We start from the raw sequence: 55,573 nt of genomic DNA, 5'->3' as shown, positions 1-55,573 counted from the left end.
GAATCATTCATGGCAATTCCTCATACTGTAGGCCTTACTACGGTTGACCCACGTGGCTACCGAGAATTCCACCGGCATGGAGCCCGTGTTCCGGATCAGGAGAGCATCCGCATTTCGCGCGTGACCCCGACGGACAGTTGTCAGTCAAAGCTGCGCATCATTCTTGAGGCTTCAGAGCATGAACGAATTACAAGATCTGATTGATAACAACGAGCGATGGGCCGCTGCGATCAAGGAGGAAGATCCTGACTTCTTCGCCAAGCTGGCCCGCCAACAGACCCCGGAGTTCCTGTGGATCGGGTGTTCCGATGCCCGGGTACCGGCCAACGAGATCGTCGGCATGCTGCCGGGGGATCTGTTCGTACACCGTAATGTGGCCAACGTCGTGCTGCACACCGACCTCAACTGCCTGTCGGTGATTCAGTACGCGGTCGACGTACTCAAGGTCAAGCACATCCTAGTCACCGGCCACTATGGCTGCGGCGGCGTGCGCGCCTCGATGCAGGATCGCCAGTTCGGCCTGATCGACGGCTGGCTGCGCTCGATTCGCGACCTGTATTACGAAAAGCGCGAAGAACTCGCCAAACTGGCCACTGAAGAAGAGCGGGTCGACCGTCTCTGCGAACTCAACGTGATCCAGCAAGTGGCCAACGTCGGGCACACCAGCATTGTGCAAAACGCCTGGCACCGTGGGCAGAGCCTGTCGATCCATGGCTGCATCTACGGTATCAAGGACGGTCGCTGGAAGAGCCTGAACGCTACCATCAGCGGCTTCGAGCAATTGCCGCCGCAGTACCGCCTGCGTCCGTTCGAACCCCTGTAAAGCCCTTCAGCGCGGACTTTGCCGACGCCACTGTTGCAAAAACAGCTGGCCGTCGGCGTTCGGCGCTTCATCGAAGCCGGTGATCCAGCCCCGACAGTTGTACGAACCGCAGCGGCAGGCGAACTGGCGCAGCAGTTTGTCCTCCGTGGCGGCGTAATCCATCGACAGCCAGTCACCTTTCTGAATGTCTTTGAGCGCCCACAACCACAGCTCACTCATGTCGAGAAATACGTTCGGGTCGCAAGAGTGGCGCAGCAGCCCACAGAAATGCGGGTCATGGACATGAATATCTCGGGCCAGTTGTCGGGTATGCCGGCCACGACAGGGCAGCAAATGCCCCGATACCCGGCAGATCCGGCTTATGCGGGGAAACTCGCGCAACGCTGCCGCGGCCATGGGTGTGCCTTGGTCGTTCGAGAGAATCTCGAAATCGGCCAGGGTTGGATATCCGAGGTGCGGGGGTAACTCCACAAAAGGGTAAACACCCTGCGGCGGTGGTGCGGGAGACTTGCGCAGTGCATCGGCTTTCATAACGATCCCTGTCGGCTGGGTGCTGCGACTTCCATCGGCTGACGGTCCAGTCAGCGCTGCAGCACATGGGTACGGCCCAAGCCTCTCGCAGATATTGCGGGCGGTCTACTGTCATAACTGACAGATGGACTGCCGATAGTCGATTTACAGCGGTGGCGCGGGCAGGGCGGTGGCCGGTGCGGGTGCCTTGAGCTGTTTGAGCTGCAACTGGATCGCTGCTGTCGAGCATTTGGCCGCCGCCTGTCCTGGCGTCAGGTTGCGAATCGAGGTGTAGAACAGCGCACAGGTTTTTTCCTTCTCGGCCACTTGCCAGGTTTGTGTGCAGGTTTTCAGCTCTATATCGGCATTGCTGTCCGGTTGGCGGCCCATGACGGCCTGCCAGCAGGCGGCACTCAAATCCTGGCCCATGACTTTCAGCCCCGCCGCATCGGCCTTGGCCTTGGCATCGTTGCCGGAATAGCTTGCCGGATCGGAGGCATACCAGATGTAGCTTGGGTGGTTGGAGCCCAGCACCCGCACTTTCACCCCGTCACTCGGGCTGATCGTCGCCAGCCCCAGCACATTCACGGTCGCCCCGTATTGTTGCTTGATCCAGTCACGCACCGGTGAGCCGAAGGCGACCATCGGCAATGTTTCACCGCTGGCGTGCAGGCTGACGTTCCTGACCATGGTGGTCTGGTACTCGTTGAAGTAGCTGTAGACGCCCTCCAGGTCCTTGCCGGCGTTGGAGGGGGCGGCGATAGGGGCGATGTCGATGATGGTCTGAAAGGCCGGCGTCTGCTCGGCCGGGATGCCATTGACGGTGAGCAGCGAGGCCCAACGATCCGTGGTGGCGGACTTCAGGTAATCCTGGGCCTGGGTCAACGAGTAGTCGGGCGGGAAGTGCAGTAACTCGACACTTTTGCGGTTCTCCAGGGCCATGCCCAGCGGCAGGAACAGGTACCAGCTGTACGCCCACTTGCCGTCGGCATTCAGTTTGCTGGCGCCGTTATAGGCCAGGTCACCGGCATCGAGCAGCGCTGCCAAAGGTTTTTCATAGCCATTGGGCACGCCGATGATTTCCGCGTGGAGCTGACCGTTATCGGTTTTGACCAGAACCTTCGCGTCGCCGTAGCCATCGCGCTGCACGCTCTGGGTCAGGTAATGCTCGACGGTTTGCTCGAGCGTCCAGTTGCGAAAGCAGATCACGTTGCAATTGTTGGGGTAGGCGAAGAGGCGGGTAACGCGTTCGGTCGTGCCCAGCTTCAAATTGACATCGGCGTGGGCGGTGGTGCTCAGGGTGAAGGCTGCGAGGGTGAGTGCCGCAAGTTTGAACATGCTCAGATCCTTTTCAGCGTATTAGACCAGCAGATACTGAAACCGACGGGCGGAACACAAGGGGCCGATCAAGGCCGGCCCCTTTCTGGGTTACGGCATGACTGGCGGCAAATACGCCAGCGTCGTCCCCAGTGCCCATAACAACACTAGCACCAGTGGCGTGTGTACCAGTAATTGCACGAACGAGAAGCCGATCAGGTCCCGCGCCTTCAGCCCCAGCACGCCCAGCAATGGCAGCATGTAGAAGGGGTTGATCAGGTTCGGCAAGGCTTCGGCGGCGTTGTAGATCTGTACCGCCCAACCCAGGTGATAGTTCAGGTCATTGGCCACCTGCATCACGTAAGGCGCTTCGATGATCCACTTGCCGCCACCGGACGGAATGAAGAAACCGAGGATCGCCGAGTACACGCCCATCAGCAGGGCATAGGTGTCGTGGGAGGCAATGCTGACGAAGAAGGTCGAGATGTGATGCGCCAGGGTCTGCGCATCGGCGCCCTTGACCGTGGTCATCAGTGCCGCGATCGAGCCATACAGCGGGAACTGGATCAACACTCCGGTGGTGGTCGGCACCGCACGGGACACGGCATCCAGAAAGCTGCGAGGGCGCCAGTGCAGCAGGGCACCGAGCATGATGAACAGGAAGTTGTAGGTGTTCAGCCCGGAAATCGCACTGATGGCCGGTTTGGTCGAAAACTCATGGAACAACCACCCGGCAGCCAGCAACACCAGAAGAATCGTCAGCAGCGGGCTGTGTTCCAGCCATTCGCCGGGGCGGGTGCGGGGCTGCAGCGGTGGCAGGTTGAAACTCGGGTCGACACCACAGGCCTTGGCGTCACGCGCCGAATTCGGGCCGGGGGCGGTGGCGTAGGCGATGATCAGCGAAATCACGATCAAGGCCAGCAACATCACGCCGGACTGCCAGAGAAAGATCGTCTGGGTGAATGGAATCACCCCGGTGATCGACAGAATCGAGGGCGGCAGGCTGGCCGGGTTGGCCTGCAATTGAGCGGCCGATGACGACAGGCCCAGGGCCCACACGGCACCGAGCCCCAGGTAGGCGGCGGCACCGGCGGCACGGTAATCCATTTTCAGATCGGTGCGGCGGGCGAGGGCGCGCACCAGCAATCCGCCGAACACCAGGGACAAGCCCCAGTTGAGCAGCGAGGCGACCATCGAGATCAGTGCGACCCAGGCCACGGCAGAGCGGCCGTTTTTCGGGATTTTCGCCAGGCGGTCGATCAGTTTCACCGCCGGCGGTGAACTGGCGACCACATAACCGCCGATCACCACGAAGGCCATCTGCATGGTGAAGGGGATCAGGCTCCAGAAGCCATCACCGAATGCCATGGCGGCGTCGGTGGGCTTGGCGCCCATGGCCATGGTGGCCACCGCCACGATAATCACCGCCAGGGCAGCAAACACCCAGGAGTCGGGGAACCAGCGTTCGGCAAAACTTGAGCAGCGCAGGGCAAAGCGGGCGGAGCGGCTATCTTCGATATCAGCGGCCACGGGAGTACCTCGGATTTTTATGTTTGTTGTGGTCTTCGGGGCAGTAACCGCCCGTCTGGACAGACGCCAACATTAATTCAAGCCGTGGATTTTTGCGGGGCTGATTTGTGGCTATGGGACTTTGGTCTAACGGGTTGTCCGCCAGCGCGTTTGCGTAGACCATGGGCGCCTTGGTTTTTGCCTGTGCCAGAGTTCTTTACATGACTGCCAACACCGATTCGCGCCCGGCGCCCTTCAGCCGCTCGGACTACAAGACCCTGGGGCTTGCCGCCCTCGGCGGGGCGCTGGAAATCTACGACTTCATCATTTTCGTGTTTTTCGCCCTGACCCTCAGCCAGTTGTTCTTCCCGCCGGAAATGCCCGAGTGGCTGCGCCTGCTGCAAAGCTTCGGGATTTTCGTCACCGGTTACCTGGCGCGACCGTTGGGCGGCATCCTGATGGCGCACTTCGCCGATCGCCTGGGGCGCAAGAAGGTCTTCAGCCTGAGCATCCTGATGATGGCGTTGCCCTGCCTGCTGATCGGGATCATGCCGACCTACGCGCAAATCGGTTATTTCGCCCCCTTGTTGCTACTGGTCCTGCGCGTTCTCCAGGGTGCGGCGGTGGGCGGCGAAGTCCCGAGTGCCTGGGTTTTCGTCGCCGAGCATGCGCCGATCGGTCACCGAGGTTATGCCCTGGGTTTCCTGCAGGCAGGGCTGACTTTCGGCTATCTGATCGGTGCATTGACCGCGACCTTCCTGGCGCAGGCCTTCACTCCGGTGGAAATTCTCGATTACGCCTGGCGTTACCCGTTCCTGCTCGGCGGCGTGTTTGGTGTGATCGGCGTCTGGCTGCGTCGCTGGCTCAGCGAAACCCCGGTGTTCATGGCCATGCAGGCGCAGCGCGAGGCGGCCGGAGAACTGCCGCTGCGCACGGTGTTGCGCGAGCATCGGCTGGCCATTTTGCCAGCGATGATTCTCACCTGTGTGCTGACCTCGGCCGTGGTGGTATTCGTGGTCATTACCCCGACCATGATGCAAAAAACCTTTGGCATGACCGCCAGCCATACCTTCGCCTTGAGCGCACTGGGCATCGTGTTCCTGAACATCGGCTGTGTGCTCGCCGGGCTGCTGGTCGACCGCATTGGCGCCTGGCGCACGGTGATGCTCTATAGCCTGCTGCTGCCGCTGGGCATCGGTGTGCTTTACAGCTGCCTGATCATGGGCGGTGACTGGATCGGCCTGGCTTACGCCGTGGCAGGGCTGGCCTGCGGGGTGGTCGGCGCGGTGCCATCGGTGATGGTCAGCCTGTTCCCGGCGCGAATTCGCGTTTCGGGCATCTCGTTCACCTACAACATTGCCTACGCTGCGTGGGCGAGCATCACGCCGCTGTTGTTGATCGGCCTGATGCCGTGGAGTCCGTGGATCTGCGTGATGTTCAGTGCAGTGATGGGCGCGGTGGGCGTGGGCAGTGCGGCGTACTTCGGTGTGCGGATGCCAAGAATCGCAGGCTGTTCTGCCGCTGGCGCGCATTGATCGGGCGCGTCGTCACTATTTTTGTAGGACAAATCTGAATTACGCTTAAGAAAATGTTTCCAAGGCCGATGGTTAGGCTGCATATCGCTTTCTATCCCTGTCCATCGGTGCTTTCCCATGTTCAATAAACGCTTGAAGCAGGAGCTGTCGGCTCTTCGTGAAGAACTCTCCAGCCTCCAGCAAGTGAAGGAAAGTCTGGAAAGCGAGATGCTGGTGCTGACCCTCGATAGCGATGGACGAGTTCAGTCGGTCAATCAGAATTTCCTTGGCGAAATGCATTACAAGAGCGGCGACCTGATTGGCCGGCACATCGACGACCTCGTCCCGGAACACGTGAAATTCGACGAATTCCAGCAGCGCTTCAAGAACGCGCTGACCCGTGGCGAGCACTTCGCCGGTGCGGTACGGCTGTTGCGCGGCACGGGGCAGGAAGCCTGGTTGCGTTCGATCCTGCAGCCAGTGCGCTCGGCAGATGGGCGGATCAAGTGTTTCTCGATCTTCTCCAGCGACCTGACCCGCACCATCGAGGCCTCCCGCGAACACGAGAACCTGATCGGTGCGCTGGTCCGCTCCACGGCGGTGATTGAATTCGACCTCAACGGCAACGTGCTGACCGCCAACGACCGCTTCCTCGGTGGCATGGGTTACAGCCTGGCGCAGATCAAAGGCAAACATCACCGCACCTTCTGCCAGCCGGAGGAATACAACAGTGCCGAGTACCAGAACTTCTGGCGTCGCCTGAACGCGGGTGAGTACGTGGCCGGCCGTTTCAAGCGTGTCGACAGTCATGGTCGTACCGTCTGGCTTGAGGCGTCCTACAACCCGGTGGCCGATGCCAACAATAATCTCTACAAAGTGGTGAAGTTCGCCACGGTGATTACCGATCAGGTCAATCAGGAACAGGCCGTCGCCGAAGCCGCCAACATTGCCTACAGCACCTCGCAGCAAACCGACCAAAGCGCCCAGCGCGGTAACGCCGTGGTGACCCAGGCCGTGGACGTGATGCGTGACCTGGCCAAACACATGCAAACCGCCGGCGACGGCATCGAAGCCTTGAACGAGCAGTCGCTGGTGATCGGTACCATCGTCAAAACCATCAGCGGCATTGCCGAACAGACCAACCTGCTGGCGCTCAACGCGGCCATCGAAGCGGCGCGTGCGGGCGAGCAGGGTCGCGGTTTCGCCGTGGTGGCGGATGAAGTCCGGCAACTGGCGTCGCGCACCAGCCAGGCCACCGACGAAATCGTCCTCGTGGTACGGCAGAACCAGGACATGGCGCGCAACGCCGTGGCATTGATGACCGATGGCAAACTCCAGGCCGAACAGGGCCTGGCGCTGGCGGCGGAAGCGGGCACGGTGATTGTCGAGATCCAGGACGGCGCCCAGAAAGTGGTCAATGCGGTGGGGCAGTTTGCCAATCAGTTGTCCAACTAGATTCTGATTGTCAGGAGATCGCAGCGTGTACGCCAATCCAATGTAGGCGCTGCCGCAGGCTGCGATCTTTTCATTTGGGATGTCGCTACAATCGGCTCCTTTCCCCCAGGAGCAGACTTCCATGAGCGCTTCCCACCGCCGTCCGGTTCCCTTGTCCAAGGCTTATCGTCTGCTCAATCATGGCCCGACCGTGCTGGTCAGCGCCGCCCACGATGGCCGGCGCAACATCATGGCGGCAGCCTGGGCCATGCCGCTGGATTTCGAACCACCGAAAATTGCCGTGGTGCTGGACAAGTCCACCTGGACTCGCCGGTTGCTGGAAGCCTCGGGCACTTTTGTGCTGAATGTTCCTTGCGCTGCCCAGGCCGACATTGTGCAGACCGTTGGTTCGACCTCCGGCCTGGAATTGACCCAGGGCCAGGGCCGTGACAAGTTCGCGACCTACGACTTGCAGACCTTCACCGGTGAATCGGTCGATGCGCCGATGCTCGAGGGCTGCGTGGCCTGGCTGGAGTGTCGCCTGTTGCCAGAACCGAACAACCACCAGCAATACGATCTGTTCCTGGCCGAAGTGATTGCCGCCCAGGCCGACGAGCGCGTTTTCAGCGAAGGGCGCTGGCACTTCGAAGGCCAAGATGCCTTGCGCACCTTGCACCATGTGGCGGGCGGGCACTTCCTGACCATTGGCGAGCCGGTGGACGGCAAGACCTTACAGCCTTAAGGTTTCGACTATTCAGGTTGTAAGCACATTCACCAGGAGGCCAGGCGATGAAAAAACTGCGTGTAGGGATAATCTTTGGCGGGCGTTCGGCAGAGCACGAAGTGTCGCTGCAGTCGGCGAAGAATATTGTCGATGCCCTCGATCGCTCGCGCTTCGAGCCAGTGCTGATCGGCATCGACAAACAAGGCCACTGGCACCTCAACGACCCTTCCAACTTTTTGCTGAATCAGGAAAACCCGGCGCTGATCGCCCTCAATCAGTCCAATCGCGAACTGGCCGTGGTGCCCGGAAAAGCCAGCCAGCAACTGGTGGAAACCAGCAGTCAGGAAATGCTCGGCCACGTCGATGTGATTTTCCCGATCGTCCACGGCACCCTCGGCGAAGACGGTTGCCTGCAAGGTTTGCTGCGCATGGCCGATCTACCGTTTGTCGGCTCCGATGTGCTCGGCTCGGCCGTGTGCATGGACAAGGACATCAGCAAGCGCCTGCTGCGTGATGCCGGCCTGGCCGTGACGCCGTTCGTGACATTGACCCGCGCCTCGGCGGCGCGCACCGGGTTTGCCGAGGTTCAGTCCCGGCTCGGTTTGCCGCTGTTCGTCAAGCCGGCGAACCAGGGCTCTTCCGTGGGCGTGAGCAAGGTCACCGACGAGGCCGAATACAGCGCAGCGGTGGAGCTGGCGTTGAGTTTCGATACCAAGGTGTTGATCGAATCCGCCGTCAGCGGCCGCGAGATTGAATGCGCAGTGCTCGGCAATGAAGAGGCGATCGCCAGTGGTTGCGGTGAGATTGTGGTGCGCAGCGGGTTCTATTCCTACGACAGCAAATACATCGACGACACGGCTGCTGAGGTCGTGGTGCCGGCCAATATCAGCGTCGAGGCCAGCGAGCGTATTCGCGCCCTGGCTGTTGAGGCGTTCCAAATCCTGGGCTGCTCCGGCCTGGCCCGTGTCGATGTGTTCTTGACCGACAGTGGCGAAGTGCTGATCAACGAAATCAACTCGCTGCCCGGTTTCACCCGCATCAGCATGTACCCGAAGTTGTGGCAGGCCACCGGCATGACCTACAGCGAGCTGGTGACGCGGTTGATCGAACTGGCGCTGGAAAAACATCAGGTTCGGCAGGGGTTGAAGATCAGTCGTTGAGTGCGCTGCTGAAGTTCGCTGGCTCTTAAACAAAAGGTTCTTCACGCATTCCTGGGGAATTGTAGGAGCCGGCTTGCTGGCGATGGACTCAAGGGCGCCGCGTTTATCCGGTTTACACGCGTTATCGTTAACCACCATCGCTGGCAAGCCAGCTCCTACAAGGGACCGTGCCCACGCTGAAAATGAAGTGACCCGGGAAACTGTAGGAGCCAGCTTGCTGGCGATGGACGCAAGTGCGCCGCGTTTATCCGGTTTACACGCGTTATCGTTAACCACCATCGCTGGCAAGCCAGCTCCTACAAGGGACCGTGCCCACGCTGAAAATGAAGCGCCCCGGCAAACTGTAGGAGCCGGCTTGCTGGCGATGGACTCAAGGGCGCCGCGTTTATCCGGTTTACACGCGTTATCGTTAACCACCATCGCTGGCAAGCCAGCTCCCACAGGGGACCGTGCCCACGCTGAGAATGAAGTGACCCGGGAAACTATAGGAGCCAGCTTGCTGGCGATGGACGCAAGTGCGCCGCGTTTATCCGGTTTACACGTGTTACCGTTAACGACCATCGCTGGCAAGCCAGCTCCTGCAGAAGACCGCGTCCGAGTCGAAAGTGAAGTGAGCTCCAGGCCGGTGAAGGCCCCAAAAAAGGGCCTGCTCACTGGCAGGCCTTTCATCATTCCAGCGCGTGACTCAATCCCCCAGCGCCTGCCCCTCACGCCGCGGGTCGGCACCTCCCGTCAGTGATGCTTTGCCTTGGGCGTCCTTGACCCGAACAATCGCCTGGGTGCCGCTGGTCATGTCGATTTCGCTCACGCTGTGCCCTCTGTCTTTCAGCGCCTGAATCAGCGCGGGGCTGAACTGGCCCTGTTCCAGCTCTGTCGGGCCGTTGCGGCTGCCGAAGTTGGGCAGATTAATGGCCGCTTGCGCATCGAGATTCCAGTCGAGCAGGCCGATGGTCGATTTGGCCACGTATTCGATGATTTGCGAGCCGCCGGGGGAGCCGACAGTGGCGAGGAATTCGCCGCTCTGGCGGTCGAAGATCAGGGTCGGCGCCATGGACGAGCGCGGGCGTTTGCCGGGTTCGACGCGGTTGGCGACTTTCTGCCCGTTTTCCTCGGGGATAAACGAGAAGTCGGTCATCTCGTTATTGAGCATGAAACCCTGAACCATGATGTGGGAGCCGAACGCCGATTCGATGGTGGTGGTCATCGACACGGCGCCGCCTGCGTCATCGACGGCCACCACTTGCGAGGTGGAAATCCGCAGCGGCGAACGGTCCGGCGCATAGGCCACCCGGATGCCCGGCGGCGTGCCGGGTTTGGCCGTGCCCATGCTGCGTTCGCCGATCAGGGCGGCGCGGCTGGCGAGGTAGGCCGGGTCGACCAGGCCCTTGACCGGCACGGGCACGAAGTCGCTATCGGCCAGGTACTGCGCGCGGTCAGCGTAGGCCAGGCGTTCGGCTTCCGAGATCAGGTGCACGGCTTGCGGGTCGGGTTCGCTGCCGGCCGGGGCAGTGGTCTTGACCGGCTTCAGCGGTGCCAGCGCCAGGCGCTTGTCGCGAGCCTCCAGGGCTTGCAGCGTGCCGAGGATCTGCGCCACGGCGATCCCGCCCGACGACGGTGGCGGCATGCCGCAGACCTGCCAGCGTTTGTAGTCGGTACACAGCGGTGTGCGTTCCTTGGCCTGATAGTTGGCGAGATCGGTCAGGGACAGGCTGCCGGGGTTGGCGTGGCCCTGGACCTTGGCGGCGATTTCCTCGGCGACCGGGCCTTTGTACAGGGCATCCGGGCCTTCGCGGGCGATGCGTTTGAACACCGCCGCCAGTGCCGGGTTCTTCAGGTGGGTGCCGACGGCTTTCGGGCTGCCATCGGCATTGCGGAAGTAAGCCATCATTTCCGGTGAGCGTGGCATGGACGAATCCGCGGCGATCAACTGGTGCAGGCGTGGCGAAATGGCAAAACCTTGCTCGGCGAGCCGGATGGCCGGTTCAAACAGCTGCGCCCAGGGCAGGCGTCCGTGTTTTTGATGGGCCAGTTCGAGGGCGCGCAATACGCCGGGCGTGCCCACCGAGCGGCCGCCAATCTGCGCCTGGGTAAAGCCCATCGGTTGTCCATTGGCTTGCAGGAAAAGCTTCTCGGTGGCACCGGCCGGGGCGGTTTCACGGCCGTCGTAGGTGCGCACGGCCTTGCCATCCCAGAGTACGATCAATGCGCCACCGCCGATGCCCGACGACTGTGGCTCGACCAGCGTCAACACCGCTTGCATCGCGATCGCGGCATCGATGGCCGAGCCGCCCCGGCGCAGCATCTCCCGCCCGGCTTCGGCCGCCAGCGGGTTGGCCGCCGCGGCCATGAATTTCTCGGCGTGTTGAGTTTTCAGGTCGGTGCGGAAACCGGAAGCGCTTTCCGGGGCGAGCGGCAGCGTCGGCACCGAAGCGTTATTGCATGCGGCCAGGGTCAAGGCACTGATGACCAGTGCCAGGGCAGGCAGGCGATGGCGGTGCAAAGCGAAGATTGAGAACACGTGGGGCACTCCGTCCGTTGGATCTACGATCAGTGGACTTTATCGGCCGACCGGGAGGGACGCAAACCGGGCCCCACGGCACTGACGTTTTTGTCCTTCATCAATGGCAGGAATTTCTGTAGGGTCGTTGCCAACAGGCAGGCCAGAAAATCAACAAGAGGCAGACATGCAGACAGAGTTCCCAACCCAGCCCGGCTACCGCACCCAGCGTGAACAGTTCCTGGCCGCAGCGGCTGCCGCAGGCGCAACCTTGACTGAATATCCACACCCGCTCAAAGGTCCGTTCGGTGAATCGCTGAGTACCGATGTGGCGGTGTTGGGTGATCCGCGCGCCAAGCGCCTGTTGATTACGCTCAGCGGCACCCACGGCGTTGAAGGCTTCTATGGCTCGGGCTGCCAGATCAAATGGCTGCAGGAGCTGGGCAAGCGTTCCCTGCCAACGGATGTCGCCGTGGTCATGGTCCATGCCATCAACCCCTGGGGCATGGCATGGTTGCGCCGGGTCAACGAAGACAACATCGACCTGAACCGCAATCACCTGGATTTCCAGCGATCGCTGCCGGACAACCAGGCCTATAACGCCCTGCATGAAATCTATGCCTGTCCGCAGTTGCACGGCCCCGAGCGTGAGCGTGCCGATGCCTTGCTCGACGAGCAGATTCGCCTGCATGGCTGGCCAGCGGTGATGTCGATTGTCGAGGGCGGTCAGCATGCTCACCCCGATGGCCTGTTCTATGGCGGGCTGGCGCCGAGCTGGTCGAACCGCACGCTGCACCGGATCGTGCAACAGCACGTGGCGCATGCGGAAGTGGCCATGTGTTTCGACTTGCACACCGGCGCGGGTGAATACGGTCATCCGATGTTGCTGACCATCACCGAGTCCGCCTATCCGGCGCTGCCGGATGCGCAGGCGATCTACGGGCCGTGGCTCTACAGCCTGCAAACCGGCGCCGATACCGTCAGCGAAACTGGCGTGGCGGCAACGGCCACCGGATACACATCGCAGGCGTTGATCGATGCGCTGCCGCAGGTACGATTGATGCCTTTCGTCATCGAGTGCGGGACGTATCCGGGGCCGGACGTTCACCGCCATTTGCGCGATGACCACTGGCTGCATTTGCACGGCAACCCGAGTGACGCAGTGGGGCGTGGGATCAAGTTGAATCTGCTGGAGCAGTTCTATCCGGCCGATAGCGATTGGCAGTCGATGGTCTGGTTGCGCACGTGGCAGATCTGGGAGAGGGCGTTGTCGGTATTGCCGACCGTGTAGGAGCGAGCTTGCTCCGGGCGGCGTTCCGACGATGGACACAAGAGCGCCGCGTTTAACCAGTAAACACGCGTTATCGTTAACGACCATCGTCGGAACGCCGCCCGGAGCAAGCTCGCTCCTACATACAGGCATAAAAAACGCAGGCATAAAAAAACGGCCTACCTTTCGGTAAGCCGTTTTTAGTACTTGGTGGCTACACAGGGACTTGAACCCCGGACCCCAGCATTATGAATGCTATGCTCTAACCAACTGAGCTATGTAGCCAAGTGGCGCGCATTATTCACCGGTAACGGGGATGCGTCAAGCATAAATCTAAAATATTTCTCTGCGCTTTCAACCGTTTATCAAAATCTACCTTCCAAGCAGTGGTGAAGGGCAGCGCTGGAACCAGCGGCTGGCCTGTTCGTACGCGTGCGCCAATTGCAGCACAGCGAAGTCGGCCTGGTGTCTGCCGATGATTTGCAGGCCCATCGGCAGGCCGCTGGCGTTGAAGCCGACCTGTACGTTGGCCACCGGGCAGCCGGACAAGGTGCCGGGAATCACCACCTCCATCCAGCGGTGATAGGTGTCCATGTTCACGCCTTCAATGGAAGCGGGCCACGCCTGGGTCTTGTCGAACGGGAATACCTGGGCGCTGGGCAACAGCAGGTAGTCATATTGTTCGAACAGCCTGGAGATCGCCCGATACCAGTCGCTGCGCGTCACTGACGCGGCAAACACTTCGCTGGCCGAGAGTTTCAGGCCGTTTTCCACTTCCCAGCAGGCTTCCGGTTTCAACAGCGCACGCTTTTGCGGGTCGGCATAGGTCGCGCCCAACGAGCCGGCGACCATCCAGTGGCGCAAGGTTCGCCAACTGCTCCACAGCTTCTCTGGCGCGAATTCGGATTGAGCCGGTTCAATGTGGCAACCCAGGCTTTCGAAGTCGGCAAAGGCCTTTTCGCACAGCGAGAGGATGCCTTTCTCCATCGGCAGGTAGCCGTTGAAGTCGCCGAGCCAGCCCAGGCGAGTGCCTTTGAAATCGCGATCCAGCGGCGCCGCAAAGGCACTGCCGGACTCGGCAATCGACAGCGGCGCCCGCGCATCGGCACCGGCCTGCACCGACAACAGCAACGCGGCATCGCGCACGCTGCGCGCCATGGGGCCTTCGTAGCCGAGTTGGTCGATAAACAGGTCGGCACTGTCATCGAAGGGCACGCGGCCCTGGGACGGACGGAAACCGAAGATGTTGTTGAACGCGGCCGGATTGCGCAGCGAACCCATCATGTCGCTGCCATCGGCCACCGGCACCAGGTGCATGGCCAGTGCCGCCGCTGCGCCACCGCTGCTGCCGCCAGCGGTCTTGCTCGGGTCGTAGGCGCAACCGGTCGCGCCGAACAGCGGGTTATAGCTTTGCGAGCCAAGGCCGAATTCCGGGGTGTTGCTCTTGCCGATGATGATCGCGCCGGCGCCCTTGATCCGTTCGACCATGATGCCATCGCGTTCGGGGATGAAGTCCTTGTACAGCGGCGACCCCAGGGTGGTGCGGATGCCGCGCGTCAGAGACAGATCCTTGATGGCATGGGGCAGGCCGTGCATCCAGCCACGGTATTGACCGCGGGCCAGCTCGGCATCGCGGACATCCGCCTGGGCCAGCAGGTCCTCAGGCGCTTGCAGGCTCACCAGCGCGTTGACCAGCGGGTTGAAGCGTTCGATATGGGCAAGATAAGTCTGCATCACTTCCCGGCAGGAAACCTGGCGCAGGCGGATGCGTTCGGCGAGCTCATGGGCCTGCAACAGGACCAGTTCGCTGATGTTATTGGAGTTCATTGCAAGCGGCCTTTCAGACGGCTGGAAAAACGCCCCGCCTTTGCGTCGGGGCGGTGGAGATCAACGCATCAGGTTGGTCCAGAGACGGTCGGCCAGGCGGATCGCGCCTTCACCGCAGGTCTTGCTGAACACCACCTGGGTGCCTTCGGGAATGTGCAGTTCCGGCGCGTCCTTGAGGCCTGCGTCGAGGAACGGCTCCACACCCTTGATCGGGCTCTGGTGCTTGAGGAAGTTCTGGGTCATCGCCGCGTTTTCAGGTTGGCTGAGGAACGCGATGAACGCTTTGGCGTTCGCCGGGTTCTTGCTACCGGTCGGGATGACCATGTTGTCGACCCAGGCCAGTACGCCTTCTTTCGGGTACAGGTATTTCAGGCTCGGTTTCATTTCCCGGGCGCGCATCGACGAACCGCCCCAGAAGGTCGACATGTCGATTTCACCGGATGCCAGGTTTTCGCGGATTGAACCTGCCTTGGAACTGTAGGTTTTGACGAAGGGTTTCTGTGCCTTGAGCAGGGTCAGGATCTGCTGCATCTGCTTCGGATTTTCACTGCACAGCGGAATGTTCAGGTACAGGCTGGCCATGTCCACCACGTCACTGACCGAATCGAACATGTTGATTCGCCCTTGCAGCTCGGCCGGTGGCTCGTAAAGCACCTTGAGGCTGTCGGCAGGGCCTTTGTAGCGCTCGGTATTGATCACCACGCTGGTGGTGCCCCAGATGAACGGTACGGAATAGGCGCCTTCCGGGTCCCAGGTCGGCTTTTTCAGGTTGTCGACGACGCCGGCATAGTAAGGCTCGTTGACCGGATCGAAACGCTCCAGCAGTTTTTCCTTGATCAGGATCGGAATGAACTGGTGGGAAGGGATCGCCACGTCATAACCGGCGCCGCCCTGTTTCAATTTGGCCAGCAGGGTTTCGTTGGAGTCGTAGGAGTCGACGGTGACTTCAATGCCGGTCTGTTTCTGGAATTTGGCGAGAATTTCCGGCGAAAAGTAACCGCTCCAGCTCACCACGTTGAGTTTTTCCGCGGCCTGAACACTGCCGGCCATGGTCAGCGGCAAGGTCAGGAACAACGAAGCGCCGATGCTTTTAATCCACTTGCTCATGCTATTTCCCCACAGTACGTAGAAGGTTCAGGATTTCTTTTTGCCCAGCAGATAGGAAAGGGTCACGAACAGCACCGAGACGCCCAGGATCAGGGTCGACACGGCATTGACGTCGGGTGTCACGCCCATGCGCAACAGGCCGAAGATGAAGATCGGCAAGGTCGTGGTGCCGGCCTGGGAGACCATCATCGAGATCACGAAGTTATCCAGCGAGACGATGAAGGCCAGCATCAGCCCGGAGAAAATCCCCGGCATCAGCAGCGGCAACGTGACCTTGCGAAAGGTCCGCCACGGGCCGGCGTAGAGGTCGGCCGAGGCCTGTTCCAGGGACAGGTCCATGTCGTTCAGGCGGGCGCGGATCGGCAGAAAGGCAAACGGAATACAGAACACCGTGTGCGCGATGATCAGGTTGCCGTAGCCCAGGGACAGGCCGATGGTGGAGAACAGCGCCAGGGTGGCGACGCCGACCACGATTTCCGGCAGTACCAGAGGCAGCATGATTGCGCCCATGGACAATTGCAGCCCTTTGAATTTCGCACCCCGCGAAGTGCCCAGGGCGGCGAGGGTGGCGATGGCCGTGGCGACCATGCTGGCGCAGACGGCGATCAACAGGCTGTTGCCGGCCGCCTGGCGCAGGGCCTGGTTGGCGAAGGCCGCGCGATACCAGTCGAGGCTGAAGCCGGTCCACACCGTGGCCGACTGGTTGGCGTTGAACGAGAACACCACCAGCACCACGATCGGCGCGTAGAGGTACAGGTAGAACAGGAAACTGAATCCGCCGAAGCCGGGAAAGTCCTGCACGCCCAGCGTATTGCGTTTGAACAGGCCGATCATCACGCACCTCCTTTGGCGATGCGCTGGCGTTCGGCACGCAAGGCATAAACCGTCAGTACCAACATCACCGCGGCCATCAGCACCAGCGAAAGCGCCGCGCCGAACGGCCAGTTACGTGCATCGCTAAATTGCCGGAAAATCAGGTTGCCGAGCATCATCCGCGTGCCGCCGCCGAGCAGTTCCGGGGCGATCATCGCGCCCAGGCAAGGCACGAAGGTGAGGATGGCGCCGGCGATGATTCCCGGTTTGGCGATCGGCAACACCACTTTTCGCAAGGTCCGGACGCGTCCTGCATAGAGGTCCTGAGCGGCCTCGAGCAGGCGGGTATCCATCTTCTCCAGCGTGGCGTAGATCGGCAGCACGACGAAGGGCGCATAGGTGTAGACCAGCCCCAGCAGCACCGCGCCGTCGGTGTAGAGCAGTTGCAACGGCTGGTCGATGACCCCGAGGCCCATCAGGCTGTTGTTGATAACACCGGTGTTACGCAGCAGCAGAATCCAGGCGTAGGTGCGGATCAACAGGTTGGCCCAGAACGGTACGGTGATCAGGAAGATCAGCAGGCCACGGCGATGCGCCGGCTGCATGGCCAGCCACACGGCGACCGGAAAGCCGATCAACAGGGTGATGAGCGTGGTCAGCCCGGCGATGCCGATGGAACGCAGGGCGATGATCAGATAGGAGTCGGCAAACGCCAGGCTGTCATCCAGTTGCCGCTCGAACAACAGCGAGGTGTAGGCGTCGCTGCTGAAGACCTTGTTCACCCCGCCATAGGGGTTGGCTTCCATCAGCGAGTAACCGATGACGATCAGGATCGGCACGATCAGAAACAGGCCGATGGCAATCAGCGCGGGGCTGACACCGAGAAAACTCTGGAAGGCCCGCCGACGTTCCAGCGAGTTGGCAATCGGTAATGCGTGCATGGCAATTCCTCGTGCTCAATCGTGCAGGACGCTGGCGCTGCCCTGGTCGAACAACAGACCGGCCTGGCTGCCGACGGCGAAGCGTTTGCTCTGGTCGACGCAGTTGGGGGTGCGCACGGTGAGGCGCGAACCGTCGCTCAGGCTCACTTGATATTGCAGGTCGGTACCGAGGTAGATCTGCGCTTCGATCCGACACGGCAGAGCGTTGTCAGTGGTGGCAGGCACCAGATGCAAACGCTCGGGGCGCACGGACAATGCGACGTTGGCGCCAACTCGCACATCGCTGCAGGGCTGCGCGGGCAGCGGATGACCGGCCGGGCCGGCGAACCAGGCCAGGCCGTCTTCGACGCGGGTGACCGTGCCTTCGATGAAGTTGGTTTCACCGATGAAGTCGGCGACAAAGCGATTGCGTGGGCGTTCGTAGATGTCTTCCGGACGACCGACTTGCTGCACTTCGCCTTCGGACAACACGGCGATGCGGTCGGACATGGTCAGCGCTTCCTCCTGGTCGTGGGTGACAAAGATGAAGGTGATGCCGGTGCGCGCCTGAATGGTTTTCAGCTCTTCGCGCATGGCCTGGCGCAGCTTGAGGTCGAGGGCCGAGAGCGGTTCGTCGAGCAGCAAGACTTTGGGATGCGGCGCCAAGGCGCGAGCGAGGGCGACGCGCTGCTGCTGACCGCCGGACAGTTGCGCCGGCTTGCGGTTGGCAAAGCGCTCCATCTGCACCAGGGCGAGCATTTCGCGCACCCGTTCGGCCATCTGCGTTTTGTTCAGGATCTTGCCCATCGGGTGGGATTCAAGACCGAAGGCCAGGTTCTCGGCGATGGTCATGTGTGGGAACAGCGCGTAATGCTGGAACACCGTGTTGACCGGGCGCTGGAACGGCGGGCGGTCGGCGATGTTTTCGCCGTAGAGCAGAATCTCGCCTTCAGTAGGGAATTCGAACCCGGCGATCATCCGCAGGAGCGTGGTTTTGCCGCAGCCCGAAGGGCCGAGAAGGGTGAAGAACTCGTTGTCGCGAATGTCCAGGTCGATGCTTTTCAGCGCCACCGGGCCAGTCTTTGGATCGCCGTAGACTTTACGCACTGAGCGGATGGACACCGCCAGCGTTTGCAGCGAATGCAGGGCATTCATGCGTTACCTCCGATTCCCCCATCGTCCGCGAGTGCTGCAAACAGCCGGGCCGTCGGACCATGGATATTATTTTTCTGGGCAGGATCGAGATTGCGTTCGAGTGTTGTAACCAGCTGTTTTTTTGTTTTGCTGTAGCTGGATTATCAGCGAGGGGTTGCGGGGGCGAAACTTCAATTTTAACATAGGGGCTGTTAAAAAATTTAACAGCAAAAGGCGCCCGGAAACCATGCCTGACCACCGTTTGCCGCCGCTCAACGCGGTGCGTGCCTTTGATGCCGCGGCCCGCCTGGGAAGCTATGTCGAAGCCTCGAAAGCCCTGCACGTGACCCAGCCGGCCATCGGCCGCCATGTGAAGTTGCTGGAAGACTGGCTGGGCATCCAACTGTTCGAGCGTACCTCTCGCGGGGTCAACCTGACGGCGGCGGGGCAGAAGTATCACCGCAAGATCGCCGCCGCCCTGCAGCTGATCATCGAAGCCGGCAAGGAGGCGCAGCCCAAACACGCCGAGCGCTGGCTGCGTATCATGGTGGTGCCGGGGTTCGCCAAGCGCTGGCTGATGCCGCGCATCGAGGCCATGCGTCACCTGCGCCCGGGTTTGAAGTTCGCCATCGAACCCAATTCGACCTTCACCGAAGTGGATGGCAAAAGCGCTGACCTGGGCATCGTCTACGGGGTGGACGGCCAATATGCCCACTCCCGCACCAGCCTGATTTGTCCTCGGGTGTTTCCGATCTGTTCCCCCGAATATCTGGCCAGCGTCGAGCCCATCGGCAGCCCCGCGGACCTGGTGAAACACAACCTGATCCACGTCGATGACGGCGAGTGGTGGAACCTGTGGTTCGCCGCCAACGACCTCGACATCCACCTCAATTCGGACATGCTCTACGTCAACAACGACCACGCGCTGTCGGTGGCCGAGAGCGGACAGGGCATTGCGTTGGCCAACGAAGTGCTGGTGCGCGAGGAACTCAATACCGGCAAGCTGGTGAGGGTGGTGGACGCGCAAGTGAAGCTGGAAAGCTATCGGGTACTCACGCCGTCCGCCGAGCTCTCGGCGGACGTGGTGTGGTTTATCGACTGGCTCAAGACCGAGCTGGAGCAGGACTTTCCGGAAGCGGTGATTCGCGCCTGAGCAGGGCTGCCGGATTCAACTCAAGCGGAAGCGCCCGGTGTTGTCGCTTAACGCTTTGCTGCCCTGACTCAGGGTGTCCGCTGCCTGGTTCACCGCGCGGGCACCTTCGAGCAAACGCAGCGCTGCCTGATCGACCTGCTGGATATTACCGCTGACCTCGTCGGCGGTACTGGCCTGCTCTTCCACCGCCGTGGCGATGTGCGCCAGGGTATCGGTGACACTCTGCACCGCACTGGCGATTTCCCCGAGCCGTTCGCCAAGGCCGGTGACCGCTTGTGCATCACTCTCTGCCTGAGTGCACGCGGCCTCCATCAGGTTGACGGCCTCATTCACGGTGTGACGCAGGCTGTCGACCGTGCCGGCAATCTGTGCGGTCGACGATTGAGTGCGCTGCGACAGGCTGCGTACCTCATCGGCCACTACCGCAAAGCCACGCCCTTGTTCGCCCGCCCGCGCCGCCTCGATGGCGGCGTTGAGTGCCAGCAGGTTGGTCTGCTCGGCGACGCCGCGAATGGTGTCGACCACCAGTTGAATCTGCTGTCCTTGCTCGCTGACCCGGCCCAGTGCCGCCGCGGTTTCGTTCAGGCGTTGATTGAGCTGCTGGATGCTCGCGGTGGTGCGCTGGCTGTCGCGGCTGCTGTCGGCGGCAATGCGCCGGGTGTGCTGGGCGCTGCCGGACGCCTGTTCGCAACTGTGGGCGACCCCTTGTGAGGTGGCGGCCAGTTGCGTCGCCGCGGCGGCAATCTGGCTGATCTGCAACTGCTGGGCTTCGACTTCGCCCAAGGCATCACTGGAGTGGTGGTTGAGGGTTTGCACTGCGTGGCTCAGTTGCAGGGTTTCGTGATCCACACCTTGCAGGCTGGTGCGCAGTTGCACCACGGCGACGTTCAGCGCGGTGCTGATGACCGCCAGTTCGTCTCGTCCCTGAACCGGTACTTGCAGGCTCAGATTGCCATCGCGCAGGGCCTCGGCCAGCACCGTGATGCCGCTGGCGCTGCGGCGGATCGAAGCCTGCAAGCAGATGAACAAATACAGCGCAGCCAACAGCAGGCAGCCGAACACGGCGGCCACCACAATGAACTGGCGGATCGCCGAGCCGTGGTAGTAATTCAGGCGTTGATCCAGCGACACCAGCGACTGCTGGCGCAACGAGGCGAGGTCAGAGAGCAGGGCGTCTAGACTGCGTTCGAAGTCCTCTGGCTTGAGGTTGATGCTGCCGCCGAACACGCCGTCATCCAGCACCTTCAGGCCCGCATCGAGGCGCTTGAGGCTGTCATGGTATTGCCCGGCCCAAGTTTGCAGGGCGCTGGGCAAGCGCGCTTCGAGCAGACCCGCCGTTTTAACAAGCTGCTCTCGTGCATCGCCGATGCGGCTGCGCAGGTCGCGCAGTTGCAGGCGGCTTTGCAGGGTGAACTGCCCGGACACGACCGACGCCTGGCCCACCGCCGCCAGGCGACCGATCCGTTCGATCAGGTCGGGTGCGTGTTGGGTGGAGATCTGCGTCAACAGATAAGTCTCCAGCCACGGTGCCAGAGTCAGGCGATTGTCCATGGCGATCTGCTCGCGCAAGGCCTGCAGGGCGCTCAGGGCGTTGGTGAAGCGATCGTAGCCATCCGGCCACCAGCCGACGCTGCTCAGGCTTTTTGAGTCGAGGCCATCAAGGGCGGTTTGCAGGGCCTGATAACGGCTCAATGTTTCGCTCTCGGCCGCTTCTTTTTGCAGGGCATTGCCCAGTTCGGCAGTGGCCTGGCTGACGGCGGGTTGGACCGCATCGAAGGCGGCCATCGCAGCGAGGGTGGCCGGTGTCGGCTGGCGATTGGTTTCCGTGGCGCGCCAGCGGGCGGCGCGATCACGCTGAGCGGCGAGCAGGTCATCCAGTGCATCAAGGGCCAGCAATTGCCGCACCCCGGCACGTTCGCCGGAGATCAGGCTGAGTTTGTCGCGATAGTCCTGGCCGATCATCCACAGGCTGCCGGCCAGCGGCAGGATAAACAGCAGAAACAACAGCTGGAATTTGCGCGCAAAGCCAAAACGCCCCAGCAACCCGATCCCCGGTGATAAAAAAGCCTGCATGCCCCAAGACTCCTCTGGACACCACGCACCATTGGCGTGCGTCGGAGGTTGTTGCACCGCCGACTCGTGCCCTCTAAAAAGGCCTCGAAAGTTCACCCTTGTCCGCTCTGTAGGCTGACTCTGTGGTGAAACTTCCCATTGTCGGTCTCCTTTGTAAGGAAGCCGCGTTCAAGCCGACAAAGAAGGCAAGATTCAGACCATGGCGTTGCGCCATCAACGTTGTGGCGATGAAAATCGAGGTCGTTAGCAGGCTAAGGGGATGGCGTTGCCGCACTGAAAAATGGCACATTGGCGCACCTACCCGTTTGTACCTCCTGTTGTCTGGAAATTCCCATGGCTATCAGCAACGCCCAGACCGGCTCAGTGCCGGCGTCCGCTACGCCCCAAAGCAGTCCCCTGGTGATGCGCATCATCGGTGCGGTGGCGCTGGCGCATTTGATCAACGACCTGATCCAGTCGGTGCTGCCGTCGATCTACCCGATGCTCAAGACCAGCTATGGCCTGACCTTCACCCAGGTCGGCCTGATCACCCTGACGTTCCAGTTGACGGCCTCGCTGTTGCAGCCGTGGGTGGGTTACTACACCGATCGCCACCCCAAACCGTGGCTGCTGCCGGCAGGTACGGTCTGCACCCTGGTCGGCATTCTGATGATGTCGGTGGTCGGCAGCTTCCCGCTGATTTTGCTGGCGGCGGGCTTGATCGGCATCGGTTCTTCGACCTTCCACCCCGAAGCGTCCCGCGTGGCGCGGCTGGCTTCGGGCGGGCGCTTCGGGCTGGCGCAATCGACCTTCCAGGTCGGCGGTAACGCAGGCTCGGCGTTCGGCCCCTTGCTGGCGGCGGCAATCATCATTCCCTACGGTCAAGGGCATGTGGCCTGGTTCGGCCTGTTCGCAGTGTTTGCGTTGTTCGTGCTGTACCGGATCAGCCGCTGGTACGCCAACCACTTGAACCTGTTCAAGCTCAAGCAAGGTCAGGCAGCGACTCACGGCTTGTCCAAGGGCCGAGTGACCAGCGCGCTGGTGGTGCTCGGGTTGCTGGTGTTCTCCAAGTATTTCTACATGGCCAGCCTCACCAGCTACTTCACCTTTTACCTGATCGAGAAATTCGACCTGTCGGTCGCCAGTTCGCAGTTGCACCTGTTCCTGTTCCTCGGTGCGGTAGCGGCGGGGACATTCTTTGGCGGGCCGATTGGCGACAGGATCGGGCGTAAGGCCGTGATCTGGTTCTCGATCCTCGGCGTTGCACCGTTCACCTTGTTGCTGCCCCATGTCGACCTGTTCTGGACCAGTATCCTGAGCGTCGTCATCGGCTTCATCCTCGCCTCGGCGTTCTCGGCCATCGTGGTGTACGCCCAGGAACTCGTGCCGGGCAATGTCGGGATGATCGCCGGGGTGTTCTTCGGATTGATGTTCGGTTTCGGCGGGATTGGCGCGGCGTTGCTCGGCCATCTGGCGGATATTCACGGCATCGAATACGTGTACTACCTGTGTTCGTTCCTGCCGTTGTTCGGGGTGTTGGCGATCTTCCTGCCTCGGACCAAAAAGGCCTGACCCAACACCAATCCCTGTGGGAGCGAGCCTGCTCGCGAAGAGGGAGTGTCAGTCGACATGCATGTGGCTGATACACCGCCTTCGCGAGCAGGCTCGCTCCCACAATGGGGCGGTGGTGTGGCGGATGATTGTGTCGGGCACAAAAAAGCCGCGTATCAAACGCGGCTTTTTCTTGGGCGTGTGGCTTACACGTTGAAGCGGAAGTGCATCACGTCGCCGTCCTTGACGATGTAATCCTTGCCTTCCAGACGCCATTTACCGGCTTCCTTGGTCCCGGCTTCGCCCTTGTACTGGATGAAGTCGTTGTAGGCGATCACTTCGGCGCGGATGAAGCCTTTCTCGAAGTCGGTGTGGATCACGCCAGCAGCTTGTGGTGCGGTGGCACCGACGCGTACGGTCCAGGCGCGGACTTCTTCGACACCGGCAGTGAAGTAGGTCTGCAGGTGCAGCATTTCGTAGCCGGCGCGGATCACGCGGTTCAGGCCAGGCTCTTCGAGGCCCAGGGCTTCGAGGAACATGTCTTTTTCTTCGCCGTCGTCGAGTTCGGCGATTTCCGCTTCGATCTTGTTGCACACCGGCACAACCATGGCGCCTTCTTCTTCGGCGATGGCCTTGACCACGTCCAGGTGCGGGTTGTTTTCGAAACCGTCTTCAGCGACGTTGGCGATGTACATGACCGGCTTGGTGGTCAGCAGATGAAAGCCCTTGATCACCGCTTTTTCGTCGGTGCTCATGGTCTTCATCAAGCTGCGTGCAGGCTTGCCGAGGGTGAAGTGAGCAATCAGTTGCTCCAGCAGGCCTTTCTGAACCACTGCGTCCTTGTCACCGCCCTTGGCGTTGCGCGCGACTTTCTGCAGTTGCTTTTCGCAGCTGTCGAGGTCGGCGAAGATCAGTTCCAGGTCGATGATTTCGATGTCGCGTTTCGGATCGACGCTGTTGGAGACGTGAATCACGTTCTCGTCTTCGAAGCAGCGGACCACGTGGGCGATGGCATCGGTTTCACGGATGTTGGCCAAAAACTTGTTGCCCAGGCCTTCACCTTTCGACGCGCCGGCAACCAGGCCCGCGATGTCGACGAATTCCATGGTGGTCGGCAGGATGCGCTTTGGATTGACGATGGCCGCCAGGGCTTCCAGACGCGGATCCGGCATCGGCACGATACCGCTGTTCGGTTCGATGGTGCAGAAGGGGAAGTTCTCGGCCGCGATCCCGGATTTGGTCAGGGCGTTGAACAGGGTGGACTTGCCGACGTTAGGCAGACCGACGATGCCGCAATTGAATCCCATGGTGTTTTCCCCGAGGAGTGAGTCAGGCCTTCTGGCTGTGCAGGTTTTTCATCGCGCGGTTCCATTCCCCGGCGAGGATATCCGGCAGCACGCCGAGGGCAAAGTCGATGCTGGCATCGAGTTTTTCCTGTTCGGCGCGTGGCGCACGACCCAGGACGAAATTTGAAACCATACTGGCAACGCCCGGGTGGCCAATGCCAAGCCGCAAGCGGTGAAAGGTATTCTGATTGCCCAGTTGCGCAATGATGTCGCGCAACCCGTTGTGACCGCCGTGGCCGCCGCCTACTTTGAGCTTGGCAACGCCCGGAGGCAGGTCGAGTTCGTCGTGCGCCACGAGGATTTCTTCGGGCTTGATGCGGAAGAAACCGGCGAGTGCCGCCACGGCTTGGCCGCTGCGGTTCATGTACGTGGTGGGAATCAACAGACGAACATCCTGACCCTGGTGCGAATAGCGCCCGGTCAGGCCGAAATATTTGCGGTCCGCCACAAGGTTCACGCCTTGTGCGTTCGCGATGCGCTCAACAAAAAGGGCCCCTGCGTTATGCCGGGTCTGTTCGTATTCAGCGCCTGGATTTCCCAGGCCAACGATCAGTTTGATGGCAGTCACGATAGGGGCCCTTCATTGGAGTGGTGGATAACATCGCCGCAATCAGGGAAAGCGGCGAAAGTGGACGAAAATTGCTCATTTACCATGATGTAAACTCCGCGTTCTCGCCCGCTTTCTCGCTATGCTCTAGTCCGCGATGTTTCCGGTCACTCCGGCGTACAGAGTAAAATTACTCTGCAGCGCCTTCTGCAGCTTCTGGAGCAACACGTGGAGCGTGGACATTGGCAACAGCCTTGTCATCGCCGTGTGCCAGGGCCACGAACTCAACGCCTTTAGGCGCCTTGAGGTCCGACAGGTGAATGATCGAACCGATTTCAGCGTTAGCCAGGTCGACTTCGATGAACTCAGGCAGATCTTTCGGCAGGCAGGAAACTTCGATCTCGGCAACAACGTGCGAGATTTCGCCGCCTTTCTTGGTCGGTGCTTCTTCGTTGATGAAGTGCACTGGAACGATCGCGGTCAGTTTCTGACCAGCGACTACGCGTACGAAGTCAGCGTGCATCACGTGGCCTTTGGCCGGGTGACGCTGCAGGGCTTTGATCACGACGTTCTGCTTGGTGCCACCAACGTTCAGCTCGATGATGTGGCTGTAAGCCGCTTCGTTTTCGAGCAGTTTGGCAACTTCTTTGGCCAGCATGCTGATGGATTCAGGGGCTTTGTCGCCACCGTAAACTACAGCTGGAACCAGGCTTGCGAGACGACGCAGGCGGCGGCTCGCACCTTTCCCCAGGTCGGAACGCACTTCAGCATTCAGAGTAAAATCGTTCATGTTGTATCTCCAAAATAACCACACTCGCCCCAGCGTTTGCGACCAGCGCTAAAGGCGATATGGGCAAAAAAGCCCCGCCCCGACAGGAATGCCGGGGCGGGGCGCTTTTCGTCAACGAGACATTTCGAGAAGGGCAGGGCCCTTAGCGGAACATCGCGCTGATCGATTCTTCATTGCTGATGCGGCGGACCGCCTCGGCAACTACCGGTGCGATATCCAGTTGGCGGATACGCGCACAGGCTTGTGCTGCAGCGGATAGCGGAATGGTGTTGGTCACCACCAGCTCGTCCAGCACGGAATTTTCAATGTTTTCGATCGCCCGACCCGACAGCACAGGGTGCGTGCAGTAGGCGAAAACCTTGGCAGCGCCATGCTCTTTCAGGGCCTTGGCCGCGTGGCACAGGGTGCCGGCGGTATCGACCATGTCATCGACCAGAATACAGGTACGCCCTTCGACATCACCGATGATATGCATCACTTCAGAGTGATTGGCTTTCTCACGGCGTTTGTCGATGATCCCGAGATCCACGCCCAGGGATTTGGCAACGGCACGTGCACGCACGACGCCACCAATGTCCGGGGACACGATCATCAGGTTTTCGAAGCGCTGATCTTCGATGTCATCCACCAGAACCGGGGAGCCGTAGATGTTATCTACCGGAATATCGAAGAAACCCTGGATTTGGTCAGCATGCAGATCAACCGTGAGAACACGGTCGATGCCGACTACGGTAAGCATGTCAGCCACGACTTTCGCGCTGATAGCCACACGTGCGGAACGCGGACGGCGATCCTGACGGGCATAACCAAAGTAAGGAATAACAGCAGTGATACGAGTAGCCGAGGAGCGGCGGAAGGCATCAGCCATCACTACCAGTTCCATCAGGTTATCGTTGGTCGGAGCGCAAGTCGGCTGAATAATGAAGACGTCTTTACCGCGGACGTTTTCATTGATCTCGGCTGTAATTTCGCCGTCGGAGAATTTACCGACAGAGATGTCACCGAGAGGGATATGCAGCTGACGTACGACACGCCGAGCCAGATCGGGGTTAGCGTTCCCCGTAAAGACCATCATCTTGGACACGCGCAGTACCTGAAGGCTGAGGGTAACCTGGATGAGTATAGGAAAATGGCAGGGGCGGCTGGATTCGAACCAACGCATGGCAGGATCAAAACCTGCTGCCTTACCGCTTGGCGACGCCCCTGTATCTGTTGCAACGATTACCCAGTAATCGGTTCCTTTAGAGCAGACTTTGAAGCTTGCGATGCAACATCGAAACGTTGCTTCCTTTTGCTACAAAACCTGTAAGGGTCTCTGTCAGAAGGGCCGAGACTTTATCAGCTTCAGCTTTGCTTGGGAAGCCCCCAAACACACAACTTCCAGTTCCGGTGAGTTTTGCTTCGGTAAATTTACCTAGCAAATTCAAAGCGTTACGTACCTCTGGATAACGCCTTGTTACCACCGGCAAGCAGTCATTTCGACTGTTTCCCTTGGGAACGGGGCGCACTTTAATGGGAGGAGTGTTACGTGTCAACAACGGATCTGAAAAAATTTCTGCCGTACTTACAGAGACTTGCGGTACCAGCACCAGATACCACGGTTCTTCCGGGTCGACAGGGGTCAGTTTCTCCCCCACGCCCTCGGCGAAAGCCGCATGACCACGAACGAAAACCGGGACGTCGGCGCCCAGCGTCAATCCCAGGCCAGCCAGGCGATCTTCATCCCAGCCCAATTGCCACAGGTGATTGAGGCCGAGCAACGTCGTGGCGGCATTCGAACTGCCGCCGCCAATGCCGCCGCCCATGGGCAGGATCTTTTCAATCCAGATATCGACGCCCAGCGAACAACCGGATTGCTCCTGAAGTTTTTTCGCGGCCTTGACGATCAGGTTGCTGTCGTGGGGCACGCCGGCGAATTCGGTGTGCAGTTGAATGACACCGTCATCGCGCAGGGCGTAGGTGATTTCATCGCCGTAATCGAGAAACTGAAACATCGTTTGCAGTTCGTGGTAGCCGTCTTCGCGGCGACCCAGGATGTGCAGCATCAAATTGAGTTTGGCCGGGGACGGCAAAGTCAGGCGATTGGCTGGCATGTCATGACCCCAGTTTGCGTGGTTGCCAGGCCTTGATCACCAGTGTGACGTCAAGGTCGGTGCCATGCAGCTTGATGCGCTCGGGCAGCCAGTAACCGTTTTGCTGGGTGTAGTCGGTGTACTCGACCTGCCAGCCATCCTGCTCGAGGTTGGCCAGGCGACTGTCGGCATCCAGGGTCAGGCGACTTTTGCTGTCCGGAGACGGGAGTCCGCGCACCCACCAGGCCAGATTGGACACCGGCAGTTTCCAGCCCAGCTGTTCTTCAAGCAGCACCTCCGGATTCGGCGCGTCGTAGCGTCCCTGGTTGGCGACTTCCAGCGACACCTTGCCCGGACGTCCGGTCAGGCGAGCCGCACCACGGCCCAGTGGTCCCGACAGGCGAATGTCGTAGTAATCCTGGCGCTGTAGCCAGAACAGCGTGCCGCTGCCCGAGTCTTTCGGCGCACGGATGCCGATCTTGCCGTCAATCTGCCAGCCGTCGAGGCCGGTCAGTTGCTGTTTGTGCTCGCGCCATTGGGCGGCGTTGCCATGACCCTCGACCGATTCGCGGGGACCAAGGCCTGCGCAACCGGCGAGCAGGGCGATAAAACTGAAAACGATGAAATGGCGCAAAAACATAATCTTAAAGAGTCTCTGATCCGGTCAGGCGTTTGATGGTGCCACGCAGGGTCGGGCTGTCAGGCTGTTCCTTGAGGAATTTGCCCCAGACTTGTCTGGCTTCGCGCTGTTTGCCGTTGGCCCACAGGACTTCGCCCAGGTGCGCGGCGACTTCCTGGTCGGGGAAGCGTTCCAGGGCCTGGCGCAGCAGGCGCTCGGCTTCGTCTAGATTGCCCAGGCGGTAATTCACCCAGCCAAGGCTGTCGAGTACCGCCGGGTCTTCCGGACTGATCTGGTGCGCCTGTTCGATCAGGGCCTTGGCTTCGGCGTAGCGTGTGGTGCGGTCGGACAAGGTGTAGCCGAGGGCGTTCAACGCCATGGCATTGTCCGGGTCGCGCTTGATGATCGTGCGCAGGTCTTTTTCCATCTGCGCCAGGTCATTGCGTTTTTCCGCCTGCATGGCACGGGTGTAGAGCAGGTTCAAATCGTCCGGGTATTGCTGCAAGGCTTGATGCAGAACGCTCCAGGCCTTGTCGCCCTGATTGTTGGCGGACAGGGTTTCGGCTTCGATGAGGTACAGCTGGATCGCGTAATCCGGCTGCTCGTCGCGCTCTGCCGCCAGCTTTCTTTGCGCTTCGGCGGTCCTGCCGTTGTCTATCAGGATGTCGGCCTGACGCAATTGCGCCGGCAGGAAATCGTTGCCCGGGCCAACCTTGGCGTACTCGATCAATGCGCCTTGCGGGTCGTTTTGTTCTTCGGCGATGCGGCCGAGGTTCAGGTGCGCCGAGTCGACGTGGCTGTCCCGGGCGATCAGGTCTTCAAGATAACCCTTGGCCTCGTTCCAGGCCTTGGCTTCCAGGCAGACCAGTGCCAGGGAGTATCGCAGTTCGTCGTCTTCCGGGTATTGCTGAACCAGGCTCGAGAACTCGGCCTTGGCGTCGTCCATGCGGTCCTGTTCAACCAGCATCCGCGCATAAGTCAGGCGCAGGCGCTTGTCGTCCGGGTATTTCTTGATGCTTTTCTGCAGCAACGGCAAGGCCTCGTCACCGCGATCGAGGGTTTGCAGCAGGCGTGCGCGCAGCAGGATCGGGGCAATTTCGCCGTCGTCCGGCGGATTGTCTTCCAGCAGTTTCAGTGCGCCTTTGGTGTCGCCATCCTGTTGCATCAGCAGCGCCTTGCCGAAAATCAGCTGGCTGTTGTTCGGATGGCGCTGCAGCAAGCGGTCGAAGCTTTTCATCAGGCCGTTGCGTGTGTCCTGGTCGGTGTCGGCTGCCGACAGCGCGAGGAAGTCGAAATGAGTGTCGCCCTTGCCTTGCAGGACTTTCTCCATATAGACCATGGAGTCGTCATAACGCCCGGCGCGGGCCAGTTGCACGGCGGCGGCGCGTTGCGCTTCGAGGTCGTCGGGGGCGTTTTTCGCCCAGATCAGCGCGGTGTCCAGGGCCGCCTGGTCGGCGCCCAGGTATTCGGCGATACGGAATGCCCGCTCCGAGATGCCCGGATCCTGGGTGTTGATGGCCTGGGTCACATAGTTGTCCAGGGCAATGTCGAAACGATTGCGCTGGCCAGCCAGTTCGGCACTCAACAGGCTGAAGACGGTTTCCTCGCTGAAGGAGCTGTAGACCTTCGGCTTTTCAGGGGCCGGGGTGCTGTCTTCAACCGGCGGCGTACCGTCCGACGAAACGGGTGCCAAGGCCTGGCAGCCGCTGAGGAAGACAAAAGCGAGGAGCAACGCGGAAGATCTATTCATATAGGAAGAGGACGACTAACCTGCGGTCGGATCATCATGACACAAGCTTTAGGCCAAACATAACCGGCCCGCCAATTTCCGCTTTACACCGCCCTCTGTAGGAGCTGGCTTGCCAGCGATGGCCGTTAACGATGGCGTATTTTTACCGGAAAGACGTGGCGTCTGACAGTCCATCGCTGGCAAGCCAGCTCCCACAAGGGGCGGTGTGTGCGCCTGTAAACGAGAACTGCTCGCAGTACGGGCAGGTGCCTACCGGTGCGATAGATATCGAGTGGTTGTTCTGATTCCGTCGAAGTAGGACAATTGCCGGCTTCACGTCACCATCAGCGACTTTGAATGGCCTTCCTTGCACTCGGTATTAACCACAAGACTGCTTCAGTAGACGTCCGCGAGCGCGTGGCTTTTACCCCTGAGCAGCTGGTTGAGGCCTTGCAGCAGCTCTGCCGACTCACCGACAGCCGCGAAGCTGCGATCCTCTCCACCTGCAATCGCAGTGAACTCTATATAGAACAGGATCACCTGTCGGCGGATGTCGTGCTGCGCTGGCTGGCCGAATACCATCATTTGAGCTACGACGAGCTGCGCGAAAGCGCCTATGTGCATGAAGATGATGCGGCAGTTCGTCACATGATGCGGGTGGCTTCCGGGCTCGACTCGCTGGTGTTGGGCGAGCCGCAGATTCTCGGCCAGATGAAGTCGGCCTATGCCGTGGCTCGCGAGGCGGGCACCATCGGGCCGTTGCTCGGTCGGCTGTTCCAGGCCACGTTCAACGCGGCCAAGCAGGTGCGCACCGACACGGCCATCGGCGAGAACCCGGTGTCGGTGGCATTTGCCGCGGTGAGCCTGGCCAAGCAGATTTTCAGCGACCTGCAGCGCAGCCAGGCCTTGTTGATCGGTGCCGGCGAGACCATCACCCTGGTCGCCCGCCACCTGCATGACCTGGGGGTAAAGCGCATCGTGGTCGCCAACCGTACTCTGGAGCGCGCGAGCATCCTGGCCGAACAGTTCGGCGCCCATGCGGTGTTGCTATCGGATATTCCGGCAGAGCTGGTGCGCAGCGATATCGTCATCAGTTCCACCGCCAGCCAGTTGCCGATCCTGGGCAAGGGCGCAGTGGAAAGTGCCTTGAAACTGCGCAAGCACAAACCCATTTTCATGGTGGATATCGCCGTTCCCCGCGACATCGAACCAGAAGTCGGCGAGTTGGACGACGTTTACCTCTATAGCGTCGACGATCTTCACGAAGTGGTCGCCGAGAACCTCAAGAGCCGCCAGGGCGCTGCCCAGGCCGCCGAAGAGATGGTCTCGGTCGGCGCCGAAGACTTCATGGTCCGCCTGCGTGAATTGGCGGCGGTAGATGTGCTCAAGGCCTATCGTCAACAGAGCGAACGCCTGCGCGACGAAGAATTGCAAAAGGCCCAGCGCATGCTGGCCAATGGCAGCAGCGCCGAAGAGGTGCTGGTGCAACTGGCTCGCGGGCTGACCAACAAACTCTTGCACGCACCGAGCGTGCAGTTGAAAAAGCTCTCTGCCGAAGGTCGCCTGGATGCGCTGGCGATGGCCCAGGAACTCTTTGCCCTCGGTGAGGGCTCATCGGATAGCTTTTCGGATAAAAAACCGCAATGAAAGCGTCACTGCTCAATAAGCTGGATATTCTCCAGGACCGTTTCGAGGAATTGACCGCCCTGCTGGGCGACGGCGAGGTCATTTCCGATCAGAACAAGTTCCGTACCTATTCCAAGGAGTACGCGGAAGTTGAACCGATCGTGGGCACCTATAAAGAACTGCTGAAAGTGCAGGATGACCTCGAGGGCGCCCAGGCTCTGCTGAAGGACAGCGACCCGGACATGCGTGAAATGGCCGTGGAAGAAGTCCGCGAGGCCAAGGAACGCCTGGTCACGCTCGAAGCCGACCTGCAGCGCATGCTGCTGCCCAAGGACCCGAACGACGGGCGCAATGTGTTCCTCGAAATCCGTGCCGGCACCGGCGGCGACGAGGCGGCGATTTTCTCCGGCGACCTGTTCCGCATGTATTCGCGTTACGCCGAGCGTCGTGGCTGGCGGGTGGAGATCCTCTCGGAAAACGAGGGTGAACACGGCGGCTATAAAGAGGTGATTGCCCGGGTCGAGGGCGACAACGTCTATGGCAAGCTCAAGTTCGAATCCGGCGCACACCGTGTGCAGCGGGTTCCGGCGACCGAGTCCCAGGGGCGCATCCATACGTCGGCCTGCACGGTGGCGGTATTGCCCGAGCCGGACGAACAGGAAGCCATCGAGATCAACCCGGCCGACCTGCGCATCGATACCTATCGCTCCTCCGGCGCCGGTGGTCAGCACGTCAACAAGACCGACTCGGCGATCCGCATCACTCACTTGCCGTCCGGCATCGTGGTCGAGTGCCAGGAAGAACGATCGCAGCACAAGAACCGCGCCCGGGCGATGTCCTGGTTGTCGGCCAAGCTGAACGATCAGCAGACCTCCGCCGCGGCCAACGCCATCGCCAGCGAACGCAAGCTGCTGGTGGGGTCCGGTGATCGCTCCGAGCGCATCCGCACCTACAATTTTGCCCAGGGCCGGGTCACCGACCACCGGGTCAACCTGACCTTGTATTCCCTCGACGAGATCCTCGCCGGTGGCGTCGAGGCGGTGATCGAGCCGTTGCTGGCCGAGTACCAGGCCGATCAATTGGCGGCGATAGGTGAGTAAATGACGATCATCGCCAGTTTGTTGCGTGCCGCCGATCTGCCCGACTCGCCGACGGCGCGTCTGGATGCCGAATTGCTGCTGGCGGCGGCGTTGGGCAAGTCCCGCAGTTTCCTGCACACCTGGCCGGAACGCATCGTGCCGAGCGAAGCGGCGCTGACGTTCGCCGAATTTTTGCAGCGCCGCCGCAGCGGCGAGCCGGTGGCCTACATCCTCGGCCAGCAAGGTTTCTGGAAGCTGGACCTGGAAGTGGCACCGCACACGCTGATCCCACGTCCGGACACCGAACTGCTGGTGGAGGCTGCGCTGGAATTGTTGCCGGCCACACCGGCCAAGGTGCTCGACCTCGGTACCGGCAGCGGCGCGATTGCCCTGGCGCTGGCCAGCGAGCGTCCGGCCTGGAGCGTCACGGCCGTGGATCGCGTGCTGGAAGCCGTCGCCCTGGCCGAACGCAATCGCCAGCGTCTGCACCTGAACAACGCCAAGGTGCTGAGCAGCCATTGGTTCAGCGCCCTGGAAGGTCAGCGTTTTCAGCTGATCATCAGCAATCCGCCCTACATTGCAGCGGCCGATCCGCATCTGGTCGAGGGTGATGTGCGCTTTGAACCGGCCAGTGCCCTGGTGGCCGGTGTCGACGGGCTCGACGATCTGCGTCTGATCGTCGCCCAGGCGCCGGATCATCTCGACGCTGGCGGCTGGCTGATGCTCGAACACGGTTATGATCAGGCCGAGGCGGTCCGCGACCTGCTGCTGACTCGCGGTTTTGAAGAAGTCCACAGCCGCACCGATCTGGGCGGTCACCAACGCATCAGTCTGGGGCGCCTGCCGTGCTGAATGATCAGGAGTTGCTGCGTTACAGTCGGCAGATTCTGCTGCAACACATCGATATCGACGGCCAGTTGCGGCTCAAGGACAGCCGCGTATTGATCGTCGGACTCGGCGGCCTTGGCGCACCAGTGGCGCTGTATCTGGCGGCCGCCGGCATTGGCGAAATGCACCTGGCGGACTTCGACACGGTCGACCTGACCAACCTGCAACGCCAGATCATTCACGATACCGACAGCGTCGGTATGACCAAGGTCGATTCGGCGCTCAAGCGCCTGACGGCGATCAATCCCGAGATCCGCTTGATAGCCCATCGCGCGGCGCTGGACGAAGATTCCCTGGCCGCCGTGGTGGCCGGGGTGGATCTGGTCCTCGATTGCTCGGACAATTTCTCCACCCGTGAAGCGGTCAATGCGGCGTGCGTGGCAGCCGGCAAACCGCTGGTCAGCGGTGCGGCGATTCGCCTCGAAGGCCAACTGTCGGTGTTCGATCCGCGTCGGCCAGAGAGTCCGTGCTACCACTGTTTGTACGGGCACGGCAGCGAAGCCGAACTGACTTGCAGCGAGGCCGGCGTGGTCGGTCCGCTGGTGGGACTAGTCGGCAGCCTGCAAGCGCTTGAAGCGCTGAAGTTGCTGGCCGGATTCGGTGAGCCACTGGTGGGGCGCCTGTTGCTGATCGATGCCTTGGGCACGCGCTTTCGCGAATTGCGGGTCAAGCGTGATCCGGGCTGTAGCGTCTGTGGGTCGAAACATGCGTGAAGCGCCGATTGGCGTGTTCGACTCCGGTGTCGGTGGGCTCTCGGTGCTGGCCGAGATCCAGCGCTTGCTGCCCAACGAGACGCTGATGTACGTCGCCGATTGCGGCAATGTTCCCTATGGCGAGAAAACCCCGGCATTTATCCAGCAGCGTTGCAGCGTGATGGCCGACTTCTTTCAGCAGCAGGGTGCCAAGGCCCTGGTGCTGGCCTGCAACACGGCAACGGTGGCCGGCGTCGCCGACTTGCGTCGCGACTATCCCGAATGGCCCATCGTCGGCATGGAGCCGGCCGTCAAGCCGGCCGCCGCCGCCACCCGCTCCGGCGTGGTCGGGGTGCTGGCCACCACCGGCACCTTGCAGAGCGCCAAGTTCGCCGCGTTGCTCGACCGCTTCGCCACGGACGTGAAAGTGATCACCCAGCCCTGTCCCGGGCTGGTGGAGCTGATTGAAAACGGCGATCTGCATAGCGCCGAGCTGCGTCAGCTGTTGGCCGGGTATGTCGAGCCACTGCTGGCGGCTGGCGCGGACACCCTGATTCTCGGCTGCACCCATTACCCTTTTCTCAAGCCGATGCTCCGGCAGATGATCCCTGCGGACACCAGCCTCATCGATACCGGTGCCGCCGTCGCGCGGCAACTCCAGCGGCTTTTGGCCGAACGCGAACTGCTCGCCGCCGGGCCTGCCCGTGAGGCGCAGTTCTGGACCAGCGCCGATCCGCTTCATTTCAGAAATATCTTGCCGATACTGTGGAATCCCTCTGGCGTTGTGCGAAGCTTCAACCGGTAGAAGGCTTTCTGGGGGAGTACGAAAAATCGGGGTGAACTTCTGATAAATCGCTGACTTCTATAGTTTTGCTGAGCCAGGCAACAAAAAAATCATACGAAATCGTTCGGAAAAGGAAGTTTCTAGTGAAGCGACTATTCTGCTTGGCCGCGATTGCGGCCGCATTAATGGGGCACACCTTTACTGCGCAGGCGGCAGGTGTGGAGTTCGCGGTTGGTCAGACCAGCGATTCGACCATGACGTATCGACTGGGCATGCAATTCGATTGGGACCAGAGTTGGTGGCAGAGCGACGTGGGTCGCCTGACCGGTTACTGGAGCGGCGCGTACACCTATTGGGAAGGTGACGAGAAATCCAGTAACCACAGCCTGTCGTTCTCGCCTGTGCTGGTTTATGAATTTTCCGGCCAGAACGTCAAACCCTACGTCGAGTTCGGGGTTGGCGTGGCGGCGTTTGCCAGCACCGAAGTCGAAAGCAACGATCTGGGCAGCGCCTTCCAGTTTGAAGACCGCTTTGGATTCGGTTTGCGCTTTGCCGGCGGACATGAAGTCGGGGTTCGTGCGACGCACTATTCCAACGCCGGAATCACCACTCCGAACGATGGTGTAGAAAGTTACGCATTGCATTACACGATGCCGTTGTAATTCGTAACGCTGTACTAAATGTGGGAGCGAGCCTGCTCGCGAAAGCGGTTTAACATTCACCATTTATAGTGATTGTCAGACTGCATTCGCGAGCAGGCTCGCTCCCACATTTGTATTCGGGTGACTTGAAAACTCAGCGATACGCCGTCGAAATCCCCAGGCGTTCGTCGATGCACTCCGGTGCGCCCATCTCGAACTCCCGGCAGATCAGCGGACGTTTTTCGTAGATGGTGCACATCATCGTGTTGCGATCCAGTGCGGCACACCAGCCGTCGTCCAAGCGCAGCATGACTTCCCCGCCCCAGTCATCGGTATCGATGAACCGTTCAGGCACACCCGTGTCGGTGATCAGCATGACTTCGAGCTGGCAGCAGCAGGCTGCGCAGGTCGAGCACGTGACCGCGGGTTCCGCGATTTGCGTATGGGGGATGGTTTTCATGCCGCGCAGTGTAAGGCAGTCACCCGGTGCTGTGTGAAAGGTCTGACGGACGCCCAGGTATCGGAACGTCCGGGATACCGCTGCCGATGATGGCGATTTTCAGGGTTGGTCCTTGATCGGTGGCTGGCTGCGCACCATGCGTTTGCCGATCTCCAGTTTCACTTGGTCCGGCCGTTTGGAGAGCGGCCAGAGGGCGGCCATGAACGCAGCCGGGAAAGCGATTTCCATCGGGCGGTCCTTGAGCTTTTCGAAGATGTGTCGCGCGGCTTTCTCCACCGGCCAGCTCAAGGGCATGGGAAAGTCGTTTTTCACCGTCAGCGGCGTTTCGACAGACCCGGGGCTGATCACTGTGAGTTCTATGCCTTCAGGGGCCAGGTCGATGCGCAGGGATTCGAACAGGTAACGCAGGCCGGCCTTTGAGGTGCCATACTCTTCTGTCTCGGGCAGCGGCAGGTAAGTGACCGTGCTGGCCATGGCTACCATATGTGGTGCGGTGCCGGCACGCAGCAAAGGCAGGGCGGCGTCGATGCAATAGCTACTGGCCAACAGGTTGGTACGCAACACGTGCTCGACAATCGACGCATCGAACTGCTTGGCATCCACGTACTCGCTGGTGCCGGCATTGAGTATCACGGTGTCCAGCGAACCCCAGTCCTCGGCAATCTGCTCGCCGATCTCGCGCACGGTCTGGCTGTTGGTCAGGTCACCGGCCACCACCAGCACTTGCCCCGGATAGCGTTGTGACAAGACTTTCAACTGCGCTATCGATCGCGAACTGACGGCCAGGTGCGCACCGGTTTTCAGGATTTCTTCGGCCAGGGCCGCACCAATGCCACTGCTGGCACCGGTCAGCCAGTATCGTCGTGCGAGTGTGCGACTCATCCCAATCTCCTTTTCAGCCAGGCCATTGCCCGGCCCAATACGGGTAAACATTTATAAAGCAGAGCCCCGGCATCGAGGTAATCCCGGTGGCGGCAATTCATGATCCAGCGGCGGCGTATTGCCGTGACGGCAGGCTTTTGAACGCCGTCAACGCACGCGTGCGGGATGTGCTCAAGTCGACGATCGGTGAAGGGTAATCCACCACACCAAACAGGCCGCCGAGATTGGCGGGGTTGTGCACGTCTTTTTTATTCAGCTCTGCCAGCTCCGGCAGCCATTGCTTGATGAACACACCTTCGGGATCGAATTTTTCCGATTGGCTCAGCGGGTTGAAAATCCGGAAGTAAGGCGCCGAGTCGGTGCCGGTGGAAGAGCTCCATTGCCAGCCTCCATTGTTCGCCGCCAGGTCGCCATCGATCAGGTGACGCATGAAAAAGCGTTCGCCTTCGCGCCAGTCGATCAGCAGGTTCTTGGTCAGGAACATCGCCACCACCATGCGCAGGCGGTTGTGCATCCAGCCGGTGGCCAACAGTTGGCGCATGGCGGCGTCGATGATCGGCAAACCGGTGCGCGCCTGTTGCCAGGCAGTCAGTTCAGCGGGAGCGTCGCGCCAGACCAGCGCTTCGGTTTCCGGTCGAAACGCGCGGTGCCGGGACACTCGCGGGTAGCCCACCAGGATGTGTTTGTAGAATTCGCGCCACAGCAGTTCGTTGATCCAGGTGACGGCGCCTGTGTTGCCGCTTTCGAACTCACCCTGGTTGCTGTTCAGCGCGGCGTGCAGGCATTGGCGTGGAGAAATCACCCCGGCGGCAAGATAAGCCGAGAGCTGACTGGTACCGGGTTTTGCCGGGAAGTCGCGTTCGTTCTGGTAGTGGTCGATCTGCGCTTCGCTAAAGCTGTCGAGGCGACGCCGGGCTTCGGTTTCGCCGGCCGGCCACAGGCTGCGCAGGTGATCACCGGGTGTTGCGAAACCCTCGACGCTCAAGGGGATCGCATCGCTGGCAATGTTCAGCGGCGCTTGTTTGTGTGGCGCGCGGATCAGGCTGGGCAGCGAGTGGTGCAGTCGTTCGTAGCAGACTTTGCGGAACTGGCTGAAGACCTGAAAGTAAGTGCCGGTCCGGGTCAGCACGCTCCCGGGCTTGAACAGCAATTGATCGAGGTAGCGGCGAACTTCGATGCCTTCAGCTTGTAGCGTCCGGGCGACCGCTGCATCGCGACGGGACTCGTGAATGCCGTACTCTTCGTTGAGGTGCAGCGCGTCGACCTGCCACTGTCGGCACAGGTTCAGCAATACGTTTGGCGCGTCATCCCAGCGGGGAGCCTGACGGATCAGCAGGGGAATGTTCAGATGACCCAGTTCGCGGCTCAGCTGGTGCAGGTTACGCAGCCAGAAGTCCACTTTGCAGGGCGCATCGTCGTGTTCCCGCCATTGCTCCGGACTCAGCAGGTACACCGCAACGCACGGGCCGCGAGCTGCGGCCGCCGAGAGGGCGGTGTTGTCGTGTAGACGCAAGTCGCTGCGCAGCCAGATCAATTGCATAGGGGGATCCACGCGATTCATTTAAATCAGCCCGCACTGAACGAGTGCCTGATGTGCCGACAGTGGATCTTCGGCCAGGTACAAGTCAGTGATCTCGTTGGTACTGGCGGACAACTCGGTGTGGTGGATGCACACCGTTGGTCCGGCAATCATTTTTGGGCAACCGACACCTTTGAAAAGTTTCGGCAGTTGCGCCAGGTTCATGGCCTTGCTGGAGTACAGCAGAACCCCGCGGGGTTGCAGAAGTTCGACCGCCAATGCCAGTTCGCCGACAGGCAGCGGCCCGTCGAAGACCTCCACCGGGCAATCCGCGCTGCTGATCAGCCAGGCCGTGAGCCACAGCTGAGGTTCCATGGGCAGGTCCGAGTGGTTGATCAACAGCATTGGCGCGGTGCGCAACTGACGATTGTTATGGTAGATGCGTGCGCCGAATTTGCTGCGTAGCCAGGCACAAAAAAAGCCCCGTTCCATCTGTGCACCGAATTGGCCTTGCCAACGTTGCTCCAGAGCGGCCAGCAAAGGCATCAGCAATTGCTCGCACAGAGTTCGCGGCGGATACAGCGCCATTGCCTGATTGACGTTGTCATCCAGGGCGCGTTCCTGCAATCCGCTGACCGCCTGCAGCAACGTTAGCAGCAATGTGTGCCAATCGTTGTCGACGGACTCGCTGAATACTTGCGGAGTGTCGAGCAATTCCTTGACCTGGCTGACGGCGACGCCACGGTTGAGCCAGGTGAGGATGGCCTGGATACGTTGTACATGGTCGGCCGAGAACAGCCGATGCCCCTTAGGGGTGCGTTGCGGCACGATCAGACCGTAGCGCCGCTCCCAGGCGCGCAGGGTCACGGCATTGACGCCGGTCAGGCGCGCCACTTCACGGATTGGCAGCCACCCTTCGTCCAGCGCCTTTTTAAAGTCATCGCCGAGGTCTTCGCGGGCGCTGGTGTCGAGTGTCTTTTTCATCAGATGGCGTTTCGCAGGCTGAGGTTTTCCGGGTGCGGTTGCAGATAGACCTGCTGTGCGATGTACGGATCGGGGTGTTGGCGAAAGTGATGTTTGAGCAGCGTCAGCGGCACCACCAACGGTACGATGCCTTGGTGGTACTGGCTGATCAGCTGTTGCACTTCCTGCTTGTCTTCGCGGCTGATGGCCTGTTTCAGGTAGCCACTGAGGTGTTGCAGGACGTTGGTATGGGTGCGACGGGTGGCGCATTTTTTCAGCGCTGCCATCAATTCGCTGAAATATCGAGGGCCCAGTTCCTGCGGATCGTTTTTGCCCATGCTGCCCAGCATGTGGCCCAGGGCTTTGTATTGCACCGGATTGTGGGCCATCAGCAGGTATTTGTAGCGTGAGTGAAAGTCTGTGAGGCCGCGCCGGGTCAAGCCTTCCTGGCGTAGCTGCTGCCAGGCGCTGTAGGCGAATACGCGGGTGAGGAAGTTTTCCCGAAGCACCGGATCGTTGAGCCGGCCGTCTTCCTCCACCGGCAAGTCCGGGTGCAGCAGGCAGAAGGCCTGGGCGTAGATCCCGCGACCGCCACTGTCCGCTCGTGTGCCGTTGGCGTGGTAGACCTTGACCCGCTCCAGGCCACAGGACGGGGAATTTTGCATGAAGATATAACCGCAAATATCCCCCAGCTGCGCTGCCATGTCCCGGCCGTAGGTGGCCAGCGGTTGTGTCACGTTCAGGTTGTGATCCAGAGTACCCACGGCTTCGGGTTGATCGGCACCACTCACCAGCCGAATCGGTTGGCGGGGTACGCCGAGACCGATGGCCACTTCCGGGCAGACCGGGATGAAATCGAAGTAATCAGTGAGGGTACGGCTGCACAGCCGCGATTCCTTGTGCCCGCCGTTGAAGCGCACATCGAGCCCCATCAGGCAGGCGCTGATGGCTATTTTCGGTTTGACGGGGACGTGGGACATCGGAACACCTCGAATCTAAACCTGTACAAGCATTTGCGCCTGTACAAGATAACTTCATCATAGATTCAAAGTTATACAAGTCAAATTTTTTGTATAGGTTTACCTCTGTAGGAGCTGCCGAAGGTTGCGATCTTTTGATCTTGAAAAACAAAATCAAAAGATCGCAGCCTTCGGCAGCTCCTACGGTTCATTGCAGGTGTTCATGCAAGCGGCGGGCGGCTTCCTGACCGCTTAGCCAGGCGCCTTCGACGCGTCCGGACAGGCACCAGTCGCCACAGGCGTACAGCCCCAGGTCGGCATCGGCCAGGGTGCCCCATTCGTGATTGCTGGCGGGGCGGGCGTAGAGCCAGCGGTGGGCGAGGCTGAACGTCGGCGCGGGCATGGAACCGTGCAGCAGTTCGGCAAACGCGCCGTGCAACTGCTCGATCACCGCTTCCTTGGGCAAGTCGATGTGTTGCCGGCTCCAGGCACTCGTGGCGTGCAGCACCCAAGTGTCGAGGGTGTTGTCGCGCCCGGGTTTGCTGCGGTTGCGGGCCAGCCAGTCGAGTGGGCTGTCCTGTACGAAGCAGCCTTCCATGGGCGTTTCCAGTGGCGTTTCGAAGGCCAGGGCGATGGCCCAGGTCGGGTCCATTTTCACCCCGGCGGCGGCCCCTGCGAGTTTCGGCGCCGATGCCAGCAGAGCCGTGGCCTGCGGCGCCGGTGTGGCGATGACGACGTGGCTGAACGGTCCGTGGGTGAAGCCCTCGGCGTCCTGCAGATGCCAGTGTTCTTCCCCGCGATAGACCTCGGTGATCCGGCAGGCGAAATGCACTTCAAGATCACCGATCAGGGCGCGGGTGATGGCACTCATGCGCGGCGTACCGACCCAGCGGGTCTGCTCGTCCGGCGACAGGTTGAGCTGACCGCCATGGTAGGTGTACAGCTGCGGCGTCCACTCGGCGACCCAGCCTCTGGCCTGCCAGCGCTGGACTTCCGTGACAAAGCGGCGGTCGCGGGCGGTGAAATACTGCGCGCCCATGTCCAGAGCACCCGCATCGCTGCGCTTGCTCGACATGCGCCCGCCGCTACCGCGGCTTTTATCGAAAAGTTGAACCACATACCCGAGGTCCGTCAGGGCCTGGGCGGCGGAGAGTCCGGCAATGCCGGTGCCAATGATTGCGATAGGTACAGTCATAGGGGCCTCGTTTACCTTTCTGTACAGACTACGCCGGGGTTCAAACCTGTACAATATTGTTTTTTGGTATAACTTTTAGCGTTCTCGTTCTGACAGCTTGGCCTATTGTTAACCATAGAGCCTGCTCGATACCAAAGATCCCTGCTTATAAAAATAGACTAGTGGACAAGGTAAAACGCCACGCGAGGAAGAAGTCATGCACATATTGCTGACCGGCGGTACTGGTTTGATAGGACGTCAGCTCTGCCGGCACTGGTCGGGGCAGGGCCATCGCCTGACAGTCTGGAGTCGCAAGCCTGAAAAAGTCGCGAAAACATGTGGTGCCCAAGTGCGTGGAATTGCCCGGTTGGAGGATCTGGCGCAGGAACCGGTGGACGCGATCGTCAATCTTGCCGGAGCGCCGATTGCCGACCGGCCCTGGACGCACAAGCGTAAAGCCCTGTTGTGGAGCAGCCGGATCACGCTGACAGAAACCCTGCTGGCGTGGCTTGAGAGTCGCGAGCAGAAACCCCGGGTGTTGATTTCCGGTTCGGCTGTCGGCTGGTATGGCGACGGTGGCGAGCGCGAACTGACCGAGGACTCGGGGCCGGTCAGCGAAGACTTCGCCAGCCAATTATGCATCGCCTGGGAAGAGACGGCGCAACGGGCTGAAGCGCTGGGCATTCGCGTCATCCTCATTCGAACCGGGTTGGTGCTGTCGGCCGAGGGCGGCTTTTTGTCGCGGCTGTTACTGCCCTTCAAGCTGGGGCTGGGAGGGCCGATCGGCAACGGCCGGCAATGGATGCCATGGATTCATATCGACGATCAAATCGCTCTGATTGATTTTCTTCTGCATCGCAACGAGGCCAGCGGTCCCTATAATGCGTGCGCGCCCAAACCGGTGCGCAACCGCGAGTTTGCCAAGACGTTTGGCAGCGTACTGCATCGCCCGGCATTCATGCCGATGCCGGCCTTCGTCTTGAAGGTCGGGCTGGGCGAGTTGTCCTTGCTGTTGCTGGGCGGCCAACGGGCCACGCCGGTTCGCTTGTTACAGGCGGGTTTCACTTTTCAGTTCACGGATTTGCGCGCGGCTCTGGATGATCTGTCCGCTCGCCTTTGAAATAGGATGTTGCATGACCGATCACGCGTTGCTTCTGGTCAACCTGGGTTCACCTGCCTCCACCTCGGTGGCGGATGTGCGCAGCTACCTCAATCAATTTCTGATGGACCCGTACGTGATCGACCTGCCATGGCCGGTGCGGCGCTTGCTGGTGTCGCTGATCCTGATCAAGCGTCCCGAGCAGTCGGCGCATGCCTATGCCTCGATCTGGTGGGACGAGGGCTCGCCGCTGGTGGTGCTCAGCCGTCGCCTGCAACAAGCCATGACTGCCCAGTGGCAACATGGCCCGGTCGAGTTGGCAATGCGCTACGGCGAGCCTTCGATTGAGTCAACCCTGGTGCGCATGGCTGCGGCGGGGCACAAGCGGATAACCCTCGCGCCGCTTTATCCACAGTTCGCCGACAGCACCACCACCACGGTGATTGCAGAAGCCAAGCGCGTGCTGCGCGAAAAAGGACTCGATCTGCAACTGTCGATTCTTCAGCCATTTTATGATCAACCGGAATACATCGACGCATTGGTCGCCAGCGCGAAGCCACATTTGCAGCAGGATTACGATCACTTGCTGCTGAGCTTTCACGGATTGCCGGAGCGGCACCTGACCAAGCTCGATCCGACGGGGAAGCATTGCTTCAAGAATGAGGATTGCTGCAAGAACGCATCGCCAGTGGTTTTAGCCACCTGCTATCGCGCGCAATGCCTGCGTACGGCATCGGAGTTTGCCAAGCGCATGGGCTTGCCGGACGGCAAGTGGTCGGTGTCATTCCAGTCGCGCCTGGGACGCGCCAAATGGATCGAACCTTACACCGAGGCGCGCCTCGATGAGTTGGCCAAAAGCGGCGTGAAAAAGATTCTGGTGATGTGCCCGGCGTTTGTTGCCGATTGCATCGAGACCCTGGAAGAGATCGGTGATCGCGGCAAGGAGCAATTCCGCAATGCGGGGGGCGAGGAGTTGGTGCTGGTGCCGTGCCTCAACGATGACCCGCATTGGGCGCAGGCGTTGAGTGCGTTGTGCGAAAGGGCGCCGATGGCGCTTTAAAAGCTTCGCGAGCAGGCTCGCTCCCACAGGGGAATGCATTCCAGACTGTGGGAGCGAGCCTGCTCGCGAAAGCTATTTCATTAACAACAAAGCGCTTGAAGCATTACAGCAGCGGCTCATTCGCCTTCTTGTGCTTCCAGCTGTCATTGCCCGGCAGTATCAGGTTCAAGCCAATCGCCACCACCGCGCACAGCGCGATGCCTTTGAGGCCGAAGTCGTCCGGCCCGGTGCCGGTGCCGATCAGCACGCCGCCGATCCCGAACACCAGGGTCACCGATACAATCACCAGATTGCGCGCTTCGCCCAGATCGATCTTGTGGCGGATCAGCGTGTTCATCCCCACCGCCGCAATCGAACCGAACAGCAGGCACAGAATTCCGCCCATCACCGGCACTGGAATGCTTTGCAGCAGCGCACCGAACTTGCCGATGAACGCCAGGCTGATGGCGAAGATCGCCGCCCAGGTCATGATTTTCGGGTTGTAGTTCTTGGTCAGCATGACCGCACCGGTCACTTCGGCGTAGGTGGTGTTGGGCGGGCCGCCAAACAGACCGGCTGCCGTGGTGGCAATGCCGTCGCCGAGCAGGGTGCGGTGCAGGCCGGGTTTCTTCAGGTAATCGCGCCCGGTCACGCTACCCACGGCAATCACGCCGCCGATGTGTTCGATGGCCGGAGCCAAAGCCACCGGTACGATGAACAGGATCGCCTGCCAGTTGAATTCCGGCGCGGTGAAGTGCGGGATGGCGAACCAGGGTGCCGCAGCGATCTTCGCGGTATCGACCACGCCGAAGTAGAACGACATGCCAAAGCCGACCAGCACGCCGGAGATGATCGGCACCAGGCGGAAGATGCCCTTGCCGAAAACCGCAACGATCAGCGTGGTCAGCAGCGCAGGCATCGAGATCATCATCGCCGTCTGGTAATGAATCAATTCACTGCCGTCACCGGCCTTGCCCATGGCCATGTTAGCGGCAATCGGTGCCATCGCCAGGCCAATCGAAATGATCACCGGCCCGATCACCACCGGCGGCAGCAGGCGGTCGATGAAACCGGTGCCTTTGATTTTCACCGCGAGGCCGAGGAAGGTATAGACGAAACCTGCCGCCATCACGCCGCCCATGGTCGCGGCCAGGCCGAACTGGCCCTTGGCGAGAATGATCGGGGTAATGAAGGCAAAGCTCGATGCCAGGAACACCGGCACCTGACGCCCGGTGACGATCTGGAACAGGATCGTCCCCAGGCCGGCCGTGAACAGCGCCACGTTCGGGTCGAGACCGGTGATCAGCGGCATCAACACGAGGGCGCCGAAGGCCACGAACAGCATCTGTGCACCCGACAGCACCGTGCGCCAGAGCGGATCGTTGAACTCTTGCTGCATGGTCACGCGTCCTTCTGCTTGGTGCCGAAGATCTTGTCACCGGCATCGCCCAGCCCCGGGATGATGTAGCCGTGTTCGTTCAGTTTTTGATCAATGGACGCGGTGTAGATGATCACGTCCGGGTGAGCCTTCTCGACCACGGCAATGCCTTCTGGCGCAGCGACCAGCACCATGGCGCGGATGTCCTTGCAGCCGGCTTTTTTCAGCAGGTCGATGGTTGCAACCATCGAGCCGCCGGTAGCAAGCATCGGGTCTATGATCATGGCCAGGCGTTCGTCGATTTCCGGCACCAGCTTCTCGAGGTAGGTGTGGGCCTCGAGGGTTTCCTCGTTGCGGGCCACGCCCACGGCACTGACTTTGGCGCCCGGGATCAGGCTGAGCACGCCTTCGAGCATGCCGATGCCGGCACGGAGGATCGGCACCACGGTAATTTTCTTGCCGGCGATTTTCTCGACCGACACAGTGCCGCACCAGCCATCGATATCGTAGGATTCCAGCGGCAGGTCTTTGGTGGCTTCATAGGTCAACAGGGCGCCGACTTCCTGAGCGAGCTCACGGAAATTCTTGGTGCTGATGTCTGCGCGGCGCATAAGGCCAAGTTTATGACGGATCAGCGGGTGGCGGATCTCATGGATGGGCATGGGGAAAGGCTCCGGCGGCGGGCAAAAAAACCGGCCTAGATTAATCTATCCGAGGGTGTTGTCCTATAGACATACAGTACGTTAGTCCACAAACGCTTGATCTGGCCTCGCTTGATGCGTACCTTTGCCCGCTTTTCCTGAATCCGCCATCCCCTGGAGAGCACCATGTCCGCTGATCTCGAGCATATCCGTCAAATCATGCGAGAGGCTGACTGCCTGTACACCGAAGCTGAAGTCGAGGCGGCCATCGCCCGCGTCGGTGCACAAATCAACGATCAACTGGCGGATTCCAACCCGGTGGTGTTCTGCGTGATGAACGGCGGGCTGATTTTCTCCGGCAAGCTGCTGACCTATCTGCACTTCCCGCTGGAAGCGTCCTACCTGCACGCTACCCGCTATCGCAACGAAACCAGCGGCGGCGATCTGTTCTGGAAGGCCAAGCCGGAAGTTTCCTTCATCGACCGTGATGTGTTGATCATCGACGATATCCTCGACGAAGGTCACACACTGGGCGCGATCATCGACTTCTGTAAACACGCTGGCGCACGTAAAGTGCACACCGCCGTGCTGATCGACAAAGACCACGACCGCAAGGCCCGTCCGGACCTCAAGGCCGATTTCGTCGGTCTGCCGTGCGTCGACCGCTACATCTTCGGTTACGGTATGGACTACAAAGGCTACTGGCGTAACGCCAACGGGATTTTCGCCGTTAAAGGAATGTAAGACATGGATACGCCGCGTTTTCTGGATCAGACCTTGTTCGCCGAGCTGGCCGGGAAAGCCGCGGCCAATCCTCGCGGGCGCCAGCATCACAATTTCCATCAGATGGAAGACGCTTGCCATCGCATGGCGGTGGGGCTACAGCCGTCCACGTATATCCCGCCTCACCGGCACTTGGGCGACAACAAGGCTGAAACCTTGCTTGTCCTCAAAGGCCGCCTCGGTGTGTTGATTTTCGACGAAGCCGGCGCCGTGCTGAGCAAGACAGTTCTGCAGGCCGGTGGCGACTGTGTGGGCGTGGATCTGCCAACTGGCGTATTCCACGGCTTGGTGGTGCTGGAAGCCGATAGCCTGATGTTCGAATGCAAGGCTGGTCCTTACCGTCCTGTCGGTGAAGGTGAGCTGGCACATTGGGCGCCGCGCGAAGGCGAGCCGGGTGTTGCCGAGTATCAGGCCTGGATGCACGCGCAATTCGATTGATGTACGCCACCTGTAGGAGCGAGCTTGCTCGCGATGGACGTTAACGATAACGCGTGATTACTGGTTAAACGCGGCGTTCTTAAGTGCATCGCGAGCAAGCTCGCTCCTACAGGGGGGGGCGCTGTTCACAGACGTTTTTTTACACCCATGCTAGAGTGCCCGGCCCCGCCCTCCGGAGCCCGTCATGAGTGTTTTGATCCGCTGTTGCGCCGCTCTGGCGCTGACCCTCAGCCTGCCCTTGGCCGCCGCCCCGGCCCCCATGCACAGTCAATTCCTGCCGCCGGACGATCTCACTCTGCGCGCTGCTGATCCCGAGCAGCAGCAACTGATGCAGGTCACCGATTATTCGGTGGTGGTCGGCGCTCAGCGTCAATCCACTCAACAGCCGATTCCGGTCACTTCGCCACTGCTGATTCGTCTCAAGGGTAAATCCCTGAACAAGGGCGCGACCATCAGTCAGGTGCTGGTCAATTTCGATGGTGAAAGCAAAAGCCTGAAGAAGCCGGTTTACGACGAGCCTAGCAAGACCCTGACCCTCTATTACCCGCTGGCGCAATACCGCGTGGTGATCGACTTGCTGCGCAATGACACGGTGTATTGCCAGTTTCTCAGCTACGCCAATGGCCATGTCTGGGCCGATCTGCATACCGGCAGCACTCGTGCGCGTTGAGCCCTGTGCCTGCGCGGGGGTAAACTGCCCGCCCCGTGAAATGTCTGCGAGCTGGAGTCGGCAATGCGTAAAGATAAAAAACAAGTGATTGGTGACGAGATCGGCGATGAGCAGATCAAGTTGTTCCTCGATTTCGAACCGGTCGACGCGACTTCTCCGTCCCTGCACAAACTGGTCAAGGCCTACCGTGGCCTGCGTATCGACGATTTCGAGCGTTTCCTGACGTTTTTCGTCGAAGCCGGTTACGACGTGAATGGCAAGGATGAGCACGGCAATGACTTTGTTGCCCTGATCAAGGACCAGCGCAATGCGCCGGACTACATCGAGCTGGTCGAGAAGGTTCGCGGTTAAGATCAAGAGATCGCAGCCTCGCTTCGCTCGACAGCTCCTACATTGGACCGCGTGTTCCTGTAGGAGCTGTCGAGCGAAGCGAGGCTGCGATCTTTCAAATGCATAAAAAAACGCCCCGCTCTCAATGAGAACGGGGCGTTTTTCATGGGGCCGAATCAAGCGTAGCTTTCGGTCTCGCTGCTGGCTTCAACCAGTTCCAGGGCAACGTTGTTCTGCGTGTTGATCTTGCGATACAGCGCAGCGTCGGTTTCCAGAACCTTCTCCCGGGCCGGGAAGATCTCTGCCAGTTTGCCAGCCCATTCGCCCTTGGCTTTGCTCGGGAAGCATTTCTCGATGAGTTCGAGCATGATCGAAACAGTCACCGATGCACCTGGCGAAGCGCCGAGCAGTGCCGCCAGGGAACCGTCCTTGGCCGCGACCAGTTCGGTACCGAATTGCAGGATGCCGCCTTTTTTCGGGTCTTTCTTGATGATCTGTACCCGTTGGCCGGCCACTTCCAGGCGCCAGTCTTCGGCTTTCGCCTCCGGGTAGAAGCGACGCAGGGAATCCAGGCGCTGCTCCATCGACTGCATCACTTCGCTGACCAGGTACTTGGTCAGGTCCATGTTGTTTTTCGCCACGGCCAGCATCGGGCCGATGTTGCCGGCGCGAACCGACAGCGGCAGGTCCATGAAGGAGCCGTGCTTGAGGAACTTGGTGGTGAAGCCGGCGTACGGTCCGAACAGCAGGGACTTCTTGCCATCGACCACGCGGGTGTCCAGGTGCGGCACGGACATGGGCGGTGAACCTACGGCAGCCTGGCTGTACACCTTGGCCTGGTGGTGCTTGACCACTTCCGGGTTGTCGCAGCGCAGCCACTGGCCGCTGATCGGGAAGCCGCCGAAGCCTTTGCTCTCTTCAATGCCCGAGGCTTGCAGCAGCGGCAGTGCCGCGCCGCCAGCGCCGAGGAAGACGAATTTGGCGTCGACTTCACGGGTGTTGCCGCTGTTGACGTCCTTGATGCTGACGGTCCAGCCGCCGTTGCTGCGCTTGAGGCCGGTCACGCGCTTGCAGTACTTGACCTGGGCATCGGGTGCGCTGGTCAGGTGTTTGAGCAACTGGTTGGTCAGGGCGCCGAAGTTGACGTCGGTGCCATTGATCACGCGGGTGGCGGCAAGGGTTTCGCCGGGGTCGCGCCCAGGCATCATCAATGGCATCCACTCTGCCATTGTCGCCTTGTCTTCGGTGTATTCCATGTCGGCGAAGGCGTGGTGCTTGCTCAGCACTTTGAAGCGTTCCTTGAGGAAGGACACGCCGCTGTCGCCCTGCACGAAACTCAGGTGTGGCACCGGGCTGATAAACGACTTGCACGAGCCGAACGTGCCTTTTTTGGTCAGGTACGACCAGAACTGCTTCGACACCTCGAACTGGGTGTTGATGTGCACGGCTTTCTTGATGTCGACGGCGCCATCGGCTGCCTGCGGCGTGTAGTTAAGCTCACACAGCCCGGCGTGACCGGTACCGGCGTTGTTCCACGGGTTGGAACTCTCCGCGGCACCGGAATCCATCAGCTCGACGACTTCCAGCTTGATCGCGGGGTCGAGCTCTTTGAGCAGCACTGCAAGGGTGGCACTCATGATGCCGGCCCCAACCAGTACTACGTCGACTGCTTCGTTATGCGCCATTTAACGCGTCTCCAAAATCTGCAGCACCAAATTGTCGGCATGGCTGCCAGGCGTTCCGGGGCGTGTCAGTGTGGCCCCAGGGTATTCATGGCAGTATCGCCATGTCCGAATCTTCGCAATTTATCGCAACTTCGACGGACGCTACCTGCCGGGTCTAATAAGAGCCCTATGGACTCATTTCAACGTGCGACTGGCAATTCGACTTATGGTCGATACATCCGTTTGTGCAACCAAATCCGTAGCGGACAGGCTTCAGGCTCCGGTGTTCGAGGAATACTCGGTCCTGTGTCGTTGGGCTGTTGTAGACGCTAATGGTGCATATTCAGACGCAAAACTATTCATTTGCTCGCCACACTCTTGTGAAGTTGTGAAAACCCGTTTTTTTCACGCTCTTTTGAAGACGTGAACCTCAAAAAGGGCTGTCCCAGCCTGGCACCGTGCCCGAATGGATTGCCGCCATGGGATACAGGGCAGGCAAAACGGGCAAACAGCTCAGTGACCGAGCGTAATGACAGCTCTGCAGATTCGCGAAAAGTGGAGGTTTTGCTCAACAAAACAGCAAGCGCGCCAGCTTCACTCGATCTGTGTGGGCGGCTCTCTGTGGGCGGAGCGGGGTGTCAACACAAGCGCATTGACGATGCTGCGAGGCCCGATCAGGAGACGTCCTTATAATCGGGGGGAGATTGTATCTAAGAAACGCAGGGAAATGGTCGTGTTTTATGACTTTTATTAGGTGTTTGGTCAGGTCGTCAGCAGTTGCTGCGCGCGCGAGCGTGGCTGGTGCGGTTGCGAAACGACGCGGGCGCCGGCCGGCAGCGGCTGATTCAGCCAGTTCAGGCGGATTTCCTCGATTTCAACCCAGCCATCTCCCATGGGCTGCAAGCTGCACTGCTTGAAGGCCTGGCAGTGGCCATTGCGGTCGAGCAGGGCGAAGCAACGGTGCAACGGGCGTGGCGCGAACAGAGAGATCAGATGGCGCATGGTGAGGTACCGTGTGGGTGATTGCCAGAAGGTTGCCTGTAGGCCATTACGTGCAAGTGTAGGAGTGGTGACATCTGTGTGACATGAACTGCAATCCCCAGGGTTTGTCAGAGATTTCATCAAACACTGTGAGGTGCTGGTTCCCCGCAGTGGCGCACCGCTATACTGCCGGCCTGTTTGTGCCTGATTCTGGAGAGAAGAGCATGTTGCAACGCCTGTTGTTCGGTTTGATCACTGTGACCAGTTTGACCCTGGTTGGCTGCGCCCACAGCCCGCAACAACTGAGCCCGGAACCCAAGCTCACCGCGCAGTTGGCCCCGGTCGGTCATGGCCAGCCCGTCGTGGTGCGTGTCGTGGACGGTCGCCCGTCGCCGACGCTGGGCACCCGTGGTGGCCTGTACCCGGAAACCAGCGCGATCACCGTGCAGGGCGCGCAGATCCTGCCGAAGCTGCAGGCCCAGGCTGAAGCCGCCGTGCGTCTGTTAGGCTTTACCCCGACGAACAACGCCATGAATGCGCCGCAACTGACCGTGACCCTGGCGGAACTGAAGTACCAGTCGCCCAAGGAAGGCATGTACGTGACCGAAGCTACCATCGGCGCGACGTTCCGCTCGGATGTGCAGAACGCCAACCGTCGCTATAGCGGCCGTTATGGTTCGTCCCTGGACCAGCGCTTCGGCATGGCGCCGAACCAGGAAACCAACACCAAGCTGGTGAGCGATGTGCTGAGCGATGCGTTGACCCGCCTGTTCAAGGACCCGACCGTAGGTCAGATTCTGGGCGAGTAATGCGAGCCCCTGTAGAAGCGAGCCTGCTCGCGATGGTCGTTAACGATGACGCGGGAAATCTGATACCCAGCGGCGTCCTCAAGCCCATCGCGAGCAAGCTCGCTCCTACAGGGGGCAAGGAAATCAGGCGGCTTGCGAGTAAAAATCCAGCACGCTCACACCGGTCAGCAAATCCGTTTCCGGTAAATCCGCATGTTGATGCCCACCCAGGGCGCAATACACCAGCCAATGGCGATCCTGAACGTTGAAGGCGAGGCTGTCGACGAGGGTTTGTTGTTCTTCGCTGGGGGCGATGAGGTAGAGACGATCCTGGTTTTCGGCGTGGAGCATGACGTGATCCGTGTCGGTTTCGGGACGCGCATGTTCGCCGATACAGATGACGAAGCCGTGACTCAGGACAGCCATTGATCAAAAGCTTCGTTATTTGTCGGAAACAGAGGGCAGGGGTGCAGGCTTTCGGTAGAATCCGCGCCGCGGTCGCCCGTCCGGCAACTGCTACCTGTTTGACTTGAGGTTCGTGATGTCGCTGCACTTGATGACGCTGTTTACCGCCCATCCCGCCAAACTGATCAATCTGCTGGCCTTGCTCTTTGCCTTCCCGGGCGGCTGGTTGCTGCACGCCACCCGTCGCCGCGAACTGCGTGCGATGGCCAGTTTGCAGGCGCAGCGCCAGAGCAGCCCGAACGTAGAACCCACGCTGGATTGGGCGACCTTGCGCATGCACCGGTTTTTCTACATCTTCGGTTTTGCCTGCATGGGGATGGCGCTGCTGGTGTCGTGGATCAGCACTCAGGTTTGAACCTTTTCAAAGCAAAGGATCGCAGTCTTCGGCAGCTCCTACAGGTGTACATCAATCCCGTGTAGTAGCTGCCGAAGGCTGCGATCTTTTGATCTTGATTAAAAAATCGTATCCAGCCAAACCGCTTACAGCGGCAACCCTGCCTTCACCCGGTACTGATTACGCACCGGTGTCGCATATTGCAGCACCAGGTAAGGACGATGCTCTTGCGGGCAGGCGTCCAGGCGGCGTTGCCATTCTTCCTGGGCCTTGGCCAGTTCTTCGGCCGGGAACACCTCGGCGGCCTTCGGCACCTGCAACTGCGGATCAGCGTCTTTCCACTGCGCGTAAGCCAGGTAGTGCACCGGGAACAAGCGATAGCCGCTGAGGATTTGCTTGTCCATCTCGACTGCCAATTGCTTGGTGTCTTCGAACAGTTCGGTGATCGGCGCGGCAAAGTTCACATGCACCCGGCCCTTGTAGCCGGTGATGCCCTTGGCGATGCTCACGTCATCCTCGCCCGGCACCTTGGTGTAACTGCCGGTGGTGGCGCGGATGTAAAGCTCGCGGGCCTTGGCCTGATCGCAGGGGTCGTATTCGTAGCTGATCGACACCGGGGTCAGGTTCAGCGACTGAATGACTTCGCCGAACGGCTCGTCCTTGCGGCTCATGTGGAACATCTTGAGGATCGCCGATTCGGTACGGTCGTCACCGTCCTTGGCGCGGCCTTCGGCCTGGGCTATCCAGATCGAGGCGCAATCATTGCGGATCGAATGGTTGATATACGCCGACAGCAATTGATAGGCCGCCATTTTCTCCCGGCGACCGCTGATCGAGCGGTGCACGATGAAGCTCTTGTTCAGGCGCATCAGGTCGCTGACGAAAGGCTTTTGCAGCAGGTTGTCGCCAATGGCAATGCGCGGGGTCGGCAGGCCGGCGTGGTACACGGCGTAGTTGACGAAGGCCGGGTCCATCACGATATCGCGGTGGTTGGCGATAAACAGGTAGGCGCTGCCGGACTTGAATTGCTCCACCCCGGTATAAGTGACACCGTCGGTGGCGCGCTCGATGGTGTGGTCGACGTAAACCTCGACTTTGTCCTGTAACGTGGCCACACAGGTCACGCCGGCAAACTCACGGCGCAGCCGATGGGCTATAAGAGGTTTGAGCGCCCAGCCTAAGGCACCGGCAAAACGCGGGAAGCGGAAGTGGGTGAGGATATCTAGAAACGCCTTGTCGCCGAGCAGTCGGTCCAGCACCGCTGGGACTTCGCTGTCGTCGTAAGGTCGGATGGCATCGAATTCGCCCATCATGCTCTCTTGTTAGAAACGGCTAGGGTAAGTAAAGGTTTTGTTCGAAAACCGGCGGGGCACGGTCTGAAAAAGTAGCCAGACAAAAAAAGCCCTGCAAATAGACCGGCGATTATACGCACAAGTCACCTGGGAGACCGCGATGCTGGAAACTGCGCAGTATGAATGTCCGTATTGTGGTGAGGAGGTAGAGACTACTCTGGATTTGTCCGGTGGCGATCAGACCTACATCGAGGACTGTCAGGTGTGCTGCCGGCCGATAACCTTCGTGTTGCAGGTACATGAAGAGGAATGGCATCTCGAAGTGTTCAGTGAAAACGAATGAGGAGCGTGTATGCAGCGCATCTACGATCCGGAAAACCTGATGGAAGGCGAGTTGCTGCAAGGCATGCTCGCCAGCGAGGGTATCGAGGCGCATCTGGTGGGCCGTGATTTGCTCGGCGGCTCCGGGGAATTGCCGATCTATGGCCTGCTCGGGCTGTCGGTCGAGAACGACCAGGCCGAATACGCCCGCGAGCTGATCACCGCGTACAATGCAGCGCTGCCGCTGTCCGGCGATGAACCGGACAGCTTTCCCGGCACGCTGGTCTGTTAGGCTGGCGTTCGTTTGATCAAGAGCCGTGTTGCCCCATGTGTGGACGTTATGCCCTGTTTCGCTGGAACCCTGCCTTCGCGGCCCTGCCCGGATTCCCCGCCGACCAGAAGGCGCAGTGGAACATTTCTCCCAACGATTCGGTGTTGATGCTGCGGGCCGAGCCTGATGGCCAGCGCTCGCTTGCCCGCGCCCGCTGGGGCCTGACACCGCCCTGGCTGACCGATCTGTCCCGCACTCCGGCCCACGCCCGTGCCGAAACCGTTGCCGAGCAGCCAATGTTTCGCCAGGCTTTGCGCGAGCGCCGTTGCCTGTTGCCGGCCAATGGTTTCTACGAATGGCGCGGGACGACGCGCAAGCGCCCGTACTGGCTGACACCGGGGGAGGGCTCGTCATTATTTTTTGCGGCGATCTGGGAGGCGTATCCGGTACAGGAGCAGGTGTGGCTGAGTACCGCCGTGATTACCCAGCCAGCGGCGAGCCAGCGACGGCCGTTGATTCTTGATGAGGCGGGGCAGGCCGCGTGGCTCGATCCCGAGACGCCGTTGCATGCGTTGCAAGCCTTGCTCGCCAGTGAACCTGCCGCGTTGCGCGAACGGGTGCTGGCCAACATGGTGAATGATCCGAAATTGAATGGGCCGGAGTGTTTGACGCCGGGATGACAGGTTGTCTGTGCTGACGCCATCGCTGGCAAGCCAGCTCCCACAGGGATTTGCGGCGTTCACAAAACCTGTGGGAGCTGGCTTGCCAGCGATGGCGTCCTTGAATTAGACCCTGAACTGATTGATCAGCCGCCGCTGCTGTTCCGCCAGCTTGGTCAAATCCGCACTGGCCGCACTCGACTCATCCGCACCGCCGGCCACTTCATTGGCCACCTGGCCGATGTTGATCACGTTGCGGTTGATGTCGTCCGCCACCGCACTTTGCTCCTCGGCCGCGCTGGCGATCTGGGTGTTCATGTCGTTGATCACCGACA

Annotated in this window: 56 protein-coding genes, 2 tRNA genes and 2 pseudogenes (2 of these 60 cut by a window edge); 26 read left to right on the top strand and 34 right to left on the bottom strand. The window is 60.4% G+C overall.

Translation table 11 applies throughout. The features are described from left to right. Positions 1-11, bottom strand: the beginning of a protein-coding gene (locus CD175_RS14655; RefSeq protein WP_104449419.1) for a serine kinase/phosphatase. It extends 394 nt beyond the left edge of the window; 11 of the gene's 405 nt are visible here — the first part of the coding sequence; the start codon lies at positions 9-11; its stop codon lies off the left edge, out of view. A gap of 167 nt (positions 12-178) precedes the next feature. Between CD175_RS14655 and can the strand changes: the two genes are divergently transcribed. Next, positions 179-823 carry a carbonate dehydratase gene (can, locus tag CD175_RS14650; RefSeq protein ID WP_007978048.1) on the top strand — a complete coding sequence of 215 codons (645 nt, stop codon included), beginning with the start codon at positions 179-181 and terminating at the stop codon, positions 821-823. A 6-nt stretch (positions 824-829) separates the two neighbouring features. Here the strand turns inward: can and CD175_RS14645 are convergent, their stop codons facing one another. The 3 genes from CD175_RS14645 to CD175_RS14635 all read right to left on the bottom strand — a co-directional run bounded on the left by CD175_RS14645 (position 830) and on the right by CD175_RS14635 (position 4,180). Beyond that, entirely contained in the window at positions 830-1,354 is a 525-nt protein-coding gene (locus CD175_RS14645) for an SET domain-containing protein-lysine N-methyltransferase (protein ID WP_104449418.1), read from the bottom strand. 144 nt (positions 1,355-1,498) lie between these two features. Continuing rightward, a complete protein-coding gene (locus tag CD175_RS14640) occupies positions 1,499-2,671 on the bottom strand; it encodes a hypothetical protein (protein WP_104449417.1) in 1,173 nt (390 codons plus the stop codon). 90 nt (positions 2,672-2,761) lie between these two features. After that, positions 2,762-4,180, bottom strand: a complete 1,419-nt coding sequence (locus CD175_RS14635) for a short-chain fatty acid transporter (RefSeq protein ID WP_007978051.1) — start codon at positions 4,178-4,180, stop codon at positions 2,762-2,764. A gap of 200 nt (positions 4,181-4,380) precedes the next feature. Here CD175_RS14635 and CD175_RS14630 point away from each other — a divergent pair, with 200 nt between their 5' ends. From CD175_RS14630 to ddlA, 5 genes and pseudogenes are all read left to right on the top strand, one after another. Continuing rightward, complete coding sequence (locus tag CD175_RS14630) at positions 4,381-5,694, top strand: MFS transporter (protein WP_104449416.1); 1,314 nt, start codon at positions 4,381-4,383, stop codon at positions 5,692-5,694. Positions 5,695-5,811: 117 nt separating this feature from the next. Further along, positions 5,812-6,540, top strand: a pseudogene (locus CD175_RS32135) (PAS domain-containing protein); the annotation flags it as partial. Next, positions 6,520-7,128, top strand: coding sequence for a methyl-accepting chemotaxis protein (locus tag CD175_RS32130; protein WP_240628987.1), 609 nt, complete (start codon positions 6,520-6,522; stop codon positions 7,126-7,128). The pseudogene CD175_RS32135 and the gene CD175_RS32130, both read left to right, overlap by 21 nt. A 121-nt stretch (positions 7,129-7,249) precedes the next feature. Continuing rightward, positions 7,250-7,849 carry a flavin reductase family protein gene (locus CD175_RS14620; RefSeq protein WP_104449414.1) on the top strand — a complete coding sequence of 200 codons (600 nt, stop codon included), beginning with the start codon at positions 7,250-7,252 and terminating at the stop codon, positions 7,847-7,849. A gap of 47 nt (positions 7,850-7,896) precedes the next feature. Further along, on the top strand, positions 7,897-8,991 hold the full coding sequence (ddlA, locus tag CD175_RS14615; protein WP_104449413.1) for a D-alanine--D-alanine ligase: 1,095 nt from the start codon (positions 7,897-7,899) through the stop codon (positions 8,989-8,991). A gap of 685 nt (positions 8,992-9,676) precedes the next feature. Here ddlA and ggt read toward each other — a convergent pair. Continuing rightward, on the bottom strand, positions 9,677-11,509 hold the full coding sequence (gene ggt, locus CD175_RS14610; RefSeq protein WP_104449412.1) for a gamma-glutamyltransferase: 1,833 nt from the start codon (positions 11,507-11,509) through the stop codon (positions 9,677-9,679). 166 nt (positions 11,510-11,675) lie between these two features. Here ggt and CD175_RS14605 point away from each other — a divergent pair, with 166 nt between their 5' ends. Further along, positions 11,676-12,779, top strand: a complete 1,104-nt coding sequence (locus CD175_RS14605) for a DUF2817 domain-containing protein (protein WP_104449411.1) — start codon at positions 11,676-11,678, stop codon at positions 12,777-12,779. A gap of 187 nt (positions 12,780-12,966) precedes the next feature. Here the strand turns inward: CD175_RS14605 and CD175_RS14595 are convergent. From CD175_RS14595 to CD175_RS14570, 6 genes are all read right to left on the bottom strand, one after another. Further along, positions 12,967-13,043 (bottom strand) — tRNA-Met (locus tag CD175_RS14595). An 87-nt stretch (positions 13,044-13,130) separates the two neighbouring features. Continuing rightward, the gene (locus tag CD175_RS14590) at positions 13,131-14,585 is read right to left on the bottom strand and encodes an amidase (protein WP_104449410.1); all 1,455 of its coding nucleotides are present in this window, start codon (positions 14,583-14,585) and stop codon (positions 13,131-13,133) included. 60 nt (positions 14,586-14,645) lie between these two features. Continuing rightward, complete coding sequence (locus CD175_RS14585) at positions 14,646-15,692, bottom strand: ABC transporter substrate-binding protein (RefSeq protein WP_104449409.1); 1,047 nt, start codon at positions 15,690-15,692, stop codon at positions 14,646-14,648. Positions 15,693-15,719: 27 nt separating this feature from the next. Next, complete coding sequence (locus tag CD175_RS14580; RefSeq protein ID WP_007981818.1) at positions 15,720-16,526, bottom strand: ABC transporter permease; 807 nt, start codon at positions 16,524-16,526, stop codon at positions 15,720-15,722. Continuing rightward, on the bottom strand, positions 16,526-17,446 hold the full coding sequence (locus CD175_RS14575) for an ABC transporter permease (RefSeq protein ID WP_104449408.1): 921 nt from the start codon (positions 17,444-17,446) through the stop codon (positions 16,526-16,528). The genes CD175_RS14580 and CD175_RS14575 overlap by 1 nt, the downstream gene beginning before the upstream one ends. A gap of 15 nt (positions 17,447-17,461) precedes the next feature. Continuing rightward, positions 17,462-18,580, bottom strand: coding sequence for an ABC transporter ATP-binding protein (locus CD175_RS14570; protein ID WP_104449407.1), 1,119 nt, complete (start codon positions 18,578-18,580; stop codon positions 17,462-17,464). A 226-nt stretch (positions 18,581-18,806) separates the two neighbouring features. On the opposite strand from CD175_RS14570, the gene CD175_RS14565 reads away from it, so the two are divergent. Then, a complete protein-coding gene (locus CD175_RS14565; protein WP_104449406.1) occupies positions 18,807-19,712 on the top strand; it encodes a LysR substrate-binding domain-containing protein in 906 nt (301 codons plus the stop codon). A gap of 15 nt (positions 19,713-19,727) precedes the next feature. On the opposite strand, the gene CD175_RS14560 is transcribed toward CD175_RS14565, so the two are convergent. After that, positions 19,728-21,785 (bottom strand): methyl-accepting chemotaxis protein, encoded by a 2,058-nt coding sequence (locus CD175_RS14560; protein WP_104449405.1) that lies wholly within the window; start codon positions 21,783-21,785, stop codon positions 19,728-19,730. 333 nt (positions 21,786-22,118) lie between these two features. Here CD175_RS14560 and CD175_RS14555 point away from each other — a divergent pair, with 333 nt between their 5' ends. Next, positions 22,119-23,336 (top strand): MFS transporter, encoded by a 1,218-nt coding sequence (locus CD175_RS14555; RefSeq protein WP_104449404.1) that lies wholly within the window; start codon positions 22,119-22,121, stop codon positions 23,334-23,336. Between the two features lie 185 nt (positions 23,337-23,521). Here the strand turns inward: CD175_RS14555 and ychF are convergent, their stop codons facing one another. From ychF to CD175_RS14515, 8 genes are all read right to left on the bottom strand, one after another. Continuing rightward, entirely contained in the window at positions 23,522-24,622 is a 1,101-nt protein-coding gene (ychF, locus tag CD175_RS14550; protein ID WP_015096822.1) for a redox-regulated ATPase YchF, read from the bottom strand. A gap of 22 nt (positions 24,623-24,644) precedes the next feature. After that, on the bottom strand, positions 24,645-25,229 hold the full coding sequence (pth, locus tag CD175_RS14545; RefSeq protein ID WP_007973893.1) for an aminoacyl-tRNA hydrolase: 585 nt from the start codon (positions 25,227-25,229) through the stop codon (positions 24,645-24,647). Positions 25,230-25,398: 169 nt separating this feature from the next. Beyond that, positions 25,399-25,998, bottom strand: a complete 600-nt coding sequence (locus tag CD175_RS14540) for a 50S ribosomal protein L25/general stress protein Ctc (RefSeq protein WP_007973891.1) — start codon at positions 25,996-25,998, stop codon at positions 25,399-25,401. Between the two features lie 142 nt (positions 25,999-26,140). Continuing rightward, on the bottom strand, positions 26,141-27,082 hold the full coding sequence (locus tag CD175_RS14535) for a ribose-phosphate pyrophosphokinase (RefSeq protein WP_003171603.1): 942 nt from the start codon (positions 27,080-27,082) through the stop codon (positions 26,141-26,143). 46 nt (positions 27,083-27,128) lie between these two features. Next, positions 27,129-27,203 (bottom strand) — tRNA-Gln (locus tag CD175_RS14530). A gap of 36 nt (positions 27,204-27,239) precedes the next feature. Beyond that, entirely contained in the window at positions 27,240-28,091 is an 852-nt protein-coding gene (gene ispE / locus CD175_RS14525) for a 4-(cytidine 5'-diphospho)-2-C-methyl-D-erythritol kinase (RefSeq protein WP_102673422.1), read from the bottom strand. A gap of 1 nt (position 28,092) precedes the next feature. After that, positions 28,093-28,710 carry a lipoprotein insertase outer membrane protein LolB gene (lolB, locus tag CD175_RS14520; RefSeq protein WP_104449403.1) on the bottom strand — a complete coding sequence of 206 codons (618 nt, stop codon included), beginning with the start codon at positions 28,708-28,710 and terminating at the stop codon, positions 28,093-28,095. 4 nt (positions 28,711-28,714) lie between these two features. Beyond that, a complete protein-coding gene (locus CD175_RS14515; protein ID WP_104449402.1) occupies positions 28,715-30,439 on the bottom strand; it encodes a tetratricopeptide repeat protein in 1,725 nt (574 codons plus the stop codon). Between the two features lie 336 nt (positions 30,440-30,775). Between CD175_RS14515 and hemA the strand changes: the two genes are divergently transcribed. The 6 genes from hemA to CD175_RS14485 all read left to right on the top strand — a co-directional run bounded on the left by hemA (position 30,776) and on the right by CD175_RS14485 (position 36,149). Continuing rightward, a complete protein-coding gene (gene hemA, locus CD175_RS14510) occupies positions 30,776-32,065 on the top strand; it encodes a glutamyl-tRNA reductase (RefSeq protein ID WP_007973881.1) in 1,290 nt (429 codons plus the stop codon). Next, the gene (prfA, locus tag CD175_RS14505; RefSeq protein ID WP_007973879.1) at positions 32,062-33,144 is read left to right on the top strand and encodes a peptide chain release factor 1; all 1,083 of its coding nucleotides are present in this window, start codon (positions 32,062-32,064) and stop codon (positions 33,142-33,144) included. Before hemA ends, prfA begins: the two co-directional genes overlap by 4 nt. Next, entirely contained in the window at positions 33,145-33,975 is an 831-nt protein-coding gene (gene prmC / locus CD175_RS14500) for a peptide chain release factor N(5)-glutamine methyltransferase (RefSeq protein WP_104449401.1), read from the top strand. Beyond that, positions 33,969-34,724, top strand: coding sequence for a molybdopterin-synthase adenylyltransferase MoeB (locus CD175_RS14495; protein ID WP_007973877.1), 756 nt, complete (start codon positions 33,969-33,971; stop codon positions 34,722-34,724). Before prmC ends, CD175_RS14495 begins: the two co-directional genes overlap by 7 nt. Next, positions 34,717-35,508 carry a glutamate racemase gene (gene murI / locus CD175_RS14490; protein WP_104449400.1) on the top strand — a complete coding sequence of 264 codons (792 nt, stop codon included), beginning with the start codon at positions 34,717-34,719 and terminating at the stop codon, positions 35,506-35,508. Before CD175_RS14495 ends, murI begins: the two co-directional genes overlap by 8 nt. Before the next feature lie 122 nt (positions 35,509-35,630). Next, positions 35,631-36,149 (top strand): acyloxyacyl hydrolase, encoded by a 519-nt coding sequence (locus CD175_RS14485; RefSeq protein ID WP_104449399.1) that lies wholly within the window; start codon positions 35,631-35,633, stop codon positions 36,147-36,149. A 133-nt stretch (positions 36,150-36,282) separates the two neighbouring features. Here the strand turns inward: CD175_RS14485 and CD175_RS14480 are convergent, their stop codons facing one another. The 7 genes and pseudogenes from CD175_RS14480 to CD175_RS14450 all read right to left on the bottom strand — a co-directional run bounded on the left by CD175_RS14480 (position 36,283) and on the right by CD175_RS14450 (position 42,106). Then, positions 36,283-36,588 carry a YkgJ family cysteine cluster protein gene (locus tag CD175_RS14480; protein WP_015096814.1) on the bottom strand — a complete coding sequence of 102 codons (306 nt, stop codon included), beginning with the start codon at positions 36,586-36,588 and terminating at the stop codon, positions 36,283-36,285. 99 nt (positions 36,589-36,687) lie between these two features. Further along, positions 36,688-37,470, bottom strand: coding sequence for an SDR family NAD(P)-dependent oxidoreductase (locus CD175_RS14475; RefSeq protein WP_104449398.1), 783 nt, complete (start codon positions 37,468-37,470; stop codon positions 36,688-36,690). After that, positions 37,467-37,562, bottom strand: a pseudogene (locus CD175_RS14470) (transcriptional regulator); the annotation flags it as partial. The pseudogene CD175_RS14470 and the gene CD175_RS14475, both read right to left, overlap by 4 nt. Before the next feature lie 5 nt (positions 37,563-37,567). After that, positions 37,568-39,010, bottom strand: a complete 1,443-nt coding sequence (gene phrB, locus CD175_RS14465; RefSeq protein ID WP_104449396.1) for a deoxyribodipyrimidine photo-lyase — start codon at positions 39,008-39,010, stop codon at positions 37,568-37,570. A 21-nt stretch (positions 39,011-39,031) separates the two neighbouring features. Continuing rightward, complete coding sequence (locus CD175_RS14460; protein ID WP_104449395.1) at positions 39,032-39,973, bottom strand: MerR family transcriptional regulator; 942 nt, start codon at positions 39,971-39,973, stop codon at positions 39,032-39,034. Then, complete coding sequence (locus CD175_RS14455; protein ID WP_104449394.1) at positions 39,973-40,932, bottom strand: YbgA family protein; 960 nt, start codon at positions 40,930-40,932, stop codon at positions 39,973-39,975. The genes CD175_RS14460 and CD175_RS14455 overlap by 1 nt, the downstream gene beginning before the upstream one ends. Before the next feature lie 187 nt (positions 40,933-41,119). Then, positions 41,120-42,106, bottom strand: a complete 987-nt coding sequence (locus tag CD175_RS14450; RefSeq protein ID WP_007973863.1) for an NAD(P)/FAD-dependent oxidoreductase — start codon at positions 42,104-42,106, stop codon at positions 41,120-41,122. A gap of 196 nt (positions 42,107-42,302) precedes the next feature. Here CD175_RS14450 and CD175_RS14445 point away from each other — a divergent pair, with 196 nt between their 5' ends. Both CD175_RS14445 and hemH read left to right on the top strand, forming a co-directional pair. Beyond that, positions 42,303-43,205: a TIGR01777 family oxidoreductase gene (locus CD175_RS14445; protein WP_104449393.1), complete on the top strand. Its 903-nt coding sequence runs from the start codon at positions 42,303-42,305 to the stop codon at positions 43,203-43,205. Positions 43,206-43,218: 13 nt separating this feature from the next. Then, the gene (gene hemH / locus CD175_RS14440) at positions 43,219-44,244 is read left to right on the top strand and encodes a ferrochelatase (RefSeq protein WP_104449392.1); all 1,026 of its coding nucleotides are present in this window, start codon (positions 43,219-43,221) and stop codon (positions 44,242-44,244) included. Positions 44,245-44,347: 103 nt separating this feature from the next. On the opposite strand, the gene CD175_RS14435 is transcribed toward hemH, so the two are convergent. Beyond that, positions 44,348-45,622, bottom strand: coding sequence for a uracil-xanthine permease family protein (locus CD175_RS14435; RefSeq protein WP_007973857.1), 1,275 nt, complete (start codon positions 45,620-45,622; stop codon positions 44,348-44,350). Positions 45,623-45,624: 2 nt separating this feature from the next. Further along, a complete protein-coding gene (gene upp, locus CD175_RS14430) occupies positions 45,625-46,263 on the bottom strand; it encodes a uracil phosphoribosyltransferase (protein ID WP_007973856.1) in 639 nt (212 codons plus the stop codon). Between the two features lie 165 nt (positions 46,264-46,428). Between upp and CD175_RS14425 the strand changes: the two genes are divergently transcribed. The 4 genes from CD175_RS14425 to CD175_RS14410 all read left to right on the top strand — a co-directional run bounded on the left by CD175_RS14425 (position 46,429) and on the right by CD175_RS14410 (position 48,484). Beyond that, positions 46,429-46,986 carry a hypoxanthine-guanine phosphoribosyltransferase gene (locus CD175_RS14425; protein WP_007973854.1) on the top strand — a complete coding sequence of 186 codons (558 nt, stop codon included), beginning with the start codon at positions 46,429-46,431 and terminating at the stop codon, positions 46,984-46,986. 3 nt (positions 46,987-46,989) lie between these two features. Next, a complete protein-coding gene (locus tag CD175_RS14420) occupies positions 46,990-47,463 on the top strand; it encodes a WbuC family cupin fold metalloprotein (RefSeq protein WP_104449391.1) in 474 nt (157 codons plus the stop codon). Between the two features lie 184 nt (positions 47,464-47,647). Continuing rightward, positions 47,648-48,133: a hypothetical protein gene (locus CD175_RS14415; RefSeq protein WP_104449390.1), complete on the top strand. Its 486-nt coding sequence runs from the start codon at positions 47,648-47,650 to the stop codon at positions 48,131-48,133. A 63-nt stretch (positions 48,134-48,196) separates the two neighbouring features. Further along, a complete protein-coding gene (locus tag CD175_RS14410; protein WP_104449389.1) occupies positions 48,197-48,484 on the top strand; it encodes a PA4642 family protein in 288 nt (95 codons plus the stop codon). A 155-nt stretch (positions 48,485-48,639) separates the two neighbouring features. Here CD175_RS14410 and mqo read toward each other — a convergent pair whose 3' ends face one another. Both mqo and CD175_RS14400 read right to left on the bottom strand, forming a co-directional pair. Further along, positions 48,640-50,148, bottom strand: coding sequence for a malate dehydrogenase (quinone) (gene mqo / locus CD175_RS14405; protein WP_104449388.1), 1,509 nt, complete (start codon positions 50,146-50,148; stop codon positions 48,640-48,642). 741 nt (positions 50,149-50,889) lie between these two features. Continuing rightward, entirely contained in the window at positions 50,890-51,129 is a 240-nt protein-coding gene (locus tag CD175_RS14400; protein WP_104449387.1) for a hypothetical protein, read from the bottom strand. A gap of 203 nt (positions 51,130-51,332) precedes the next feature. Here CD175_RS14400 and CD175_RS14395 point away from each other — a divergent pair, with 203 nt between their 5' ends. Then, positions 51,333-51,917 (top strand): YajG family lipoprotein, encoded by a 585-nt coding sequence (locus CD175_RS14395; protein ID WP_007973847.1) that lies wholly within the window; start codon positions 51,333-51,335, stop codon positions 51,915-51,917. A 123-nt stretch (positions 51,918-52,040) separates the two neighbouring features. Here CD175_RS14395 and CD175_RS14390 read toward each other — a convergent pair whose 3' ends face one another. Then, positions 52,041-52,247 carry a hypothetical protein gene (locus CD175_RS14390; RefSeq protein ID WP_104449450.1) on the bottom strand — a complete coding sequence of 69 codons (207 nt, stop codon included), beginning with the start codon at positions 52,245-52,247 and terminating at the stop codon, positions 52,041-52,043. A gap of 190 nt (positions 52,248-52,437) precedes the next feature. Between CD175_RS14390 and CD175_RS14385 the strand changes: the two genes are divergently transcribed. After that, a complete protein-coding gene (locus tag CD175_RS14385) occupies positions 52,438-52,716 on the top strand; it encodes a hypothetical protein (RefSeq protein ID WP_104449386.1) in 279 nt (92 codons plus the stop codon). Positions 52,717-52,841: 125 nt separating this feature from the next. Here CD175_RS14385 and CD175_RS14380 read toward each other — a convergent pair whose 3' ends face one another. After that, positions 52,842-54,005, bottom strand: coding sequence for a 1-acyl-sn-glycerol-3-phosphate acyltransferase (locus CD175_RS14380; RefSeq protein ID WP_205886335.1), 1,164 nt, complete (start codon positions 54,003-54,005; stop codon positions 52,842-52,844). Between the two features lie 142 nt (positions 54,006-54,147). Between CD175_RS14380 and CD175_RS14375 the strand changes: the two genes are divergently transcribed. The 3 genes from CD175_RS14375 to CD175_RS14365 are packed head-to-tail and all read left to right on the top strand — an operon-like array spanning position 54,148 to position 55,259. Beyond that, positions 54,148-54,330 carry a CPXCG motif-containing cysteine-rich protein gene (locus CD175_RS14375; RefSeq protein WP_053159662.1) on the top strand — a complete coding sequence of 61 codons (183 nt, stop codon included), beginning with the start codon at positions 54,148-54,150 and terminating at the stop codon, positions 54,328-54,330. 9 nt (positions 54,331-54,339) lie between these two features. Further along, positions 54,340-54,600, top strand: a complete 261-nt coding sequence (locus CD175_RS14370) for a putative signal transducing protein (protein WP_007979315.1) — start codon at positions 54,340-54,342, stop codon at positions 54,598-54,600. A gap of 35 nt (positions 54,601-54,635) precedes the next feature. Then, positions 54,636-55,259 carry an SOS response-associated peptidase gene (locus CD175_RS14365; RefSeq protein WP_102701912.1) on the top strand — a complete coding sequence of 208 codons (624 nt, stop codon included), beginning with the start codon at positions 54,636-54,638 and terminating at the stop codon, positions 55,257-55,259. A 105-nt stretch (positions 55,260-55,364) separates the two neighbouring features. Here CD175_RS14365 and CD175_RS32125 read toward each other — a convergent pair whose 3' ends face one another. Then, positions 55,365-55,573, bottom strand: partial view of a methyl-accepting chemotaxis protein gene (locus CD175_RS32125; RefSeq protein WP_371317821.1) — the end only. The gene runs 535 nt beyond the window's last position; only the last 209 of its 744 coding nucleotides appear in the window; its start codon lies beyond the right edge, outside the window; its stop codon occupies positions 55,365-55,367.

The organism is Pseudomonas laurylsulfatiphila (assembly GCF_002934665.1).
GTDB lineage: Bacteria > Pseudomonadota > Gammaproteobacteria > Pseudomonadales > Pseudomonadaceae > Aquipseudomonas > Aquipseudomonas laurylsulfatiphila.
The sequence above is the reverse complement of the archived record's forward strand: the minus strand, read 5'-3'. Positions and strand labels throughout refer to the sequence as shown.

Bases quoted from the DNA above. Each gene is read 5' to 3' on its own strand.
- CD175_RS14475 (WP_104449398.1), bottom strand. From the start codon at position 37,470: ATGAGTCGCACACTCGCACGACGATACTGGCTGACCGGTGCCAGCAGT.
- CD175_RS14390 (WP_104449450.1), bottom strand. From the start codon at position 52,247: ATGCTCCACGCCGAAAACCAGGATCGTCTCTACCTCATCGCCCCCAGC.
- CD175_RS14555 (WP_104449404.1), top strand. From the start codon at position 22,119: ATGGCTATCAGCAACGCCCAGACCGGCTCAGTGCCGGCGTCCGCTACG.
- CD175_RS14455 (WP_104449394.1), bottom strand. From the start codon at position 40,932: ATGTCCCACGTCCCCGTCAAACCGAAAATAGCCATCAGCGCCTGCCTG.
- phrB (WP_104449396.1), bottom strand. From the start codon at position 39,010: ATGCAATTGATCTGGCTGCGCAGCGACTTGCGTCTACACGACAACACC.
- upp (WP_007973856.1), bottom strand. From the start codon at position 46,263: ATGCCCATCCATGAGATCCGCCACCCGCTGATCCGTCATAAACTTGGC.
- CD175_RS14515 (WP_104449402.1), bottom strand. From the start codon at position 30,439: ATGAATAGATCTTCCGCGTTGCTCCTCGCTTTTGTCTTCCTCAGCGGC.
- CD175_RS14630 (WP_104449416.1), top strand. From the start codon at position 4,381: ATGACTGCCAACACCGATTCGCGCCCGGCGCCCTTCAGCCGCTCGGAC.
- CD175_RS14570 (WP_104449407.1), bottom strand. From the start codon at position 18,580: ATGAATGCCCTGCATTCGCTGCAAACGCTGGCGGTGTCCATCCGCTCA.
- CD175_RS14450 (WP_007973863.1), bottom strand. From the start codon at position 42,106: ATGACTGTACCTATCGCAATCATTGGCACCGGCATTGCCGGACTCTCC.
- CD175_RS14445 (WP_104449393.1), top strand. From the start codon at position 42,303: ATGCACATATTGCTGACCGGCGGTACTGGTTTGATAGGACGTCAGCTC.
- CD175_RS14415 (WP_104449390.1), top strand. From the start codon at position 47,648: ATGAGTGTTTTGATCCGCTGTTGCGCCGCTCTGGCGCTGACCCTCAGC.
- CD175_RS14435 (WP_007973857.1), bottom strand. From the start codon at position 45,622: ATGCAGCAAGAGTTCAACGATCCGCTCTGGCGCACGGTGCTGTCGGGT.
- CD175_RS14395 (WP_007973847.1), top strand. From the start codon at position 51,333: ATGTTGCAACGCCTGTTGTTCGGTTTGATCACTGTGACCAGTTTGACC.
- murI (WP_104449400.1), top strand. From the start codon at position 34,717: ATGCGTGAAGCGCCGATTGGCGTGTTCGACTCCGGTGTCGGTGGGCTC.
- hemA (WP_007973881.1), top strand. From the start codon at position 30,776: ATGGCCTTCCTTGCACTCGGTATTAACCACAAGACTGCTTCAGTAGAC.
- prmC (WP_104449401.1), top strand. From the start codon at position 33,145: ATGACGATCATCGCCAGTTTGTTGCGTGCCGCCGATCTGCCCGACTCG.
- ispE (WP_102673422.1), bottom strand. From the start codon at position 28,091: ATGCCAGCCAATCGCCTGACTTTGCCGTCCCCGGCCAAACTCAATTTG.
- CD175_RS14460 (WP_104449395.1), bottom strand. From the start codon at position 39,973: ATGAAAAAGACACTCGACACCAGCGCCCGCGAAGACCTCGGCGATGAC.
- CD175_RS14420 (WP_104449391.1), top strand. From the start codon at position 46,990: ATGGATACGCCGCGTTTTCTGGATCAGACCTTGTTCGCCGAGCTGGCC.
- mqo (WP_104449388.1), bottom strand. From the start codon at position 50,148: ATGGCGCATAACGAAGCAGTCGACGTAGTACTGGTTGGGGCCGGCATC.
- CD175_RS14575 (WP_104449408.1), bottom strand. From the start codon at position 17,446: ATGCACGCATTACCGATTGCCAACTCGCTGGAACGTCGGCGGGCCTTC.
- CD175_RS14365 (WP_102701912.1), top strand. From the start codon at position 54,636: ATGTGTGGACGTTATGCCCTGTTTCGCTGGAACCCTGCCTTCGCGGCC.
- lolB (WP_104449403.1), bottom strand. From the start codon at position 28,710: ATGTTTTTGCGCCATTTCATCGTTTTCAGTTTTATCGCCCTGCTCGCC.
- CD175_RS14380 (WP_205886335.1), bottom strand. From the start codon at position 54,005: ATGGGCGAATTCGATGCCATCCGACCTTACGACGACAGCGAAGTCCCA.
- CD175_RS14370 (WP_007979315.1), top strand. From the start codon at position 54,340: ATGCAGCGCATCTACGATCCGGAAAACCTGATGGAAGGCGAGTTGCTG.
- CD175_RS14640 (WP_104449417.1), bottom strand. From the start codon at position 2,671: ATGTTCAAACTTGCGGCACTCACCCTCGCAGCCTTCACCCTGAGCACC.
- CD175_RS14400 (WP_104449387.1), bottom strand. From the start codon at position 51,129: ATGCGCCATCTGATCTCTCTGTTCGCGCCACGCCCGTTGCACCGTTGC.
- CD175_RS14580 (WP_007981818.1), bottom strand. From the start codon at position 16,526: ATGATCGGCCTGTTCAAACGCAATACGCTGGGCGTGCAGGACTTTCCC.
- CD175_RS14645 (WP_104449418.1), bottom strand. From the start codon at position 1,354: ATGAAAGCCGATGCACTGCGCAAGTCTCCCGCACCACCGCCGCAGGGT.
- CD175_RS14375 (WP_053159662.1), top strand. From the start codon at position 54,148: ATGCTGGAAACTGCGCAGTATGAATGTCCGTATTGTGGTGAGGAGGTA.
- hemH (WP_104449392.1), top strand. From the start codon at position 43,219: ATGACCGATCACGCGTTGCTTCTGGTCAACCTGGGTTCACCTGCCTCC.
- CD175_RS14540 (WP_007973891.1), bottom strand. From the start codon at position 25,998: ATGAACGATTTTACTCTGAATGCTGAAGTGCGTTCCGACCTGGGGAAA.
- CD175_RS14560 (WP_104449405.1), bottom strand. From the start codon at position 21,785: ATGCAGGCTTTTTTATCACCGGGGATCGGGTTGCTGGGGCGTTTTGGC.
- can (WP_007978048.1), top strand. From the start codon at position 179: ATGAACGAATTACAAGATCTGATTGATAACAACGAGCGATGGGCCGCT.
- CD175_RS14480 (WP_015096814.1), bottom strand. From the start codon at position 36,588: ATGAAAACCATCCCCCATACGCAAATCGCGGAACCCGCGGTCACGTGC.
- CD175_RS14585 (WP_104449409.1), bottom strand. From the start codon at position 15,692: ATGAGCAAGTGGATTAAAAGCATCGGCGCTTCGTTGTTCCTGACCTTG.
- CD175_RS14605 (WP_104449411.1), top strand. From the start codon at position 11,676: ATGCAGACAGAGTTCCCAACCCAGCCCGGCTACCGCACCCAGCGTGAA.
- ychF (WP_015096822.1), bottom strand. From the start codon at position 24,622: ATGGGATTCAATTGCGGCATCGTCGGTCTGCCTAACGTCGGCAAGTCC.
- prfA (WP_007973879.1), top strand. From the start codon at position 32,062: ATGAAAGCGTCACTGCTCAATAAGCTGGATATTCTCCAGGACCGTTTC.
- CD175_RS14565 (WP_104449406.1), top strand. From the start codon at position 18,807: ATGCCTGACCACCGTTTGCCGCCGCTCAACGCGGTGCGTGCCTTTGAT.
- CD175_RS14385 (WP_104449386.1), top strand. From the start codon at position 52,438: ATGTCGCTGCACTTGATGACGCTGTTTACCGCCCATCCCGCCAAACTG.
- CD175_RS14410 (WP_104449389.1), top strand. From the start codon at position 48,197: ATGCGTAAAGATAAAAAACAAGTGATTGGTGACGAGATCGGCGATGAG.
- CD175_RS14620 (WP_104449414.1), top strand. From the start codon at position 7,250: ATGAGCGCTTCCCACCGCCGTCCGGTTCCCTTGTCCAAGGCTTATCGT.
- ddlA (WP_104449413.1), top strand. From the start codon at position 7,897: ATGAAAAAACTGCGTGTAGGGATAATCTTTGGCGGGCGTTCGGCAGAG.
- CD175_RS14425 (WP_007973854.1), top strand. From the start codon at position 46,429: ATGTCCGCTGATCTCGAGCATATCCGTCAAATCATGCGAGAGGCTGAC.
- CD175_RS14590 (WP_104449410.1), bottom strand. From the start codon at position 14,585: ATGAACTCCAATAACATCAGCGAACTGGTCCTGTTGCAGGCCCATGAG.